The organism is Bacillus sp. LNXM12-1, assembly GCF_003004375.1.
Taxonomy (GTDB): Bacteria; Bacillota; Bacilli; order Bacillales; family Bacillaceae; genus Bacillus.
Genome location: NZ_PVWX01000003.1, coordinates 399598 through 455386, shown reverse-complemented (window position 1 = coordinate 455386; position 55789 = coordinate 399598). Strand labels below are relative to the sequence as shown.

General features: G+C 41.7%; 50 protein-coding genes, 17 tRNA genes and 1 rRNA gene (1 of these 68 cut by a window edge). 56 read left to right on the top strand and 12 right to left on the bottom strand.

Features of this window, described 5'->3' with window-relative positions:
- The first annotated feature begins 187 nt into the window (after positions 1–187).
- From rrf to C6Y07_RS14655, 18 genes are all read left to right on the top strand, one after another.
- Positions 188–303: ribosomal RNA gene (rrf, locus tag C6Y07_RS14740) — 5S ribosomal RNA — on the top strand.
- Between the two features lie 9 nt (positions 304–312).
- Positions 313–387, top strand: a tRNA-Asn gene (locus C6Y07_RS14735).
- 4 nt (positions 388–391) lie between these two features.
- A tRNA-Ser gene (locus C6Y07_RS14730) sits at positions 392–482 on the top strand.
- Positions 483–499: 17 nt separating this feature from the next.
- Positions 500–574, top strand: a tRNA-Glu gene (locus tag C6Y07_RS14725).
- A gap of 31 nt (positions 575–605) precedes the next feature.
- Positions 606–681, top strand: a tRNA-Val gene (locus tag C6Y07_RS14720).
- A 15-nt stretch (positions 682–696) separates the two neighbouring features.
- Positions 697–773 (top strand) — tRNA-Met (locus C6Y07_RS14715).
- Between the two features lie 4 nt (positions 774–777).
- Positions 778–854, top strand: a tRNA-Asp gene (locus C6Y07_RS14710).
- Positions 855–872: 18 nt separating this feature from the next.
- Positions 873–948, top strand: a tRNA-Phe gene (locus C6Y07_RS14705).
- Between the two features lie 6 nt (positions 949–954).
- Positions 955–1027, top strand: a tRNA-Thr gene (locus tag C6Y07_RS14700).
- 15 nt (positions 1028–1042) lie between these two features.
- Positions 1043–1127, top strand: a tRNA-Tyr gene (locus C6Y07_RS14695).
- A gap of 13 nt (positions 1128–1140) precedes the next feature.
- A tRNA-Trp gene (locus tag C6Y07_RS14690) sits at positions 1141–1214 on the top strand.
- Between the two features lie 30 nt (positions 1215–1244).
- Positions 1245–1320: transfer RNA gene (locus tag C6Y07_RS14685), tRNA-His, on the top strand.
- Positions 1321–1329: 9 nt separating this feature from the next.
- A tRNA-Gln gene (locus C6Y07_RS14680) sits at positions 1330–1401 on the top strand.
- Between the two features lie 7 nt (positions 1402–1408).
- Positions 1409–1483 (top strand) — tRNA-Gly (locus tag C6Y07_RS14675).
- A 5-nt stretch (positions 1484–1488) separates the two neighbouring features.
- A tRNA-Cys gene (locus tag C6Y07_RS14670) sits at positions 1489–1559 on the top strand.
- Positions 1560–1573: 14 nt separating this feature from the next.
- A tRNA-Leu gene (locus tag C6Y07_RS14665) sits at positions 1574–1662 on the top strand.
- A 37-nt stretch (positions 1663–1699) separates the two neighbouring features.
- A tRNA-Leu gene (locus C6Y07_RS14660) sits at positions 1700–1781 on the top strand.
- 514 nt (positions 1782–2295) lie between these two features.
- Complete coding sequence (locus C6Y07_RS14655; RefSeq protein WP_066031125.1) at positions 2296–3000, top strand: hypothetical protein; 705 nt, start codon at positions 2296–2298, stop codon at positions 2998–3000.
- Positions 3001–3034: 34 nt separating this feature from the next.
- On the opposite strand, the gene C6Y07_RS14650 is transcribed toward C6Y07_RS14655, so the two are convergent.
- The 5 genes from C6Y07_RS14650 to C6Y07_RS14630 all read right to left on the bottom strand — a co-directional run bounded on the left by C6Y07_RS14650 (position 3035) and on the right by C6Y07_RS14630 (position 5814).
- Positions 3035–3580: a histidine phosphatase family protein gene (locus C6Y07_RS14650; RefSeq protein ID WP_034663840.1), complete on the bottom strand. Its 546-nt coding sequence runs from the start codon at positions 3578–3580 to the stop codon at positions 3035–3037.
- Positions 3581–3648: 68 nt separating this feature from the next.
- Positions 3649–3840: a hypothetical protein gene (locus C6Y07_RS14645; protein ID WP_034663839.1), complete on the bottom strand. Its 192-nt coding sequence runs from the start codon at positions 3838–3840 to the stop codon at positions 3649–3651.
- 128 nt (positions 3841–3968) lie between these two features.
- Entirely contained in the window at positions 3969–4238 is a 270-nt protein-coding gene (locus C6Y07_RS14640; protein WP_034663836.1) for a hypothetical protein, read from the bottom strand.
- A 65-nt stretch (positions 4239–4303) separates the two neighbouring features.
- A complete protein-coding gene (locus tag C6Y07_RS14635) occupies positions 4304–4993 on the bottom strand; it encodes a DUF1963 domain-containing protein (protein ID WP_060595829.1) in 690 nt (229 codons plus the stop codon).
- 17 nt (positions 4994–5010) lie between these two features.
- Positions 5011–5814 (bottom strand): DUF2262 domain-containing protein, encoded by an 804-nt coding sequence (locus tag C6Y07_RS14630; protein WP_106156951.1) that lies wholly within the window; start codon positions 5812–5814, stop codon positions 5011–5013.
- 535 nt (positions 5815–6349) lie between these two features.
- Here C6Y07_RS14630 and ltaS point away from each other — a divergent pair.
- Both ltaS and lepB read left to right on the top strand, forming a co-directional pair.
- Positions 6350–8290 (top strand): lipoteichoic acid synthase, encoded by a 1941-nt coding sequence (gene ltaS, locus C6Y07_RS14625; protein WP_034663829.1) that lies wholly within the window; start codon positions 6350–6352, stop codon positions 8288–8290.
- Between the two features lie 155 nt (positions 8291–8445).
- Positions 8446–9012: a signal peptidase I gene (gene lepB, locus C6Y07_RS14620; protein WP_060595832.1), complete on the top strand. Its 567-nt coding sequence runs from the start codon at positions 8446–8448 to the stop codon at positions 9010–9012.
- Positions 9013–9054: 42 nt separating this feature from the next.
- On the opposite strand, the gene C6Y07_RS14615 is transcribed toward lepB, so the two are convergent.
- Positions 9055–10350, bottom strand: coding sequence for a homocysteine synthase (locus C6Y07_RS14615; RefSeq protein ID WP_060595833.1), 1296 nt, complete (start codon positions 10348–10350; stop codon positions 9055–9057).
- Positions 10351–11208: 858 nt separating this feature from the next.
- On the opposite strand from C6Y07_RS14615, the gene C6Y07_RS14610 reads away from it, so the two are divergent.
- The 7 genes from C6Y07_RS14610 (at position 11209) to C6Y07_RS14580 (ending at position 15826) form a co-directional block, all read left to right on the top strand.
- Complete coding sequence (locus tag C6Y07_RS14610; protein ID WP_003211695.1) at positions 11209–11421, top strand: hypothetical protein; 213 nt, start codon at positions 11209–11211, stop codon at positions 11419–11421.
- 115 nt (positions 11422–11536) lie between these two features.
- Positions 11537–12283 carry an ABC transporter ATP-binding protein gene (locus tag C6Y07_RS14605; protein ID WP_034663820.1) on the top strand — a complete coding sequence of 249 codons (747 nt, stop codon included), beginning with the start codon at positions 11537–11539 and terminating at the stop codon, positions 12281–12283.
- Positions 12261–13727 carry a hypothetical protein gene (locus C6Y07_RS14600; RefSeq protein WP_060595834.1) on the top strand — a complete coding sequence of 489 codons (1467 nt, stop codon included), beginning with the start codon at positions 12261–12263 and terminating at the stop codon, positions 13725–13727. The genes C6Y07_RS14605 and C6Y07_RS14600 overlap by 23 nt, the downstream gene beginning before the upstream one ends.
- A complete protein-coding gene (locus tag C6Y07_RS14595) occupies positions 13711–14616 on the top strand; it encodes a PqqD family protein (RefSeq protein WP_106156949.1) in 906 nt (301 codons plus the stop codon). Before C6Y07_RS14600 ends, C6Y07_RS14595 begins: the two co-directional genes overlap by 17 nt.
- Positions 14613–14894, top strand: coding sequence for a hypothetical protein (locus tag C6Y07_RS14590; protein ID WP_060595836.1), 282 nt, complete (start codon positions 14613–14615; stop codon positions 14892–14894). The genes C6Y07_RS14595 and C6Y07_RS14590 overlap by 4 nt, the downstream gene beginning before the upstream one ends.
- A gap of 74 nt (positions 14895–14968) precedes the next feature.
- Positions 14969–15625 (top strand): putative periplasmic lipoprotein, encoded by a 657-nt coding sequence (locus C6Y07_RS14585; protein ID WP_106039583.1) that lies wholly within the window; start codon positions 14969–14971, stop codon positions 15623–15625.
- A 127-nt stretch (positions 15626–15752) separates the two neighbouring features.
- Positions 15753–15826, top strand: a tRNA-Gly gene (locus C6Y07_RS14580).
- A 97-nt stretch (positions 15827–15923) separates the two neighbouring features.
- Here the strand turns inward: C6Y07_RS14580 and C6Y07_RS14575 are convergent.
- A complete protein-coding gene (locus C6Y07_RS14575; RefSeq protein ID WP_223250500.1) occupies positions 15924–16520 on the bottom strand; it encodes a hypothetical protein in 597 nt (198 codons plus the stop codon).
- 83 nt (positions 16521–16603) lie between these two features.
- On the opposite strand from C6Y07_RS14575, the gene queG reads away from it, so the two are divergent.
- The 10 genes from queG (at position 16604) to C6Y07_RS14525 (ending at position 27252) form a co-directional block, all read left to right on the top strand.
- Positions 16604–17752, top strand: a complete 1149-nt coding sequence (queG, locus tag C6Y07_RS14570; RefSeq protein ID WP_060596035.1) for a tRNA epoxyqueuosine(34) reductase QueG — start codon at positions 16604–16606, stop codon at positions 17750–17752.
- A gap of 61 nt (positions 17753–17813) precedes the next feature.
- Positions 17814–18716 carry an amidase domain-containing protein gene (locus C6Y07_RS14565; RefSeq protein ID WP_106031608.1) on the top strand — a complete coding sequence of 301 codons (903 nt, stop codon included), beginning with the start codon at positions 17814–17816 and terminating at the stop codon, positions 18714–18716.
- A gap of 43 nt (positions 18717–18759) precedes the next feature.
- Positions 18760–19233 (top strand): tRNA (uridine(34)/cytosine(34)/5-carboxymethylaminomethyluridine(34)-2'-O)-methyltransferase TrmL, encoded by a 474-nt coding sequence (trmL, locus tag C6Y07_RS14560; RefSeq protein WP_034282301.1) that lies wholly within the window; start codon positions 18760–18762, stop codon positions 19231–19233.
- A gap of 165 nt (positions 19234–19398) precedes the next feature.
- On the top strand, positions 19399–20106 hold the full coding sequence (locus C6Y07_RS14555; RefSeq protein WP_106156959.1) for a YrpD family protein: 708 nt from the start codon (positions 19399–19401) through the stop codon (positions 20104–20106).
- Between the two features lie 377 nt (positions 20107–20483).
- The gene (locus C6Y07_RS14550; RefSeq protein ID WP_034663803.1) at positions 20484–22379 is read left to right on the top strand and encodes a PrkA family serine protein kinase; all 1896 of its coding nucleotides are present in this window, start codon (positions 20484–20486) and stop codon (positions 22377–22379) included.
- A gap of 139 nt (positions 22380–22518) precedes the next feature.
- Positions 22519–23682, top strand: coding sequence for a sporulation protein YhbH (gene yhbH / locus C6Y07_RS14545; RefSeq protein WP_060595839.1), 1164 nt, complete (start codon positions 22519–22521; stop codon positions 23680–23682).
- A gap of 363 nt (positions 23683–24045) precedes the next feature.
- Positions 24046–24678, top strand: a complete 633-nt coding sequence (locus C6Y07_RS14540; RefSeq protein ID WP_106156947.1) for a biotin/lipoyl-containing protein — start codon at positions 24046–24048, stop codon at positions 24676–24678.
- Between the two features lie 39 nt (positions 24679–24717).
- Positions 24718–26337, top strand: a complete 1620-nt coding sequence (locus C6Y07_RS14535; RefSeq protein WP_034663790.1) for a DHA2 family efflux MFS transporter permease subunit — start codon at positions 24718–24720, stop codon at positions 26335–26337.
- A gap of 17 nt (positions 26338–26354) precedes the next feature.
- Positions 26355–26879 (top strand): flavodoxin family protein, encoded by a 525-nt coding sequence (locus tag C6Y07_RS14530; RefSeq protein WP_034663787.1) that lies wholly within the window; start codon positions 26355–26357, stop codon positions 26877–26879.
- Positions 26880–26892: 13 nt separating this feature from the next.
- Complete coding sequence (locus tag C6Y07_RS14525) at positions 26893–27252, top strand: hypothetical protein (RefSeq protein WP_060595840.1); 360 nt, start codon at positions 26893–26895, stop codon at positions 27250–27252.
- A 312-nt stretch (positions 27253–27564) separates the two neighbouring features.
- On the opposite strand, the gene cspB is transcribed toward C6Y07_RS14525, so the two are convergent.
- Complete coding sequence (cspB, locus tag C6Y07_RS14515; RefSeq protein ID WP_003212277.1) at positions 27565–27765, bottom strand: cold shock-like protein CspB; 201 nt, start codon at positions 27763–27765, stop codon at positions 27565–27567.
- Positions 27766–27976: 211 nt separating this feature from the next.
- Positions 27977–29068: a diguanylate cyclase gene (locus tag C6Y07_RS14505; protein ID WP_034663781.1), complete on the bottom strand. Its 1092-nt coding sequence runs from the start codon at positions 29066–29068 to the stop codon at positions 27977–27979.
- A gap of 98 nt (positions 29069–29166) precedes the next feature.
- Here C6Y07_RS14505 and C6Y07_RS14500 point away from each other — a divergent pair, with 98 nt between their 5' ends.
- Positions 29167–29547, top strand: coding sequence for a hypothetical protein (locus tag C6Y07_RS14500; protein ID WP_060595841.1), 381 nt, complete (start codon positions 29167–29169; stop codon positions 29545–29547).
- A 34-nt stretch (positions 29548–29581) separates the two neighbouring features.
- On the opposite strand, the gene C6Y07_RS14495 is transcribed toward C6Y07_RS14500, so the two are convergent.
- Positions 29582–29980 carry a hypothetical protein gene (locus C6Y07_RS14495; protein ID WP_034663775.1) on the bottom strand — a complete coding sequence of 133 codons (399 nt, stop codon included), beginning with the start codon at positions 29978–29980 and terminating at the stop codon, positions 29582–29584.
- 152 nt (positions 29981–30132) lie between these two features.
- On the opposite strand from C6Y07_RS14495, the gene C6Y07_RS14490 reads away from it, so the two are divergent.
- Together C6Y07_RS14490 and C6Y07_RS14485 are read left to right on the top strand one after the other, a co-directional pair.
- Positions 30133–30639 carry a YhcN/YlaJ family sporulation lipoprotein gene (locus tag C6Y07_RS14490; protein WP_106156944.1) on the top strand — a complete coding sequence of 169 codons (507 nt, stop codon included), beginning with the start codon at positions 30133–30135 and terminating at the stop codon, positions 30637–30639.
- Positions 30640–30795: 156 nt separating this feature from the next.
- Positions 30796–31671: a hypothetical protein gene (locus C6Y07_RS14485; protein ID WP_106031645.1), complete on the top strand. Its 876-nt coding sequence runs from the start codon at positions 30796–30798 to the stop codon at positions 31669–31671.
- Between the two features lie 26 nt (positions 31672–31697).
- Here the strand turns inward: C6Y07_RS14485 and C6Y07_RS14480 are convergent, their stop codons facing one another.
- Positions 31698–32342 carry a spore coat protein gene (locus tag C6Y07_RS14480; protein WP_106156942.1) on the bottom strand — a complete coding sequence of 215 codons (645 nt, stop codon included), beginning with the start codon at positions 32340–32342 and terminating at the stop codon, positions 31698–31700.
- Positions 32343–32485: 143 nt separating this feature from the next.
- Between C6Y07_RS14480 and C6Y07_RS14475 the strand changes: the two genes are divergently transcribed.
- From C6Y07_RS14475 to C6Y07_RS14465, 3 genes are all read left to right on the top strand, one after another.
- On the top strand, positions 32486–35866 hold the full coding sequence (locus tag C6Y07_RS14475) for a CheR family methyltransferase (RefSeq protein ID WP_106156940.1): 3381 nt from the start codon (positions 32486–32488) through the stop codon (positions 35864–35866).
- A gap of 86 nt (positions 35867–35952) precedes the next feature.
- Positions 35953–38856 carry a 5'-nucleotidase C-terminal domain-containing protein gene (locus C6Y07_RS14470; RefSeq protein WP_106156938.1) on the top strand — a complete coding sequence of 968 codons (2904 nt, stop codon included), beginning with the start codon at positions 35953–35955 and terminating at the stop codon, positions 38854–38856.
- A 46-nt stretch (positions 38857–38902) separates the two neighbouring features.
- Positions 38903–39469, top strand: a complete 567-nt coding sequence (locus C6Y07_RS14465) for a class D sortase (RefSeq protein WP_106036595.1) — start codon at positions 38903–38905, stop codon at positions 39467–39469.
- Between the two features lie 206 nt (positions 39470–39675).
- Here the strand turns inward: C6Y07_RS14465 and C6Y07_RS14460 are convergent, their stop codons facing one another.
- Complete coding sequence (locus tag C6Y07_RS14460) at positions 39676–40584, bottom strand: RluA family pseudouridine synthase (protein ID WP_106156936.1); 909 nt, start codon at positions 40582–40584, stop codon at positions 39676–39678.
- Between the two features lie 109 nt (positions 40585–40693).
- Between C6Y07_RS14460 and C6Y07_RS14455 the strand changes: the two genes are divergently transcribed.
- The 13 genes from C6Y07_RS14455 to C6Y07_RS14395 form a co-directional block, all read left to right on the top strand.
- Positions 40694–41044: a DUF5365 family protein gene (locus C6Y07_RS14455; RefSeq protein WP_060595847.1), complete on the top strand. Its 351-nt coding sequence runs from the start codon at positions 40694–40696 to the stop codon at positions 41042–41044.
- 309 nt (positions 41045–41353) lie between these two features.
- The gene (locus tag C6Y07_RS14450) at positions 41354–42019 is read left to right on the top strand and encodes an HAD family hydrolase (protein ID WP_106036598.1); all 666 of its coding nucleotides are present in this window, start codon (positions 41354–41356) and stop codon (positions 42017–42019) included.
- Between the two features lie 15 nt (positions 42020–42034).
- Positions 42035–43573 (top strand): bifunctional GNAT family N-acetyltransferase/carbon-nitrogen hydrolase family protein, encoded by a 1539-nt coding sequence (locus tag C6Y07_RS14445; RefSeq protein WP_066031113.1) that lies wholly within the window; start codon positions 42035–42037, stop codon positions 43571–43573.
- A gap of 185 nt (positions 43574–43758) precedes the next feature.
- Positions 43759–44175 (top strand): VOC family protein, encoded by a 417-nt coding sequence (locus C6Y07_RS14440; RefSeq protein ID WP_066031112.1) that lies wholly within the window; start codon positions 43759–43761, stop codon positions 44173–44175.
- Positions 44176–44263: 88 nt separating this feature from the next.
- Positions 44264–45175 (top strand): AEC family transporter, encoded by a 912-nt coding sequence (locus tag C6Y07_RS14435; RefSeq protein WP_106156958.1) that lies wholly within the window; start codon positions 44264–44266, stop codon positions 45173–45175.
- A gap of 32 nt (positions 45176–45207) precedes the next feature.
- Positions 45208–46800, top strand: a complete 1593-nt coding sequence (locus C6Y07_RS14430; RefSeq protein ID WP_106048756.1) for a PucR family transcriptional regulator — start codon at positions 45208–45210, stop codon at positions 46798–46800.
- A gap of 234 nt (positions 46801–47034) precedes the next feature.
- Positions 47035–48375, top strand: coding sequence for an aspartate aminotransferase family protein (locus tag C6Y07_RS14425; RefSeq protein ID WP_066031110.1), 1341 nt, complete (start codon positions 47035–47037; stop codon positions 48373–48375).
- A gap of 183 nt (positions 48376–48558) precedes the next feature.
- Complete coding sequence (locus tag C6Y07_RS14420) at positions 48559–49116, top strand: glycerol-3-phosphate responsive antiterminator (protein WP_034663739.1); 558 nt, start codon at positions 48559–48561, stop codon at positions 49114–49116.
- A gap of 214 nt (positions 49117–49330) precedes the next feature.
- Positions 49331–50146, top strand: coding sequence for an MIP/aquaporin family protein (locus C6Y07_RS14415; protein ID WP_106156934.1), 816 nt, complete (start codon positions 49331–49333; stop codon positions 50144–50146).
- Positions 50147–50161: 15 nt separating this feature from the next.
- Entirely contained in the window at positions 50162–51658 is a 1497-nt protein-coding gene (gene glpK / locus C6Y07_RS14410) for a glycerol kinase GlpK (protein WP_060595850.1), read from the top strand.
- A gap of 139 nt (positions 51659–51797) precedes the next feature.
- On the top strand, positions 51798–53459 hold the full coding sequence (glpD, locus tag C6Y07_RS14405; protein ID WP_106156932.1) for a glycerol-3-phosphate dehydrogenase: 1662 nt from the start codon (positions 51798–51800) through the stop codon (positions 53457–53459).
- 142 nt (positions 53460–53601) lie between these two features.
- On the top strand, positions 53602–55347 hold the full coding sequence (locus C6Y07_RS14400) for a phospho-sugar mutase (protein WP_066031108.1): 1746 nt from the start codon (positions 53602–53604) through the stop codon (positions 55345–55347).
- Between the two features lie 151 nt (positions 55348–55498).
- On the top strand, positions 55499–55789 hold the beginning of the coding sequence (locus C6Y07_RS14395) for a GAF domain-containing sensor histidine kinase (protein ID WP_106156931.1). It continues 855 nt past the right edge of the window; the window shows 291 of its 1146 coding nt (coding positions 1–291); it begins with the start codon at positions 55499–55501; its stop codon lies beyond the right edge, outside the window.

Here is a 55789-nt window from a genome sequence, read left to right as displayed (position 1 = left end):
ATCAGGTTGATAGGTCTGAGGTGGAAGCGTGGTGACACGTGGAGCTGACAGATACTAATAGATCGAGGACTTAACCTATATTCTAATGTGAAGCTTGAACATTGTTATCTAGTTTTGAGAGAACATTTTTAAAATATCTCTTGATTTATTTTCAATACATAGTATAATATCTTTTGTCACTAAATTGTCTGGTGATGATGGCGAAGAGGTCACACCCGTTCCCATACCGAACACGGAAGTTAAGCTCTTCAGCGCCGATGGTAGTTGGGGGTCTCCCCCTGTGAGAGTAGGACATCGCCAGGCTTTCTTCATTCCGCAGTAGCTCAGTGGTAGAGCTATCGGCTGTTAACCGATCGGTCGTAGGTTCGAATCCTACCTGCGGAGCCAATTTGGAGAGCTGTCCGAGTGGCCGAAGGAGCACGATTGGAAATCGTGTAGGCGGTAACCCCGTCTCAAGGGTTCGAATCCCTTGCTCTCCGCCACAATTTACATAATAAAGGGCCCGTTGGTCAAGCGGTTAAGACACCGCCCTTTCACGGCGGTAACACGGGTTCGAATCCCGTACGGGTCACCATTTTATAGAATATACACCAGTATTTTTATTCGGAGGATTAGCTCAGCTGGGAGAGCATCTGCCTTACAAGCAGAGGGTCGGCGGTTCGAGCCCGTCATCCTCCACCATATCTTTTATATCGTCGCGGGGTGGAGCAGTTCGGTAGCTCGTCGGGCTCATAACCCGAAGGTCGCAGGTTCAAATCCTGCCCCCGCAACCAAAATGGTCCGGTAGTTCAGTTGGTTAGAATGCCTGCCTGTCACGCAGGAGGTCGCGGGTTCGAGTCCCGTCCGGACCGCCATTTTCAAAAAGAATACTTGGCTCGGTAGCTCAGTTGGTAGAGCAACGGACTGAAAATCCGTGTGTCGGCGGTTCGATTCCGTCCCGAGCCACCACTATTTGCCGGTGTAGCTCAATTGGTAGAGCAACTGACTTGTAATCAGTAGGTTGGGGGTTCAAGTCCTCTTGCCGGCACTGTTTTTCAAATGTGGAGGGGTAGCGAAGTGGCTAAACGCGGCGGACTGTAAATCCGCTCCCTCCGGGTTCGGCGGTTCGAATCCGCCCCCCTCCACCATTTTTATTTTCATAGGGGCATAGTTTAAAGGTAGAACAGAGGTCTCCAAAACCTCCGGTGTGGGTTCGATTCCTACTGCCCCTGCCAATTTTCTTAATATGATTCATAACATCTATGGCGGTTGTGGCGAAGTGGTTAACGCACCAGATTGTGGCTCTGGCACTCGTGGGTTCGATTCCCATCAATCGCCCCATTTTATTATTGGGCTATAGCCAAGCGGTAAGGCAACGGACTTTGACTCCGTCATGCGTTGGTTCGAATCCAGCTAGCCCAGTTAATTTGCGGAAGTAGTTCAGTGGTAGAACACCACCTTGCCAAGGTGGGGGTCGCGGGTTCGAATCCCGTCTTCCGCTCCAATAATGGCGGCATAGCCAAGTGGTAAGGCAGAGGTCTGCAAAACCTTTATCCCCGGTTCAAATCCGGGTGTCGCCTTTTTTGAAAAGACTGCCGGGGTGGTGGAATTGGCAGACACACAGGACTTAAAATCCTGCGGTAGGTGACTACCGTGCCGGTTCAAGTCCGGCCCTCGGCACCATTATTTTTTATCATAAGTTGCGCTCTTTAATGATCATGCCGGTGTGGCGGAATTGGCAGACGCGCACGACTCAAAATCGTGTTCCTCACGGAGTGCCGGTTCGACCCCGGCCACCGGTATCTATTAAAAGTTTTATGATCGGTATTTTACCGTCAGCCTAACGTTTCACCATTGTGGTGAAACGTTTTTTTGTGGTTAAAACGAGTTATTTAGATGTAAATATAAACTTATTAGAAAATTTTGCAACAGCAGTTAGGCGTTATACCACTCTTATCAAGCAGAGCGTGTAGCTGCCTCCCTTGAAATAAGAAGGACCAATAGAATATGCTAAATGCTGAAGGAAATGAATTCGCCTAGGATTATCTCGATTTTGAACATGGCTTGTGTTTAGATGACTACGGGGAGACATTCTCAGCAGCTGAAAGCGTGTATCATGTTGAAGATCGTTGGGAGAACTACGATAAAATCAAAGAAGTGATTCAAAAGCGTTATATAGATTGGGTGAATCAACGTTAAGGAATCTAGTTTTGTTTCAATAAATAAGAGCTTCTCATCTTTGTACTGTTTCATGTGGACGTTACAATTGGCTATAGGAGATAAATAGAATGAATTTAGAGGGGCGGAGTTGTTATCTTGCAAACGAAGACGATATTACAGACCATCATTGAAGACGAGGGATCACGAGATTATCCGCTTTTTAGACAGTACTGTGAGAGAAAAGAGCAAGGTCTGCGTAAAGATGCGCTTAAAGTTCTTCAGTCCTTTATTGCGGAGATGAAGGAGAACGAGGTTGAAGCAAAGCGTGTATTTGTTGCTTGGCTGTTTGAGTGGATTGAACGGTTTGAGGATGGTCATCATTTGCTTGTGTTTCCATTGGTAAATGAGGTGATTCAGCCCGTTCTGCAAGAGTGGGAGAATGTTGATCCAATGGATGTAAGACCATATCGCTGGCAAGGCTTGTTCGTGCATCAGGGAGAAGGGCTGCCTTACTTATTGAAGGCACTAGAGCTTGGAGGCAGCAAGGAGCAGCGTGTGATAGTTCAAATTTGTGAAACCTATCTATCGGCCTTATGGTATTCGTTTCATCATATACATGAAGATCTTTATTTAAGCACCTATGAGAAAGATCAAGAGCGAATTCAGGGCATTGAAGATGTCATGACACTGATTGAAGATAAGAGGATTCGTACCAATGTTGAAAAACATTCGGTCTACTATAACCAGCTTTTATCGGATTGGAAGGAATTTCAGCAGACGGAGACAAGAGGCTTTATGAAATGGTGTGCGGAGCGTAGGAAGCCCTATGAGTGGGTAGAGGCATTTTATTATCATCAATAGATGAGGAAACGGCAGAATTCATTCTGCCGTTTTTTTACTTATGCCATATTCGCTCTATTTCTACATGATCTGGTCTAAAATATTGCAGAACATAGACATCTGGATTGCTTAGCTGCTCCCACTCCTTGATTCCAATCGTGGGATCGGCGTGTTTTAGAAGCAGGCTCATAATATTGCCATGTGTGGCGAATAAGGTATGATCTTTTCCTAATTTTATTTGTTCATAGAGTGCCTCTACAATACGGTTCATCGCTTCTTGGCTCGATTCTCCGCCTTCACAGGTCATATGTAAGTCCGAAAAACTGAGCTTTAGTTTCTCATACCAATCGTCCATTGGTTTGCTGCTTAACACACGTTCAGAAAGACGCTGATCAATTTGTACCTCGAGCTGTTTCACATGAGCAAGGGGCTCAGTGGTTTGGATCGCTCGTTTATAAGGACTTGAGATGATCTGATTGAGGTGGATACCGGAAAAGAACTGTGCTAGTTCGTGAGATTGTGCGATGCCTTGAGGCGTTAAAGACGCATCCTCGGATTGTCCATTTGCTTGGCAATGTCTGACGATATAATATGTTTTCATGGGGCACACCTCTCATCGAGTATAAAAAAATCATCCAGGATTGGATGAGGATTCATGAAGGTCTAGGTTCATTTGTTCGGATCTGTTTCTTTATAGGGATCTGTTAGCTTCGAGGTTAGGTCTAAGTTGAACAAAAAATCGTCTACGGTGTCTGTGCCAAAGGGAAGTGTGGAGAAGTTGATTGGGATGCTGTCTTCTTGCTTTTCTGAAGTGACCTGCTGTTTAGGCTGCTTTTTTCTCCAGTACTTAAACAAGCGCATGTAAAGCCCCCTTTTCTATGAAAAAGATGGATTTATACATAATATACGGGGAGAGTTGTCCAGGCGTCAAATGTTTTCTTAGAGAACGATGAAAAGAGCCACAGGAAAGTGCAGCTCTTTTTGTACATTTACATAGCACGACGTAATGCTTTCAGCACTTTACGTTCGCATTTTAAGTTATATCGCTTGTGATGGAGTTTATCCGTGTTACATCTGCCAATGACTTGTCTGACATCTGGATGATAAATGATGAGATTCCTGAAAGTTGGATCATTTAATAACGTGTGAAACCAGCTGAATTTTTTGAGATGCGCTGCATTTCTAGAGATATCCTCTTCATCTACCTGTAGAAAAGGGATATACACAGCAAGTGAAAAGATATCGAAAATGAATCCCATTTTGGTTCCTCCCCCCATATTATTTCCTACGCTTAGAAGAAGGAAAGGTTTCATTCAATAAACCTTTAAAAACAATCCCAGTGCATCAACCATTCTTTTTTGTCTTTGTCGTAATAGAAATACATCGTGCCGTTATCACCAATCATAAACCGAGGTTTTTCTTCTGGGGCGATTTGCAGCATGAATTCTCCTGGTTGATGACGGGGTGGGGATTGAATATATGCGCCATATCCATCGATTTTTGTGAATGAATAATTTGTGTATTGCTTAAAGAAGTGTTCTGTCGCTTCCTCACTTTCATTTACTTCTGATAAATCAACATATGACCACGCTTTTTCCCAGCAAGGGAAGTCCTTTTGCTCACTTTCATTCCATTGAATTTGAAAGGGTTTGAGTCCTCTCACTTCTTCTGGAGTCTCAACTACTTCGAATCCTTCCATAGTTGCGTATTCAATAAGCTTCCAGCCTTCGCCGTTTTTGGTGATATCAATCGGAAGTGCTTTCTGATTAAGAAAGATTTGAATCATCTTACATTCATTGAATCCGTTCATTCCTCCTGGCACTTCAGGTAAATAAATTTGTAAGATCGGAATCATGACACCATCTTGATCTGCTGGCCAGCCTTGATCGGGGTGGATGAAGAAATGACTGGCAAACCAGCTGTGTGCTGCTGGATCAGGACGAAAACCGCCAATCTTAGCCACGATGGGTGTTTTTCCCAGTTGTTCTAATTCGTGAAAAGCCTTTATCTCCATTACTTATCCCTCAATCTTTAGCCTGCAATGTGGGCATCTTGAAACGTGCCATTGATATTGCCTGAGACAATGATGACATGTCCCCAAAATAAATCACCGTCATGACAGTACACTTCAAACTCTCCATCTGGGTAAGCATGAAGGCTTTCGAGTGAGATGCGGCTCATAAATTGATCCAGTGTGAGCTCTTCTTGTTTTTCAGCGGAGTCATCTTGTGCCTGCCAGTCTTTAGCTAGTTCAATCAGTTGATTTGCTGCAAATGATTTAATGGAAGAGTTCCATGTGGTCTGCTCTTCCATGAGTTGTCTAGCGGTTCGAAGAGAGTCGTTTACTTTTTCATCTTTTTCGAGGTTGAAGTAGAGCAGGCACTCTTGATTGCTCCATTGGATCGTTGTTTCAAATAAGTCTAGTCCTTTCACTAATTCAAAGGTGCCCAGCATGTCATCATGGTAAAAGACAGGTTTTTGAGCTTCTTCTCGTATCTCTTGAAGCTCTTGATCCTGTGTATCTGTATCGATGAGTGATACAAGCATGAACTCACCTTCACCTTTTCGGACCTGAAGTGTCACGATTGATTCTTTATGTAATTGTGCCTGCTTTTCCCGCAAGCCCTCTTCATCTGTTAACCAGCAGAGCCTTATGTTTTCGGTTGTGATGAGGTCTTTTTCCTTCCATGCAATCAGTGGAATAGAAGCGGTCCAAAGAGATTCCTGTCCGGTTTTTCCTGCGCCTACTCCTGAAGGTCCTGTGACAGCAATGATGTGATCTATTTCTGCTGAAAATCTTTCTTTAAATGCGCTTATTTGTTTGTTATTCTTCATGTGATGTCCTCCAGCCTGCTTTTTGAAAATCTATATCTTTATCACACCGCACATCAGAAGGAGAAATCAAGCTTTTTTTTGCTTAAAACTTTTTTAGATTGACAGAGGGAGAGAAAATACATGGATTGCTGGAGGGTGAGTCACAATAAAAAACAAATGGATTATGTATCGAATTTTGTATAAATTTAGGTGAAAGAGTCGAAAGGCCTAGGTGATTCTTCCTTTTCTTTATAATTACTTTGACACGAATAGATGAAAAAAGTAAAGTAGTACTGAGTGACTTACAAACCCTTCTTCATCCACTAAAACATGAAGTGTGTGTAAATGAAGTGTAAATGGATATTTTTCCTTTTATTTACTCGTATTTTTTTTGAAACCTTTGAAGCTTCTCATACGTTATATTAAAGGAGCACATATGTCCGGCGGAAACAGAGCATCGGAATGCTTGGTGAAGAAGATTTACATTTGCAAAATCAATGTAAATTTTTTATGATTTCATTTATATCAGAACGATAACTAAGAAAGAAGAGGTTTTATGAAAAAAATATTTGCGAACAAATATAGCTTTTTTGTATTGGCTGTCCTTTTATTTTGGGCGAAATCGTACGCTGCCTACAAAATGGACTTTAATTTAGGAGTGAAAGGTTCTTTTCAAGAGGGGCTTCTCTTATTAAATCCATTTAGTTCAGCCATTGTGTTTTTGGGACTGGCTCTCTTTTTGAAGGGTCGTAAATCTGCCATTGTTTTAATTGTTATTGACTTTATTATGACCGCACTTTTATATGCGAATGTAGCGTACTACCGTTTCTTTGATGACTTTTTGACTTTCTCCACAATGAAGCAAGCAGGCAATCTTGGAGGAGGCATGACTGGCGGTGTATTATCTAGTATTAAGCCGCATGACCTTTTGTATTTCCTTGATATCATTATCTTGATTGCGATTGTGATTTGGAGACCAGAAGTGAAAAAATTCCAAATGAAAAAGACATTTGCACTGCTGATTGTGGCTGCAGGTGTAGGACTGTTTTTTGTAAACCTTCATTTAGCTGAAAAGGACCGTCCAGAATTATTAACAAGAACATTTGATCACAAGTATGTTGTCAAATACTTAGGTGTTTATAATTATACGATTTATGACGGAGTACAATCAGCACAAAATGCAACACAGGTAGCAAATGCGAGCAGTGAAGATTTAACGGATGTTGTAAACTATACGGCTTCTCACTATGCGAAGCCAAACGCAGAGTATTTTGGTAAAGCAAAAGGGAAAAACATCATTAAAATCCATTTAGAAAGCTTCCAGTCTTTCTTAATTGACTACAAACTAAATGGAGAAGAAGTGACGCCGTTTTTAAACAAACTAGCTCATGGTAAAGAGGATTTTACGTATTTCGACAACTTCTTCCATCAGACAGGTCAAGGAAAGACAGCTGATGCTGAGCTAATGATGGATAATAGTATGTTCGGCTTGCCAGAGGGAGCAGCGTTTGTGACAAAAGGTGAAAATACTTACCAATCACTCCCTGCCATCCTAGATCAAAAAGCAGGCTATACGAGCGCAGTGCTTCACGGGGACTATAAATCTTTCTGGAACCGTGACACGATTTATAAGCATATGGGATATGATCAATTCTTCGATGCTTCATATTACAACATGGATGAAGAAAATCTTGTGAATATGGGTCTGAAGGATAAACCATTCTTCAAAGAATCAATCCCGATGCTAGAATCAATGAAAAAGCCATTTTATGCACATTTAATGACATTGACTAATCACTATCCATTTAATTTAGATGAAAAAGATGCGACAATTGCTAAGGCAACAACTGGTGACAAAACAGTAGATAACTACTTCCAAACAGCAAGATATCTAGATGAGTCATTAGAGCAATTCTTTAAAGACTTGAAAAAATCAGGTATGTATAAAGACTCGGTCATTTTATTATATGGTGATCACAACGGTATTTCTGAAAACCATAACCGTGCAATGAGCGAAATTCAAGGGAAAGAAATTACACCTTATCAAAATGCACAAAACCAGCGTGTACCACTCATGATTCGTATTCCTGGCAAACAGGGCGGCGTGAACCATACGTATGGTGGTGAAGTAGACGTGATGCCTACGCTTCTTCACTTACAAGGTATTGATTCAAATGAGTATGTGAATTTTGGAACAGATCTATTCTCTAAGAAGCATGATCAAACTGTTGCATTCCGTAACGGAAACTATGTGACACCAAAATATACACTCGTAGATAACACTGTCTACGATACAAAAACAGGTAAAGTTGTGAAACAAAATAAAAAGACAGAGGCGATTAAAGCCCGTGTCGATAATCAGTTAAGCCTTTCAGATAAAGTGCTTTATAGGGATCTTCTTCGATTCCATAAGCTGTCTGACTTTAAACCAGTGAATCCATCTGATTATTTCTATGGTAAATCAAAAGAAAAAGAAGAGGATTCTTCTGCTAAGTAACTGAGTTTTGGGCAAGCACAGAAGGGTGCTTGCCTTTTTCTCTCTCACCGCTTGATTTGTTGGCAAAATATGTTTATATTTAGGGTGATACAAGCGTGATGCTGGCGTGCAGCTGGCGGAACTCATTTCGTCCTAGGGGATTTCAGGAGGAGCTTATGACAACAAATACAAAAACACAAAAAAAGAAATCAGAAGTATGGGGCTGGCTCAAAGCGATCTTAATCGCATTCATCGCTGTTTTTATCATTCGTAACTTTTTATTCGCACCGTACATTGTAAAAGGGACCTCTATGGATCCAACATTGCATAATACAGAGCGGGTTTTTGTGAATAAAACGGTTGATTACTTCGGCGATTACAAACGGGGACAGATCATTGTTCTTGATGGGGAAGATCGCAGCACTCATTATGTAAAACGATTAATTGGTTTACCCGGTGATAAAATTGAAATGAAAAATGACCAGCTATATGTCAATGGACAAAAAGTGGCGGAGCCTTACTTAGCGTCAAACAAAAAGAAAGCAGCCGCAGATGGGACCTTGCTGACACCTGATTTTGGTCCTCTTACTGTTCCAAAAGGAAAGTATTTTGTCATGGGTGACAATCGTCAAAACTCAATGGACAGCCGCAATGGCTTAGGTCTTTTTACAAAGAGTGATATTCAAGGAACCACTTCATTTGTGTTTTACCCTTTCCAAGACATTCGACTACTCAATGATTAATGACTCATAAAAAAAAGCACACAGAGGTGTGCTTTTTCTATTTCATTCAGCATGGCTTTTTGTGATCGCCTGTTCAAGATCTGCAAGGATGTCTTCAATCGCTTCTGTTCCAACAGATAAACGAATGAGTTCTGGTGTGACGCCTGTCGCTTTTTGTTCTGCTTCACTTAATTGTTGATGTGTTGTGCTGGCAGGATGAATGATCAGTGATTTAGAATCGCCGACATTTGCGAGGTGTGAGAAAAGCTTAACGGAATCAATGAGCTTTTTACCAGCAGCTCGCCCACCTTTAATACCGAATGTGAGAATGGCGCCTTGTCCTTTTGGCAAATAGGTTTGAGCAAGCTCATAAGATTCATGGCTTTCAAGACCTGGGTAGCTTACCCAATCTACAAGAGGGTGATCTTGTAAAAATTGCGCTGTTTTTAACGCATTTTCACTATGACGCTCGAGACGCAAATGCAAAGTTTCTAGGCCTTGCAGAAGTAAAAATGAGTTGAAAGGTGACAAGGCTGCTCCTAAATCCCGTAAGAGCTGCACACGTGCTTTTGTGATATAAGCGGCTTCTCCAATTGCTTCGGTATACGTCAGGCCGTGGTAACTTGGATCTGGTTCAGTCAGCCCTTTGAACTTATCACTGTCAGCCCAAGGAAACTGGCCGCTATCGACAATGACACCGCCGATTGATGTACCATGACCGCCAATGAATTTCGTAGCGGAATGGACGACAATGTCTGCACCAAACTCGATCGGTCTTAATAAATAGGGGCTTGCGAGCGTATTGTCCACAATAAGCGGAATATGGTGCTTGTGTGCAATGGCTGAGACGGCTTCAATATGTAGAATGTCGCCTTTAGGATTCCCAATGCTTTCTGCATACACTGCCTTCGTTTTGTCTGTAATCGCTGCTTCGAGTTCTTCCAAGTTGGATGAATCAACAAATTTCACTGTAATGCCGAGCTTTTTGAGTGTATGGGCAAATAAATTGTACGTGCCTCCATAAAGGCTGCTGGAGGATACAATTTCGTCACCAGCTCCTGCAATGTTTAAAATAGAATAAGTTGTCGCTGCTTGTCCAGAAGAGACAGCAAGTGCACCAATGCCGCCCTCAAGCTCAGCGATCCGTTTTTCAAAGACGTCATTTGTAGGGTTCATAATGCGAGAATAAATATTTCCGGGTTCCTGCAGTCCAAATAAATTCGCCGCATGCTCACTATCTCTAAAACCGAAAGAGCTTGTTTGGTAAATAGGCACGGCTCTTGAATAGGTTGCTGAATCAAGCTCCTGACCTGCGTGAATGGCTTTTGTTTCTAAACGGAATGGACGTTCTTCTGACATGTGTGTATCCTCCTTTTGTTAGATAAAACCAACTACTTTGATAAGAAATATTTAATAAGACTATAAATCTTGTTTCATGCCTGGTCAATCATTTTTTAGATAAATCTGAAAAAATAATCAATAAAGTTGATGAACTTTTTTATTTCAATTGGAAGGGTGTATATGTTGGTGAAAAGAGAGATTGTTTCCTTAGAGAGTGCGGATCAGTTTTTTTAGAAAGCAGCAAATCATTCAAGTGTTGTTTGAAAAGATCATGCTCGCCATCGTTTTAGATGAATTCTATAAGCGATTAATCTAATTTGAAGCACAAAGAATGCCAGCTGGTGGAATCATGGGGAAAGCCTATGCTGTAGGTTGCTTTTTCATAGAAAGGAGCGTGTCATATGTTGGATGTTACTCAAGAAGGCAAGGGCTTTTTTCCCAATGATTTCTCTTGTATATACATATTTTAAGTGACAAGAGAAGAAGGAAAATATGCTCACTTTTTTGTCGGAATTATCAGTAAATATTTCATAAATGGAGTTATAACGACATATAATCAGGACTTTTATATCTGATATATCGGGGGAATTCTTTCTATCTCACAAAAAAGAAAGAATATATAAAGGAGATGATAAAAATGGCCTATTTCAAAAAAAGAAGAAAAAAGATGGTTTAATTGACATTATATGGGTTTGGTGGTTCTTATGGAGTGAAAAAACCTAGTTAATAAGAGAGGGGTTATACACTTAAAAGTGAATAATTGAATAAAAAGTCACATTTTACCCAAAAGTATGTTCGGTCAAAAATGGGATCTTCTGTTGATGTTTGGAGAGTGACGCCTATGATACGATCATCATAAGCTGGGAGGTGAAAAGTATGACTTATGCAGCGCCGCAAGTTGACTATTCCACTATGGAACCTGCTATTATGGATCAAGCTTGGTTCTTAGTATTTGTTGCTGTCCTTCTTGGATTGGGAGCAACAGTTGTTCTAGGAGCAGCAGTTTGGTGTTTAGCAAACGGCAAGGGTAGCTTTACAGGAGCCGTTCAGTGGGAAAGTGGCTTAAAAGTCCAAATTGAATGTAAGTAGCTATACTTAGGATTCATCTTTTTACTTCTATGAAATGACACCAGGGCTAAACCGTCTGTGGCGGGCGGTTTAGCCTGATCTGTTTTTAAAGAATATGCAGACACTTGGAGGTTATATGTTTACGATCGAGAATTTAACTAAGACGTATAAAAATAACGTGACTGCTGTCAATGATTTTCATCTACAGATCGACCCTCATCAAATCGTTGCTGTTGCTGGACCGAATGGTTCCGGTAAAACAACGATGATTAACTGTATACTCGGCATCATTAAGCATACAGAAGGAACGATTCTCTTGCAGGACGTCACAAATGACGAACCATCCTTTAAAAAACAAGTAGCCTATGTTCCAGATGATCTGCTACTCCCTGAAGCTTTGACTGGTGCTGAATATTTAGATTTTGTTTCTTCTATGTATGAATGTAAAACAATTCATAGAAGAAATCAACTAATTGAACTGTTTGATATGGACTCGGCTTTATCAAGACCGATCGAAACCTATTCACATGGTATGAAAAAAAAGACACAGCTGATTGCCGCCTTTATGCTTGATAGTCAATTGGTGATCATGGATGAGCCCTTTAGAGGACTTGATATTGAAGCGGTTATAAACACAAAGAAACTGATGAAGCGTTATGCCGAGCACCATGGTGCGATCTTGCTTTCAACGCATGATATGCTTTCAGCGGAAGAGCTGTGCCACAAAATCGCCATTATTTCTAAGGGAAATAAAATGGATGAAGGAACGGTCTCAGCCTTAAAGGAGAAGTATCAATCAAGCACATTGGAACAGGTGTTTCTGAAAGCTTCAATGTTAAGTGATAGGGGTGCACATTTTGATGAAATCATTAATCATTTCTAGAATGATGCTTAAAATGTGGCAGCAGGAGATGTATAAGCTCTTTGATACTCAGACGAAGCGGATCATTGTGATCTTATTCTTTTTGTTTGCCGTCACAATGGGCGCCATCATCGGATACAGTTTTACGGGTGTCTTTATGAAGGCTTTCTTAAATGGAGATGAACGTTCACTTGGATTACTCGTTGTGTCAATGGCGATCAATGCATCCATATTTACAAGCTTGTTATTCATTTTGATCAAGGTCAGAACGCCTGAGCAAGACCGTTTTTCTATGCAGCTCAGCTGGTTCCCGCTTTCTACCTTTCAGAAAAGCCTTGGATACTTTATTCCGATGGTGACAGTGGTGGCAGGACTTGTGTTATTTTTTATCGGTATCCTGCTTTTACCTAACTTTATTGCCCAGGGAATAGGTATTTTCTTTATCTTTACGTTCTTTTTAATGGTGATTTTGCAATCGCTTTTTGTCTTAATGCTTCTGCAACTCATTTATAATATTACCTATTTGGTCGTTCTGAAATTAAAATTACCGTTGCAAAAATTTGCAGCGATCTTTGTTTTATTAGCACTGGTTGTGGCGTATGGAATGACGCATTTTGATATCAGTCAAATTCAGCAATCATATATACAGTTTGATTATCATTTGATGTATTTTACAGCACCGTTTTTCTTAGCGGCTCAAGGAATGTCTCCTGAAGGGGTAAATTATGCAATCTTGATCCTGTTCATCCTTTTATCGGCGGGCGGCGCATTTCTTTCTCTTGCGATGATGCCAATTATGGCAGAGAAAAAAGCGTTAACCTTTTTAAACAAACTGCCGTTCTCTTCTTCAAAAAAATGGTCACTTATTGTAAAGGAAATGAAATCACAGGTGCGAAATGAAGAAAACATTTTAAACTTTCTCATTCTCCTCATTGTGATCTTATTCGTCCGTTATCAGTTTGGATTCCGCTTTGAAGAAGAAGCGTTTTTTGTTCTCTGCGCTCTTGCTGGATTAACCGCCTTCAATTCATTTGGCAATGATAAACGAATGCTGGGGATGTACAAAACATTTGGCCTAAGATCGTGGGAAGTGGCTCTGTATAAGTTTATCGGGCTTTTGCTTGTTGGTATACTGCAAATTGCGTTATTCATGCTGACAACGCTGACGCTTCCTGATCAGATTTGGAACGTATTGATTGGGGCTGCTGTTTTATGCAATGCCACTGCGCTTTTTTATGTGGTAGGTATTTTACTTCCGCTTGACCGAAACAATCCCTACACAGGTATTTTTTCATTTGGAGCACTTATTTTACTCATGATTCCGATTGTTTTTATTGGAAACTATGTCATAGGGGAGTCGAGTCAAACACTTCAGTGGCTGCTTGTAGCTGCATTTGAAGGTCTGCTCATCTTTGCCATATACAAAGGTTTTTCATGGAGGTATTCACATGATTCAACTTCTTAACAATAAGCTAAAGATTGAGCGGGTACCGGCACTCGCGCCGTATGTGACCTTACAAAAGAGGCATCTCACTGATACGCAGTATGGAAGCACACTCCCGATTAATGAAAGTGCCTATCATATGTTAACGAAAGTAGATGGCAAAAGGACAGAAGCAAGTATTACCGCAGAGCTCGCCGATTTGTTTCAGGTCGATGAATCTGTGATTTCTCGTGACTTTTATCAACTGATAATGGGGTTAAATCAGCATCACTTGCTGTCTATTCATTATCAATCACCATATCGGATTGTGACAGCCTGTTGTCAATTTTTCAAACAGTATCAAGTGAAAATGAAGGAACGATTTGATTGCACTGGTCACTCGTTCCTGCACATTTTGGGGACGGCTTTGCTCATGGTGACGCGTAAAATCATCTTTTTCTGGATGCTTTTTATGGTCATGGCAGGGATCGCTTTTTTATTCATTCCTGATCAGTCGATTGCAGCCATTGCGATTTATTTTACTATTATTTATTTTGGATTAATTACCGGGACCGCCTTACATGAGGGAGCACACGGCTATGCGCATCGGAAATTTGCGGGACGGGATGGTCCTCAAGGCTTTTTTGCGAGTGATATGATGTCTGTGAAATTTGTGAGACCTGTATTAGATCCGTTTCAGAAAAAGCAAGTATGGATTACTCTGCTTGGGCCGCTTGTCCCGGGTGTGATCGGGGCAGCAGGGATCATTGTGACCGTATTATTTCTGAAAGAAAATCCAATTTCGACAGGTTTCTTTATTTTTTCAATCACGTATTTTATTCAATTACTCTATCTTCTTCCATTTATGGGGGATGGTAAATCCATTATGAAGCAGCTATTGCTTGGGGGAATGGGAGGACAACGATCATGAACGTACAGGCGATGAAACAAGGCGCTATTGTTGGTGGCTTTCTAGGATTTTTAGGCTTTCCGATGCTGACAATTGGTGTATTGTTCTATCATTTATTTCAATCAAAAACGAATGATGCCTTATTATTTAACAGTCTCGCTTTTGAGATGGAAGGTTCATCCGCATTTACTTTTCAGATCAAGCCAAACTTTTTTATTTATATGATTGTGATTTTTGCCGCGAGTTTTCTCATTGTGGCTTTCTTATCAGCAATGAAGCAGAAAAAAGCAAAAGATTAGGAGAATCCTCCTAATCTTTTTTTGTATAATCAACCAAATTTTAGTATAATAGAAAAACATCAAAGGAGATCTCAATGTTAAAAAAATGGAGTGTTCTTATATTCACTGTTTTTCTATTAGCAGGATGCGGCGAGAAGGCCGAAGAAACCACGACAACCGAGAAGACGGTATCTACAATAAACACGGAGTCTGCTACTAAGAAGCAAGTAACCATCGAACAAATGAAACTGACAAAAAAAGAAAAAAACTTACTAGAAGCATCAGCCCCTAATGAAATGGTGGCTTTGACACTAAAAGGATTAACGAAGAAGGATAAGAGTATTACGTTTATCGGGAGTCATTACAAAAATGGTCGATTAGCTAATCAGGAAGCATCATCTGCCACCTTTACTTTACATCAGAATGGAACCGACCAAACGATGAATGTGCTCTTGCAATTAAAGCATGAGAAAGATACATATGAATCACAATTTAGTATTTGGTCAGACAAAAAGAATGAGGGAATGACGAAAGCGACATCAAGCTTCCCGTTCAAAGTAAGTGACTATGTTTTTTCTGCACAATCTGAAACTGTCAAAGTCTCTTCTGGAGGGAAGGCATTGATTGCATATACAGCAGCAATGGGGAAAGACGGGAATTCACCTATGCTTGAAGAGATTGAGAAGAATCCAAAGCAAGCACTGAAGAATAAGTCACATGCATACTTATTTTATATTCAGCTAGATAAATAACTATCGTAATATATACGGAGAATATGAAGTTTTTTGACGAAAAATCTACATATTCTCTTGACGAATTGTTAAGAAAGTTGTAACATAATAAAAGTCAACGCGATGACGTTGCTTTTGAAAAATTGATGCGGGTGTAGTTTAGTGGTAAAACCTCAGCCTTCCAAGCTGATGTCGTGAGTTCGATTCTCATCACCCGCTCCAATACATAATTTTGTTTATAACGCAGTATTTCGTTTCATAGATAAACGAAGTGTTGCGTTTTTTATTATGTCAGTATAATGTGAAAAGCACTGTCAAGCTACAGTGCTTTTTCAATAAGTTCATATTTACTTTCTCCACCATGTATTTGTACAAACATCTTCGTCAAGGATTGGATTAGAGCTTCACTCTTTTCCCGGGAAATAGATGGCGGAAAGAGGATGATTTGCAGAATGTTTTTTGTGTCTTGAGAAATTTGTGCTTTACTTGCATGAGAAAATAATCCCTTAAGTCCCGCGTCGTCCTGCCATTCAATGTGGCCAGTCTCATGTTTTGCTAGAGAAAGCGGCTCTTCTATGCGATCAGCATCGAATGTCAGGATGGGCAAGAAATATTTTAAAGAGAAAAATATCGACAAATCCTGTACGGAATTGGTCGAGTCAATAAATTGTTCCTTTTGGATATCAGCAAGAATTGGCAGGAAAGGAACGTCTTTTAAAAGATCCGTCCATTCTTTGATTGCTGGTACTTCTTCTAAGACTTTATCTTCGTATTCAAAGAATAAAGATTCTTGAAACAGGCGTAGTCGGCCTTTTAACATTTGAGGGGATGTATCAACTTCAATATGCGAATATTCAATCTGTCCAACATGGATAGACGGGTTGTCAGGATGAGAAATTTCCATATGTATCTTCACAGTGACTCACTCCAATCGGTCATGATACACTCGTATTATACTGAAAACAACAGAAGAAACAAAGAAAGGAGGTTTGCAAGGTGATTCATGTTGGAGAATTAAAAGAAGAATTGATTCAATATGCGAAAGAAATTGGTGTCGATAAAATCCGATTTGCAAGTGCTGATACATTTGATTCATTAAAGGACCGCCTCATCTTACATGAATCGTTAGGGTATTTGTCAGGCTTTGAAGAGCCTGACATCGAAAAACGAACAAACCCTTCTTTGCTGCTTCCGAAGGCCAAATCAATTGTTGCGATAGCGCTCGCGTATCCTTCCAAAATGAAAGATGCTCCTCGAAGTACAAAGGATGCAAGAAGAGGGATCTTTTGCCGGGCTTCTTGGGGAACGGACTATCATGTTGTGCTGAAAAAAAAGCTCGATATGCTCGAGGAATTCTTGCGAAGCAAACATATCGATATACGGACAAAATCAATGGTGGATACAGGGGAACTGTCTGATCGTGCAGTAGCGGAACGCGCTGGCATAGGTTTTAGTGCAAAGAACTGTATGATTATCACGCCGGAGTTTGGATCTTATGTGTATTTGGCTGAAATGATCACAAATGTCCCATTTGAACCGGATGAAAAAATTGAAGACCAGTGCGGAACGTGCAATAAATGTGTAGATTCGTGCCCAACTGGTGCACTTGTGAATCCAGGACAGCTGAATTCTCAACGATGTATTTCATTTTTAACGCAGACAAAAGGATTTTTGCCTGACGAATTTCGTTCGAAAATAGGAAATCGATTGTATGGGTGTGATACGTGCCAAATCGTCTGCCCGATCAATAAAGGAAAAGACTTTCATTTGCATCCTGAAATGGAGCCGGACCCTGAAATTGCGAAGCCGCTCTTAAAGCCGCTTCTTACGATCAGTAATCGTGAGTTTAAGGAAAAATACGGTCATGTTTCAGGTTCATGGCGGGGGAAAAAGCCGATTCAGCGAAATGCGATTTTGGCACTTGCTCACTTTAAAGATACATCTGCCTTACCAGTGTTGATTGATTTGATGCACAAGGATCCACGGCCTGTTATTCGAGGCACTGCTGCTTGGGCAATAGGGAAAATTGGCGACGAGCAGCTGCTCCCAGAGTTGGAAAAAGCTCTTGAGCGGGAAAGTGATGAGGAAGCGAAACAAGAAATTGTCAAAGGGATTGAGTTTTTACAGACACCTTTAAATACTAAATAACATCCCTATGAACATAGAATGAACCAAACAGAGATTTTAAAAAAAGTTTGGTGGTGTCTGTGTGAAACAATTATTAGAGCAAACATTAGAAGACAGGCTTGGTTATTTATTAAATGGGAGTGCAATTAAACAGCCGCAGCTCATGTCTGATGTGGAAGCAGTTGAACGGAAAAAAGAGCTTTTTGCTAGAAGACAGGTGGAGATTGTCAAGGCGAAAGCCAAAGCAAAACTTCTTGATTCATCGATTCAGGATGACGGGGCTCAGCATGTGCAGTATCTCGCTCATCTCACTTATGTATGCAAGGATGCAGACGACTCTTTTTATTTAGAGGAGCAGGTAGAAAAAAGAGAAGCGTTCCTTTACAACGACATGCTTGTCAAAGATCGGATGATGCTAGAAAAACGGCAAATGGAAGAGCAGGTGGATGAGCGCTTTCACACCGAAGAACAGTTTGGGAGAGCCTTTCACTATGACCGGCGGGCAGCTGTGCAATATGCGGAGACGTACTGGAATAAACGAAATCCCGCCTATAAAAATTTTGAAGATAACTGCACAAATTTTATTTCACAATGCTTGAAAGCAGGGAATGCACCAACGAGAGGGTATCCGAACCGCGGATCTGGCTGGTGGGTGCGTCCTCATACGTGGAGCTATAGCTGGACGGTGGCTCATTCGATGAAAAATTATTTAGCGAATTCAAAAGCGGGTTTAAGAGCAAAGAAACTCAAAGAAGCGCAGGAGCTTCAAATTGGTGATGTCATTTGCTACGATTTTGAGGGAGATGGCAGGTATAATCATACAACCATTGTCGTCGATCATGATAAAGGCGGAATGCCTCTTGTGAATGCACAGACATATGACAGCCGTATGCGTTATTGGTCGTATGAGGATTCGACCGCCTATACACCTGCTATTCGTTATACGTTTTTTCACATTTTGGACGATGCCGCGAAGGATAGTTAATGGTATAATGTTGAGCGGAAAAGAAAATTAGAGGTGAACTTTTTTGGGACTTCATGTCGTTTTATATCAACCAGAGATTCCAGCTAATACTGGAAATATTGCGCGTACATGTGCAGCAACAAATACAACTCTTCATCTGATTCGTCCGCTTGGTTTTTCGACAGATGACAAAATGCTGAAGCGTGCAGGACTCGATTATTGGAAATATGCCAATGTGGTCTATCATGACTCGCTTGATGAATTGTTTGAGGCTCATCCGAAGGGACAATTCTTCTATATCACAAAATTTGGCCAAAAGCCGCATACGACATTTGATTACTCTCAGTTAGATGAAGACTACTTCTTCGTTTTTGGCAGAGAGACAAGTGGATTGCCGAAAGATTTGATCGAACAGAATATGGACCGCTGCCTTCGTTTACCGATGACAGAGCATGTTCGTTCTCTGAATCTATCGAATACGGCAGCAATTCTTGTGTATGAGGCACTTCGCCAGCAGCAATACCGAGATCTGATTTAAGGTCATAATGAAAGCCGGGATACCTATCTTGGCTTTTTTTATATGAGATAAGAAATATAAAGAAGGAAAATACGACTTTTTTTATACTTTTTTTACATGTAAAAAAATAGGTAGTATGATAGATTGTAATCGCGTTTTCAAAAAATAATGAATCCATTAAATGAGATGAAAAAGCTACTGATCACTAGTGCCATTAGCTCTGCTATTTTAATGGGGACGATTCCAGTCAGTATCCCAGGTCTCTCTCAGACGCAGGAAATAGAAGCAGCGCAATTATCGAAAGGTATCGGCGGGCGTACTTATATCAATAGCAATGGATCAATATTGGTCACAAAGATTCAACTCCCTCCCGCAATGAGTGTGTCAAATGGGACAGCTTATATTTATTCTGGATTCACAGGTTTAAAAGAAGCAGACATCGGTCTTCAATACAGTCCAACCTATAATGTGTGGAAACCTACGATGAAAGTAGGAACAAATAATCAAGAGACATATATCGAAGGAAAAAATGATTTTACGTATACAAATGGATTTAAGCCTGGAAGTACTGTGCAAATGACCATTTATAAAAACTTGAATGGACATACAAGAGCGACGTTCTGGAGGACAAATAATGTTGGTTATACCGGGCGTATCATCACAGAAATTCAAAACTCAAACATTGGCTCTGTGACTAAGTGGAAATTACTGTCGACAGTAGCAGTGACTGACGATATCTACCGGAAAGATATTCGGGCAAACTTCTCTACTCGTTTTACTGACATCACATTAGACAGTCGTGCCGTCACACCTGTGATTGATACGCAAGACTTTACGTCCATTCATGTATCAGGGAATACAGTGAATATGCAGGTGCTAAAAACAACGAATTAAATGAAAAAAGGATGTTCCGCTAATGGAACATCCTTTTTTTCATTTACCAGGCTTGCCTTCGTAGCCAGCTGTGAAAATGGATACTAAAAACGTAATGATGACGCCCATCATAATGACCGTTCTCATATAAGCTTCCCCCTTATCCCTTTGTTTCTATCGCTGCCTGTTTCATATGGTGTGAAGTTCGCCTTGAAAAGCAAGAGAAGAAGATCATTTTTCTCCTGTTTTTCCTTTATTATGAAGGGTCTTGCGGATGGTTGTCAATTCAGTTTGCCAATTCGTCATTTTGAAGAACGAAAGCATGTAATAGGACGCCTCCGCATAGATTGTAAAACAGTATCTGATTACTTGCTTCAATCTTGAAAGAGGAGGTTCATATGGATATTTTAAAGAAAATCGAACAGCACAGAGAAGAAGAGCAGCGTCTCAAATGGGAAGGCACATTCAGCGATTATTTAGACATTATAAAGGAAAATCCACTTGTCGCTCAATCTGCTCATTCTCGCGTTTATCATATGATTAAAGACAGCGGGATTGAAGAGGAGAATGGGGTCAGAACGTACAAATTTTTTGATCAGGAACTTTTTGGGTTAGAGGAATCATTGGAAAGATTAGTAGAGGAATATTTTCACCCTGCTGCCAAGCGGCTCGATGTGAGGAAGCGTATTTTGTTATTGATGGGACCAGTAAGCGGCGGGAAATCTACGCTTGTTACTAGGCTGAAAAGAGGACTAGAAGAATATTCACTGACAGATCATGGCGCAGTCTATGCGATCAAAGGCTGCCCGATGCATGAAGACCCGCTTCATCTTATTCCGCAAAATCTGCGGGAGGATTTCTATAGAGAATATGGCATTCGTGTGCAGGGGAATTTGTCCCCTCTGAATATGATGAGGCTAGAAGAGGAATATGGCGGACGAATTGAGGATGTAAGGGTTGAACGGATCTTTTTCTCAGAGGATAAACGAACTGGTATTGGTACCTTTAGTCCATCTGATCCGAAATCTCAGGACATTGCTGATTTAACAGGAAGCATCGATTTTTCAACCATTGCTGAATTTGGATCAGAGTCAGATCCAAGGGCCTACCGCTTTGATGGAGAACTCAATAAAGCAAACCGAGGGATGATGGAGTTTCAGGAGATGTTAAAGTGTGATGAGAAATTTCTATGGCACCTTCTGTCATTAACGCAGGAAGGAAATTTTAAAGCAGGCCGTTTTGCCTTGATTAGTGCAGATGAATTGATTGTCGCTCATACGAATGAAACCGAGTACCGGTCGTTTATTTCAAATAAAAAGAACGAGGCCTTGCACTCAAGAATTATTGTGATGCCGATTCCTTATAACTTGAAGGTGACAGAGGAGGAACGCATTTATCATAAAATGATTTCAGAAAGTGATGTTTCTGATGTGCATATTGCCCCGCATACGCTGAAGGTGGCAGCGATGTTCTCCATTTTGACAAGACTCAAAGAGCCGAAGCGTTCTGATATTGATTTGGTGAAAAAAATGCGTCTGTATGACGGAGAGAGTGTCGAAGGCTTCCAATCTGCTGATATTGATGAGATGAAAAAGGAATTTCATGATGAAGGGATGAGCGGAATTGACCCGCGGTATGTGATTAACCGAATTTCCTCCACTATTATTCGAAAGAATATGGAATCGATCAATGCACTGGATGTCCTTCGATCCTTAAAAGAAGGACTCGATCAGCATCCGTCTATCTCCAGCGAGGACCGGGAGCGCTATTTGAATTTTATTTCTGTTGCGCGAAAAGAGTACGACGATATTGCGAAGAAGGAAGTTCAAAAGGCATTTGTGTATTCCTATGAGGAGTCTGCGAAAACACTGATGGATAATTACTTAGATAATGTCGAGGCGTACTGTAATAAAAACAAGCTGCGTGATCCGTTAACTGGTGAAGAAATGAATCCTGATGAAAAGCTTATGCGTTCAATTGAGGAGCAGATCGGTATTTCTGAAAACGCCAAAAAGGCATTCAGAGAAGAAATTCTGATTCGTATTTCGGCTTATGCGAGAAAGGGCAAACGCTTTGATTATAATTCTCATGAGAGATTGCGAGAGGCGATTCAGAAGAAGCTGTTTGCTGATCTAAAAGATGTGGTGAAAATTACGACGTCAACGAAGACACCGGATGAACAGCAGCTGAAGAAGGTCAATGAAGTAGTGGCTAGATTGATTGATGAACATGGCTATAATTCAACAAGTGCAAATGAACTTTTAAAATATGTAGGCAGTCTTCTCAATCGTTAATAAATGAAGGAGGCATTATTGGCGCACCTGCACCGGTAATGTCTTTTTTAGAAATGATCGTCAACTTGGGTGACGAGCAGCATAGGATAAAGGAATCGGTAGTTAGAAGAATTGTGCAAACAGGTGAGGAGGGGGATGGATGTCCCGGCAAGAAAAAAGTCAGTTTATTGTATCTCAGGAAGACTGGTCCCTCCATCGAAAAGGCTATGACGACCAGCAGCGTCATCAGAAAAAAGTCAAAGAAGCGATTAAAAATAATTTGCCGGATCTTGTCACAGAAGAAAGCATCATCATGTCTAATGGAAAAGATGTTGTCAAAATTCCGATTCGTTCGTTAGATGAATATAAAATTCGGTATAATTACGACAAAAATAAGCATGTGGGTCAAGGCGATGGAGACAGCGAGGTTGGAGATATTGTCGCGCGCGATGGATCAGACAGTAAGCAAGGGCAAGGAAAGGGGCAGGGCGCTGGAGATCAGGCTGGTGAGGATTATTACGAAGCAGAGGTCTCATTAATCGATCTTGAGGAAGCGCTGTTTCGGGAGCTAAAGCTGCCAAATCTTAAACAAAAGGAGCTTGACGACATCATTGTCGAGCAAATTGAGTTTAACGATATTCGCAAAACCGGGTTAACAGGCAATATCCATAAAAAACGAACGATGCTGTCGGCATTTAAACGAAATGCGATGACAGGCAGTCCTTCCTTTTATCCAATCTACCCAGAGGATATCAAATATAAGACGTGGAATGAAGTGACCAAACCAGAGTCGAAAGCCGTCGTTTTGGCGATGATGGATACGAGCGGAAGTATGGGGCTTTGGGAAAAATATATGGCGAGAAGTTTTTTCTTTTGGATGACACGTTTCTTACGGACAAAGTATGAGACGGTCGATATTGAATTTATTGCCCACCATACGGAGGCGAAGGTTGTAGATGAAGAGCATTTCTTCTCGCGGGGCGAGAGCGGAGGGACCATTTGCTCTTCTGTCTATCGAAAGGCACTAGAGCTCATAGACGAACGATACCCGCCGTCGCAATATAATATTTATCCTTTTCATTTTTCTGATGGAGACAATTTGACCTCAGACAATGCACGGTGCGTGAAGCTTGTTTCTGAAATTATGAAAAAAGCCAACTTATTCTGTTATGGTGAAGTGAATCAATACAACCGGCATTCTACATTAATGTCAGCATATAAGCATATACAGGATGAGAAATTTAAGCATTATATTTTGAAGCAAAAATCAGATGTTTTTCTCGCACTAAAAAAATTTTTTCAGCAGGAAGAAGTTCTTTCGTAAATAGCACATTTGAAAAAACCTTTCAGCATAAGGGCTGAAGGGTTTTTTGTATGGAGAAGGAAGGGATCACCAGAAAAAAAGTAAAACTTTCTCTTTGACATTTCAATTTTCATTTATTAATATTTAATCTTGTTAAATATAAGTTTTTCAAAAAAGATGCCGATCGTCTTTTCTTCTTTTTCTACTCTTTGCTCATGAGTGAACAATAAGTATAAATGGGCTGCACACCATTTTTCAGGCGGAGTAGATGAAGGAGAAATAACAGCTTTATGAGCTTGTTTCATATTCTGTCAGATGATGGGCATTCTAAGTTTGCTAAAGCAGATGACACTATATTTTTATACATGAAAGGAGAAACAAAACATGAACAGAGGGCGTTTATTGCTAACGAACATTATTGGCCTTATTGTGATTCTTGCCATTATTGCCGGAGGTGCTTATTACTACTACGAAAGCACAAATTTTGTCAAAACTGACGAGGCGAAAGTGACAGGTGACATGTATCAAATCACAGCACCAGCAGCTGGACAAATCAAAGGCTGGGATATCAATGAAGGTGACGAAGTGCAAAAAGACAGCGCAGTTGCAAAAGTTGAAGGAGAAACAAAAACAAACATTAAATCAGTGGCTGATGGCACATTAGTCAAAAAAGAAGTACAAAACAATCAACAAGTGCAGCCTGGTACAGTTCTTGGTGAAACCATTGATTTAAGCAAGCTTTACATCACAGCGAATATCAAAGAAACAGATATTAAAAGTATTGAAAAAGGCGACAAAGTCGACATCGTGGTAGATGGTGATCCTGATACAACATTTGAAGGAACAGTTGAACAAATTGGTTATGCGACAAACTCAACATTCAATATGCTGCCAGCAACAAATTCAAGTGGTAACTATACAAAAGTCACACAAAAAGTAGCAGTGAAAATTTCAATTAAAAATCCATCAGACAAAGTACTTCCTGGTATGAATGCTTCTGTCAAAATTTCATCTTAATGATGTTTGATATCAAAAAATGAAAGGAGGTTGTCTGAGATGGCAAATCAACCTGCAGCAACAAAACAGGGAGCAGGCTCCTTGTCTTTACTGATCATTTTAATGGCCGGCTTGTTCGTAGCGATTTTGAACCAAACGCTTCTGAACGTAGCCATGCCCCATTTAATGACTGAATTTAATGTGAGTGCTACGACGATTCAGTGGCTTACAACAGGTTATATGCTTGTCAACGGTGTGCTGATTCCGTTATCTGCGTTTTTAATCACACGCTTTGGACAGCGCAGCTTATTTCTAGTCGCCATGATCTCGTTTACACTAGGGACCTTTATTTGCGGGATTGCGCCGAACTTTTCAACGATGCTCATCGGTCGTTTGATTCAGGCAATCGGCGGCGGTATCCTGCAGCCGCTCGTGATGACAACAATCCTTTTTATTTTCCCTCCGGAAAACAGAGGGAAAGGAATGGGGATTTTCGGTCTTGCGATGATGTTTGCTCCTGCGGTAGGACCAACATTATCTGGTTATATTATTGAACATTATTCTTGGCGTATTATGTTTTATGGACTTGTACCAATCGGAGCGATTGTCATTATCGCGGCTTTCTTTATGTTTAGAAATATTGTAGAGCCTAAAAAAATCAAGCTGGACAGCCTTGGTGCGATTCTTTCCATCGTTGGTTTTGCTTCGCTTCTATACGGAGTGAGTGAAGCGGGAAGTGATGGCTGGACAGATCCGATCGTCTTATCGACGATTATTGTTGGTGCGATTGCGATCATTCTCTTTATTTTCCAACAGCTGAAAGCTGATAATCCGATGCTTGATTTCCGCGTGTTTAAATACAGCATCTTCTCATTATCAAGTGTCATTAATATTATTATTACAGTTGCCTTATACACTGGGATGTTCTTACTTCCGATTTATCTGCAGAACCTCGTTGGGTTTACGGCATTGCAATCCGGGCTATTAATGCTTCCAGGGGCACTTGCGATGCTGATTATGTCCCCGATTTCAGGGATTTTGTTTGATAAATTTGGACCTCGTCCGCTTGCGATTGTGGGGATGCTCATTACCGTTGTCACCACATTCGAGTTTACAAGGCTGACCATTGATACATCGTATAGTCACATTGTGCTCATGTATGCAGTTCGTGCATTCGGTATGTCACTCCTTATGATGCCGGTGATGACAGCTGGGATGAACCAATTACCACAGCACTTAAACAGCCATGGTACAGCGATGTCTAATACATTAAGACAAATTAGCGGTTCGATCGGTACGAGTTTGATCACAACGATTTATACGAATCGGACAACATTCCATTATTCCAATATGGCGGATCAAACAAATACAGCGGACCCGTTCTTTATGAATTCATTCCAGGCGGCTGTGTCGAATGTGATGCATCATATGGGCATGACAGCTGAAGCTGCTCAAAAATATGTATCCACCCAGCTCTTTACGAAAGCACAGGTCGATTCAAACGTAATGGGCATCAATGATGCTTACATGTGGGTAACGTTATTCTGTGCCGCTGGTGTCATTCTCAGCTTGTTCCTGCGTGATGTACGTAAGGATAAAAAGCGAAAAGATCAGCAGCATAAAAAACAAGAAATGACACTGCTTCCAGCACCTAAGGAAGCAAACCAAGATGCAAGATAAGTGTGGAGGGACCGTACATGAAAATTTATGTCGTATACGATAGTGAAGGTGACCATACAAAAGCACTGGCAGAAGCAATTGCAGCAGGCGCAGGTGAAACAGAGCAAGCTGAAGTATTCGTCGATCACGTGAAAGATGCGGATATTCGCAAGCTGGATCAAATGGATGCGATCATTTGGGGCTGCCCTGGTCACTTTGGTACCATTAGTTCTGGGTTAAAGACATGGATTGACCGTCTTGGCTACCTATGGGCAGAGGGAAAACTGATCGATAAAGTCGGTGCCGTTTTCTGTACAACTGCTACAACGCACGGCGGTTTAGAAATGACGATGCATAATTTGATTACACCAATGTTCCATCAAGGGATGCTTGTCGTTGGCCTTCCTGGAAATGTGCCAGAGAATGCTTTATACGGCTCTTACTATGGAGCAGGTGTGACATGTCCGATTGATTCTGATGAAGTGATTTCTACAGAAGGCATTGAACTCGGCAAAGCATTAGGAAGACGTGTAGCATCAGTCACTGCGTCATTTAAGCGATAAGGAGAGGGTTCTTTTGGCGACGATTATTGTAGCGTTAGTAGCTGCTGTTCTAGTCATTATCGGATTAGTAGCGTTCAATGTCAGACACGCTTCGGTCGAGAAGAAAGAGATCAAAGAAGATGTGCCCAATCAGCCTGACGTGCCGCACAGCGAGTCAGAAGTTGCGGCGAGACCTGTAGAGCCTGAAGAAGAAGAGGAAGCGTCAAAGCCTTCTCAAACGGATGAACGAGTGTCTGGCGATGATTTTTATAGACAGGCGCTTCAAAAGTTTAAGCAGCCAGAACCACCTGTCAAAGAAGAAGAACCAGAGACAAAAATGAATGATGATATGTATCGTTCTGCTTTACAGAAGCTAAAGCAGAAGGACAAATAAAAAAGAGAACCTCTCGCAGGTTCTCTCAGCATGTAGACAAACCCTCGCATTCGTTGTCAGTCCTGCGCGCTGGTGCTCACGAATGTCAAATTCGCTCCGCAAAAGTAGCTGTCCTTCCTAGAGTGCAAAGGTTTTCTATCACGCTGAAAAGAAGACAAAGGGCTAAAATAAAAACCATTTTAGCCCTTTGTCAACAATTTGAAGAGAACCTCTCGTCAGGTTCTCTTTTTTTTATGGCACAAAAAAACCGCCGGCAGAAGCCGGACGGTTTTCCTTCACTCTATAAAGTGCTAAAGAGCAGATGCTCTTAAATTACGCTTTGTTAACGTTAGCAGCTTGTGGTCCACGGTTACCTTCAACGATTTCGAAAGAAACTGCTTGACCTTCTTCTAAAGTTTTGAAGCCTTCGCCTTGGATAGCAGAGAAGTGAACGAATACATCGTCTTGACCTTCTACTTCGATGAATCCGAAACCTTTTTCAGAGTTGAACCATTTTACTTTACCTTCTAACATGAAATTTCCTCCTAAAGCGATCTTAACGCTTAAATTCACTATTCTTGCTCTTACACAAACTTCAAAGACGAAAACTCTTTCAAAACTTTCTTCTTAAAGATGATACGAACAAAAATAATTACCTTTACTTTACCAGTGTTTGCGGGAAAAAACAACTGTTATACGAAAACTTTTTTAAAAATAATTAGCGCTAACAAATTGAGGAAAAAGCCTATATTAATTGGCCTCTTTTTCTCTCTGAGAAGCTCACTTGATTTCGGCCAGACTGCTTCGCTTTATAGAGCTCCTGATCAGCCATAATCGGTAATTGTTTGATGTCTGCACTTGTTCCGGGGTAATAAGCACACCCAAGTGATACTGTGATATGAATGGACATGCCATTTTGTAAATATATCGGCTGATCTGCTATTTTTCTCCGTAAGCGTTCTGCAATCTGCCATGTTTTTTCAACTGTACAATTTGGTAGAAGGACAGCAAATTCCTCACCGCCGATCCGGCCAATATAATCAGAGCTTCTTGTGTTTTTCATCAACCTTTTTCCGATTTCTTTTAAAACCATATCTCCCTCATGATGTCCATATTGGTCATTGATGGATTTGAAGTAATCGATGTCTAAGTAAATAAGGGACATTTGATGGATAGGCTGCTTAAATTTCATAGAAAAAGCATCACTTAAGACCTCATCGAACTTCCGTTTATTTAAAACACCTGTTAAAAAGTCATAATGAGCTTGGAATTTATACAAATTTAACAGCTGATATGCTTTTGTTTGATGCTCAATGACGTAAAAGTTAAACAGTCCTGCAACATATGAGAACATCCAATAGGCAGAATGGACTTCAATAGAGGTCTCATGTGCAATCGTAATAAACAAAAAAGTTGCAATCACATTGCTGATCGTAATGGACAAAAGCATTTTCGCAACTTGATTCATATGGCGCTCAGCAATTAAAAAAGAGGCTGTTGCAATGATCATCATGGAAAAAATATTGATGAAAGAACCGACGTTGGCATCAATTAATAATCGGCCAATGATCACAACACAGGCTGCAATGATGGTTTGGACGATGCCTCCATAAAAGGCCGTTAAAATAAGGGGGATATGTCTTAAATCGATGATGGCTGGACCTGCTTTGATAGAGAAGAACATTAAAAGGACACCGAGTAATCCAGAAAGAATGCCTTTGCATAGCTGTCTGAGCAGGGTATCTTCTTTCTTCAGAAAATTCTCTTTAAACACAAGCATAAATAAATAATGGAAAGTGACAAGAATTGTTAAATTAATAAAGAGGTCTCTTAGCAAAATAAAATCACCTTTTTAAAATTACTAAAATTTGTTGCAAAAGAAAAGGGGAAAAAGGATAATTAATAAAAATTTCACTTATGAGGGGATCGAAACACATGCGAGGAAAACGCTTCCCAGATGAAACGGACTGGCTTTCTTTTTTTGAAACGGAGCCTGATGAAAGGTTCGAGAGAGGTATGCCTATTGAATATCAAAACCTGACATTTCGATTTGAAAATCAAGACGAGCGCTTCGTTGTCACGATGTACCTTGGAAGTCAAGAATTTACGTTAAAGGCTGTTCGAAAAAAAGAGGCATCTGTTTTAGGCATATATGATTTTAAAACCGTGCAGCATGTAGAGATAAAAAAGGACAGGCCAAACGAGAAAGAGCTCTTAATCATAGTAGAAGCTTATGACGATTTTATCACAACAGTTGAAATCACCTTTTTACCTTTCTTCTCTGTGATGGTGAAAGAACATTTTTCAGGAGAATAAACAGGAGCCTCTATTTATGAAGGCTCCTGTTTTCTTATTTGTGCTCGATGTCATTGATTACTTGCTGGATTGATTCATCATCCATCACATTCATGACACTTTCATCAATATGGAGAGACTGTGCATAAGACTCTCTTGGCTGATGGTTTCTTGATGTCGATTGGTGCTGATTCGTATGATTTGGCTGTACAGCAGTGAATGCCTGCTTCATCATTTGTCCGATTTCCGCAGTTCCCTTTGATTCATTCTGTGCGTGTGACTCGTGACGAGATGAGTCATGGTGCTGATGGCTTTTTCCTTTCATCATTGAAGACATATTCATTTGCGTCATGCTTTTCAGCCTTCTTCGTAAAACCGGAGAAAATAATGCAATGATGGCTGTTGATACTGCAATCATTGCGCCAGTGCTCATGCCTTTTCTTTTCTTAAACAAACGAATCCCTCCATTTGATCATGATGATACTTCTTCATCATGTTTAGGATGACCAAAGCCGGCTGAATTATGAATTCATTTTATGAAATAGAAATGTGTGCATAAAAAGCCGGCTGGATGAAAAACCTATGAGCAAAAGGAGGGAATAATTGATGAATAAGAAATGGATGCTATCTTTACTACTCGTTCCAACATTGATCACCACTGGATGTGGCATGAACAACCAGGGAGATGAGCAAAGAGGAACAATGAAACGACAGTATGAAAATGTCACATATAAGAATGACAATATGAGACAGGAAGAACCAAATGTTCAAACACCTCAGAAGGTCAAAGTGGCAGATAAAGCGTCAGAGCTTGTAGCCAACATGTCTGAAGTGAAAACAGCGAACGTGCTTGTCACAGGAAAAAATGCATTTGTTGCCGTTATGCTTGAAGGCGATAAAAGCGGTAATGTGACGGACGATCTGAAAAAGAAAATTTCAGACAAAGTCAAATCAACGGATCAACAAATCGACAACGTGTATGTATCTGCGAATCCAGACTTTATCGATCGTATGGAAGGATACGGAAAACGTATTAGAAGCGGAGAGCCAATTTCAGGATTTTTCGATGAATTTACTGAAACGGTTCGGCGTGTCTTCCCAGAATCAAAATAGCTACGACAAAAGCCGTATGTCATATGCGGCTTTTTTGTTTGGAACCGCACCTTGCACACCTGACTGCATAAAGTAAAAAATATATCACCTCTTGTTGATCTTTGTTTCTTCATAGAAAGAGAAAGAGGCTGCAGGATGAATTCAGGTGGGGAGCAAATGAAAGCCAAGCCGTCATTGATTCATAAAAAGCTTGTAGGCGGAATGATTGCAGCAGGTCTCATTTTTTATGCTTTCACCGCGTACTTGATTTATGTTGCGTTTCAGCTGACAGGACAATATTTAGAGCAGCAGTCTTCTCCTAAAACCATATTAACGGAGGGACTCAATAAGCAAGTTTATGAACATATTAGAATATACTATGCAGAGGAAGAGGACGCTTTTGTTGACCTGACAATCGAGGCCATGGATCAGGCAAAGAAGAGGACAGCGTCAGTGTTTCAGTTTGAAACTGACAAACCTTTAGACATTATTTATTTTGATGATAAAGAGACGATCGAGCAATTTGCCGGAATCAAGCATATTACGGGTTTTTACTCCGATCATGATCAAATGATTGGATTATATCCAGATAAACGGGAAGCATTATTGAAGAAAGAGACACTGCCTTTATACTTTTTCAACACGTTATTTATTCATGAATATGCTCACTTTGTTTTCTATGAAAAAGCTCATTCTTATGAAGTGTCTCCAGTGATCTTTCCGCTTTGGTTCCATGAAGGAACAGCAGAATGGACGGCCTATGACGTGTTAAATGCCACGTCTGAACGGTTCGACGTCATTCCCTTTCAATCTCTTCATTCCGATCAAGATTGGCAGGACGCCCGGATGACGTATGAGACAGATGTCTATTTGCAAAGCTACTATATGGTCTATGAGCTGGTGCAGCTTTACGGACGAGACATCATACATGAGATCATGCAGGAAACGGCGAAAACAGGTCAATTTGCTAAAGGCTTTGAACAGGCGACAGGGGAGCGGCTCGCAGATTTTGAAGATCAGTTTAACAAGATGTATCAAAGAAAAAACGGCTGACCAGAGAAAAGGGGTCAGCCGTTTTTTTAATGAAGGGGCTTTTGCTGATTGGCTTTGCTTGGCGGCATTTGAATCTGCCCCTGAAGCGGCGCGAAAGCTGACGTCATGGCTGTCATGTCTTGTCTGGAAAGCTGGGGAACTTGATAGTAGCCATGCTTGTTTTGATACAAGAAAATTTCATACGCCATTTCAATAAAGTTCGGGATTTGCGCAGCAAGCACACGTCTGACAACTGGATTTGTTACTTCTAATGCAGACATGGAAAGTAATCCAGCATGTGATTTGACCAGGCTGAGCATATGCCCTGTGATGCCCAAGTCTTTTACATCCTGTAATGACTGATTCGGCTTCTTCGGCTGAGAAGGCTTGATCCCATACGTCACTTGTGTGTGCTCTTTCATCATATAAGTAGCGGTTTCTTGACTAGGCTTTTGTCCAGTAGAAAAACAATCTACAGTGACATTGTACTGAGATAAAACGAATTGGTATTGTCGATCCAAGATGTCGGATAATGCAGGATCTTGAATAAACTGCCGCAGGATCATATACTGATCCAAAATATTAATCGTGCCGGCTAAAATTTCATGTAAATCGAATAACTCATGTCCGCCATGATTGAGCTCGGGCTGGGGAGCGCTTCCTTGAAACATTGGTTGCTGATCGTTTTGCATTGAGATTCCTCCTTCTGTTTATACAATCTGTTTTAATGTGAGGATGTTTTCCTTCTTTCATGCAAAAACATTATTTACAATTAGAGGGTTTTCTTCCTTTTTGTCGAAAAAAAGTATCAGACGAATGAACATGGGGGTACCAGATGCAGGACAAAATCATTAATCGTTTGATAGAAGACGAACATGTGCAGGCACCAGTGATTGGCATCGGTGTTTCACCGTTTGAACAGCATCATCTTGAGGCTTTTTTTCAATCATTTCCACATGAATTAAATGCCTCTTTTATTGTTGTGCAAAATCATGTGACGGACGATTGTATAACTGATTTGGAAGCACTTGTTTTACCGATTGGCTACCGGGCAAAAACGATTAAACATGGTGAGAAAGTCATGAAGAAGACGATTTATTTTTGTCCACAGCATGCGGTTGTGACGTTAACAGAAGATCAGCGGCTGCACCTATCAGAGCAGCTGCCGGCGTGCATGGCTTGCTCTGTGGACTTGCTTTTTCAGTCTCTTGCCAGCGTTCAAAAGGAAGAGGCTTTTGCGATTTTCTTTCAAAAAGGTCATTGTGTGGGAAGTGGCTTGCTTCAGTTGGTTGAGCAAGGCGGTACAGCTTTATCGTGCAGTGAGGTAGAAAGCGGTTTTGACACCTTGTATCAACAAACATTCAAAGACCCTTCAACCCTTGCGGCATATATCGCCAATATCATCAACGTCCCGCATGTCGATGAGGCAGATCCTGTTTTACTGAGAATTATTGAACGTCTTGAAATGTATAAAGGCATTGCCTTTTCAACCTATCAAAAGAAAAGGCTGCTATCTGTCATTCAAAAACGAATGAGGATTGCAAAAAAACGGATTTCATTATTATCAGAGTACGACTGCTTATTAGAAAGAGAACCAGATGAGCTTGATCACCTGCACGCACAGCTTTTAAGCGGCATGACGTCTTTTTTTAGGGATATGGAGGCTTTTCGTGTATGTGAACATCAGATCATTCCGTCGATCATTGAAAATGCGGTGAAAAACGGGAAATCTAGATGCCGTATTTGGATTGCGGGATGTTCGACAGGAGAGGAGGCCTATTCTTTTACGATCTTATTTTTAGAAGAAATGAAGCGAAGACAAGTGACCATCGAACTTCAAGTATTTGCAACAGATATCAACCGGAAAGCCATTCAAACAGCTAGTAAAGGTCTTTACTCAGTAGAGTCTATGGCAAGGATGCCGGAAAAATGGCGGGCGCGATATTTCGAAAGGAAAGGTGACGCTTTTATTGTGAAGCAGTCGCTTAGAAAACATATTGTCTTTGCACCTCACAATTTATTGATCGATTCACCTTTTATCCACCTCGATTTTATCAGCTGCCGAAATGTTCTGATGTACTTCCAGCCTGAAGTGCAAAAACGAATATTGTCCCGATTCCAATATGCTTTAAAAGATCAAGGGATGTTGATATTAGGGCCAAATGAAACTGTACCCAATATCCCTCGTTTGTTTCATTTGTTCAATGAAAAATGGAACATTTACACCCATTCAAACGTTTCTAAACCACATGTCCCTTGGGCACCAGACGCTCGTGATATCGAGTTGAAAGCGCGAGCCGCACAATATATGCAAGAAGTAAGCGAGGATTATGATGCATGTATGATTATCAACGATAGTGACGAAATCCTGGCATTATCAAATGGTGCGTATTCTTTTTTAGACCATACAGACGTGTCAGATCAAGCATGTGAATATGTAACACCTGATTATATGAAAGAGATGTTGAGTCAAACCTTTCAAAAGGTGTGGACAGACGAGACAGAGGTTGTGTCTAAACATGTTCTCATTTCGGAAAAAGGCAGCAAGCAGTATGCAGATTTTACCGTGAAAAGTTTTGACCGCCGTTTTAAGGGAGTTTACGTCATTCTCATTCGAATGAATGAGAGAGGAAAAAATCAAAATAACGGCAGGGGCAAAGGAATGTCAGATCAGAATTCAGTCTATCAACAGCGTATTGTCGATTTAGAAAATGAACTCAATGAAGTCAAGCAAAAGGAGCAGGAGGCAAGGGCTCAATTAAAAGCGAAACACACGCAATTAGAGGAGTTTGAGAAAAAACACGAGCATTTTATTAATATCATAAACAACTTAAGGGTGACAAGAGAAAAACTGTACAGACCCTCTGTCAAGCCGGAGCTTGCGACGTTGTTTGTGGACAGGGACATGAATATTCGCTATTACACTCCTACAGCTGCCTCTTTATTTACTTCAGCGAAAATCAGGCATCAGCAATCCTTTCAGTCGATGGCTAAAAAGCTTACGCAGGAAACGCTCTATCATGATATCCAATCCGTCATATCGGATAGGCGCGCGATCGAACGTGAAATTGAAACGAACGAAGGAGAGCAATTCACCGTTCACATCACACCTATCTTCGATCAAGAGCATGAAGGAGCGGTGATGACTTGGATTAAAATGACCGAAGTAACGAAAATCAAACAGTCGCTTCATCTAGCGGTGACGGCGCTTGATAACAGCCATATTCATATTGTAGTTGCAACGGAGGAAGGGGTTATCCAGTGCGTGAATCAGCGTTTCTGTCAGTTTGTCCAGCAGCATGAATATGACCTGATCGGCAAAGATATTTTTTCTGTCTACCATTCGCTATGTCAATGTGATGATTTAGAGAAGCAATGGAAGGTTTGTTTAAAAGAGGGCAGCTGGACAGGTGAGCTGTACTTTCAAGATTTATCTGGGCGCGAACGATGGGAGAGAGTCTCTTTACATCGAATCGATGATCCTGACAAAATGCAGTCAACCGTGATGCGGATTTCAGAGGATATCACCAATCAAAAGCAGTCAGAAAAGATGCTGATGAAATCAGAGATGCTGTCGGCAGTAGGGCAGCTTGCAGCAGGTATCGCTCATGAGATACGGAACCCGCTGACATCGTTAAAAGGATTTTTACAGCTGATGATTCAAAGTAAGAAGTATCAGAAAGATTATGCAGATGTGATGATGTCAGAGTTTAATCGGCTCGAGTCAATTATTAATGAATTCCTTGTTCTTTCTAGAAGCAAATCGGTGAAATTTGAACCGGTACATGTCAATCTTCTGCTCGAAGAAGTGATCATGGTTGTTGAATCCCAGGCGGTCTTAAAAGGCGTGTCCATTCAGAAAAATCTGTCTCCGTCGCTCCCTAACATTCAAGGCATTCCGAATGAATTAAAACAAGTCTTCCTGAACATCCTTAAAAACGGAATTGAAGCGATGGATGGTGTGACAGGTGTCATCAAGGTGACCTCTCTCATGAAAGATCATCAAATGATGTTGATATTTGAAGACCAAGGAAAGGGAATACCAGAGGACGAAATAGGGAAGCTCGGTGAACCTTTTTATACTACAAAAGAAAAGGGGACAGGCCTTGGTTTAATGATGACCATTAAAATCATTGAAAGCCATGGCGGCACCATTCGTTTTGAAAGTAAAAGCTTTGAGGGAACACGTGTGATTATTACCTTTCCGATGAGTTAAAAAAGACAAGTTTTACATGAAATCCATTCAACATCAATATTTACTTTGTACACTATGAGAGATGAAGCGCAAAGGGGAGAGGTCTAATGAAACGAATGCTATCTATTCGAATGATTTGTTGTTTGGTTTTGATGATCTTTAGTTTGCAATCCTTACTGCCTGGCATGATCACAGGAGGCGAGGTCAGTGCATCTGAAAAGAAGGAAATGGTGTGGAAGCAAAAAAAGATCGTGCAGATCAAAAAAGCCCGTCAGCTAATAGGAGAGACCGTGACGGTGAGCGGAATTGTGACAGCAGATCAATCCGCTGTAGGCAATGGGAAATTGTCCACATACATTCAAGACAAATCAGCTGGAATCAATATTTATTCAGCGCAGCCCAATCACTTCCCGGAACTAAAAGCAGGCATGAAGGTGACAGTGACTGGTAAGATCACGTCTTATAAAGGAATGATTGAAATTGTGCCAGATCAAGGCCGCCTGAAGATAGATGCTGTGAATCAAACTTTGCCAAAGGCGAAGCGAGTGTCCGTTAAACAACTAGAAACGGATCAAGCCGGTAAACATGAAGGAAGACTAGTGAAGATTAAAGGCTATGTTGAGGCAAAACCAGCGCAGCCGGCTGGCGGTGGATACAATGTGGTGATCATTGATAAAAAATACCACAGCACCATCCTGAGAGTGATGGTCGATACAAATGCTATTGATAAAGTAAAGACAGGGAAATGGTACGAGTTTACAGGGGCGTTAAGCAGGTATGATACGCTGCAGGTGCTTCCAAGACATAAGGATGATATCAAACTGCTGAAACGCCAGCCAAAGCCGCCAAAGATTAAGAAGGAATACAAAGCAACAGTTGACCGTGTGGTGGATGGAGATACGATTCATCTAAAGAAGCCTGTTCTTGGTACAACAAAGGTGCGTTTTGTGAATATGGACACGCCGGAAACGTATCATAAGCCAAAAAATGAATTAGACCAAAACCAATTGCGTTTTGGACAGCAGGCGACTGACTATTTAAAAACACTTCTTTCAAGCGGTGACCAAGTCACATTAAAGATTGGTCCTGAAGCGAAGGACAGCTATGGACGTCTTTTAGCTCAAGTGAAGACCAAAAAAGGGCTAAATACAAATCTAGAGCTTGTAAAAAAAGGATATGCCCCTACTTACTTCATCTGGCCAGTTGGAGATGAAAAGGACTATCATACGTTTCAAAAAGCAGTAAAAGAAGCAAAAGAAAAAGGACAGGGCATATGGAACGAAGCGGACCCTCTGATGGAACAGCCGTTTGAATTTAGAGCACGAGAACAGAAAAAAGGACTGACACGCTATGTTGGTGACTCAGCTGTGAAAACCTACGTGTCCCCTGACAAATGGAAAGAAATCAATGTGGATAAACGGATCTTTTTTGCTTCCAAAGAAGAAGCAGAGCAGGCTGGCTATCAGCCGGCAAAGGATGCAAGCGAAGTACCATTAACGATTTTAAGTATGAATGATTTACACGGTAAAATTGATCAAGAATACGAGCTGGATCTCAAAGGTGATGGCAGTAAAGGCATGTACGGACGAATGGATTATGTCGCGGCCTATATGAAGCAAAAACAAGCAGCACACAAAAATACGATTACGGTCCATGCTGGAGATATGATTGGCGGGAGCTCTCCTATATCTTCTCTTCTGCAGGATGAACCAACCGTTGAACTCATGGAGAACATTGGCTTTGATGTGGGCACGGTCGGCAACCATGAATTCGATGAAGGGGTCGACGAGCTATTGCGTATCTTAAATGGCGGAGAACATCCTAAAGGCACAAAGGGGTATGACGGACAGAACTTCCCGCTCGTTTGTGCGAACTGTGAATACAAGGATACAGGTAAGCCACTTTTACCGGCTTATGAAATCATCGATGTCGAAGGAATCCCAGTCGCATTTATCGGTGTTGTGACCAAGTCAGCCGCAGGAATGGTCATGCCAGAAGGGATTAAAGACATTCAGTTTACAGATGAAGTCAAAGCCGTGAATGAAGCCGCGAAGGAACTAAAACAAAAAGGGGTTAAAGCCATTGCAGTTTTAGCTCATATGACAGCCTCTCAAAATGGCGATACGATCACTGGAGAGAGTGCAAAGCTTGCCAAAGAAGGTGATGATGAAATTGACGTCATCTTTGCAGGGCATAATCACGAAGTGGTCAATGGAGAGGTCAATGGGAAATTAATTGTGCAAGCCTTTGAATATGGGAAGGCGATTGGCGAAGTCAATGTGACACTTGACCGCAAAACGAAGGATATCGTCAAAAAGAGTGCAAATATCCAGTATGTAGATCAAGCTGGTATAGAAAAGGACAAGGAAGCAGCAGACATCTTGGCTCATTACGGGAAAGAAGTGGAGCCGATTATTAGTGAGGTTGTTGGAGAAGCTGGGGTCAAAATGGAAGGCGGCTATTCAAATGATGGAGACACGCCGCTCGGTAATTTGATTGCAGATGGTATGAGATATTCAATGAAAAGTGACTTTGCCATGATGAATGGAGGGGGCATTAGGCAAAACCTTGAAAAAGGGCCGATAACGTGGGGAGATCTCTTTAATATTCAGCCATTCGGCAACGTTTTAGTCAAACTGGAGATCAAGGGAAAAGACTTAGTTGAGATCATAGAAGCTCAAATTTCTCCACAATTTGGACCAGATTATAGCATTTCAGGCTTTTCATATTCCTATGATCCGGTAACATATAAAGTAGTCGACTTGAAGCTGCCAGATGGTTCAGCCGTAGCTTTCGATCAAACGTATACACTCACTGTGAATAACTTCATGGCAACTGCAACTGGCAGTAAATATGCACCAATAGGCAGACTTGGGAAAAACCCTGAAACAGGCCCAGAAGACTTAGAAGCCACTGTCGCTTTTGTCAAAAGCTTTGAGGGAGCTTCCATTGTGTATCAAAAAGAGGGGCGAATTCAAATAGCAAAACAAGAAGAAAAAGCAGCAAGCTAAAGAGCGTATCATCTAAGAGAAATGTAACAGGCAAAGGAGTTTAAGCATGAAAAAGTGGCTTGCACTGACTGTGATGACAGCCGGGATTGTTCTGCTCGGCTGGGGGATTTGGCAAATCGCCTCTACTCATCTTCAAACAGCCCAATCATTAGACGAAGCGAAGAAGGCTGTGGCGGACGATCAAGGGATGTCCAAAAAGCAGTTTGCTCCAGAAGTGGGGAAAGCTTCTGGCATCCTGACGATTCCAAAATTAAAAGCAGACCTTCCCATTGTCGAAGGGACGGATGCGGATGACCTTGCAAAGGGAGTAGGACACTACAAAGGCAGTTATTATCCTGATCAGAATGGACAAATCGTCCTATCTGGCCACCGTGACACGGTATTTCGCCGGACAGGTGAACTGGATATTGGAGATCAGCTGAAAATCACTGTGCCGTATGGTGAGTTTGTCTATGAAATCACGCATACGAAAATTGTCGATCAGCATGATACATCCATTATTACGTTGCAGAATGAAAAGGAAGAGCTGGTGTTAACCACATGCTATCCTTTTCATTTTGTCGGCAATGCACCAGAGCGGTACATTATTTATGCAAAAAGAGCGTCTGTCTAAAGAAAAAGAGCCTGCTGATCATATGCAGGCTCCCAGCGTGTAGACAAACCCTTGCATTCGTTGTCAGATCTACGTTCCGGTGCTCGTCCTTCCTAGAACTGCAAAGGTTTTCTATCACGCTGAAAAGAAGAAAGGGCTAAAATAAGATTATTTTAGCCCTTTGTCAACAATCTGAGATCCTGCTAATCAAATGCAGGCTCTTTATTTTAATGGATGATTTTATTCATGAGCTGGTCCATATCAGGTGGTAGAGGTGCTTCGATGATCAGATGCTCACCTGTAAAGGGGTGTTTCATGTCAACTTGCTTGGCGTGAAGAGCACACCTGTTGATGTAATCACGAACTCCCTCATATAAAGTGTCCCCAGCTAGTGGATGCCCGAGACTGCTAAGGTGGACACGAATTTGATGCGTTCTACCCGTCTCTAATTGCAGTTTAACGGCTGTCATTTGCAGACGTTTATTCATGTCCATGACCTGAAAATGAGTCACAGCTTTTTGTCCAGTAGGGGAGATTCTTCGTCTGACTGCATGGTGTTTGTCACGGCCGATCGCTGCATCAATGGTGCCTTTCTTTTTTTTGAAAAGCCCCTCTGTGATGGCGATGTATGTTCGGCTGATTGTTTTTTTAGAAAGCATTTGATCAAGAGCCGCATGGGCTAATCTATGCTTTGCAAAAATGACGGTGCCGCTTGTGTCTTGATCCAGCCTGTGGATATGTCTCACCCTCTTTTCTTCTCCATTTGCTTGAAAATGGAAGGCCACAAGGTTAGCCAGTGTGCCCGTTTGTCCTTGTTCATTCGGATGAGTTGGCCGTCCGGCAGGTTTTTGCACAATTAATAAATGCTCGTCCTCGAAGAGCACCTCTAATTCACCGTATTCTGGTGCCACATCACTTTCTTCTGTTTCAAATAAATCAATGATGATCTGATCGCCTTTACTGACTTTAGCCGCGTGATGGGCAGGCTTTTGATTTAAACGGACTTTTTGATGCTCCATCCAAAAATGAATAATCGGTTTTGATGCAGATACGGCTGTCTTTAAAAAATGACTGAGTGATGTGTGATGATACTGCTCGTCTACTTTGAGTGAGAGCGTGTGCCCTTTTATGATCATGATATCCGTTCCTCTCTATGGGTATATATAGGAAACACTTACCTTGGCGAACGCCTTTTTTTCTGTGCTATTCTGAATGGAGAAATAACGACAGAGAGGTAGATGTCACGTGAGATTAATGAAAGCTGCTACAGACCTGCAAGAGCAGGCAATTGAAGAAATATCAAAGGAAGTTGAAGATCTTCTTTCTCATGCTGTCAATGGACAGCAGCGGGATATGCGTCAAAAAGACCGCTCCCTTACCTTTATTGATGGAGTATATAACGGGACGATGGATGATGCTTTTCGTATTTTATCGGGACTTCAGCTATTACATACCATAATTGTAAAACCGAAACGTCATATCACCAAACGTGATCGTGAGCTATTCGAGCGGAACCGTGAGCAGGTCAATGCCTGCGGCTTTTCTTTTCCGTTTGATCTAGATGATTTTGTCAGCCGTCACCTTCAAAATGCGTAAAAGATGGTGTGAACTTCCTTGTTAACTTACACGGCCCTCGCACATACTATTTTTAAGGGAACGGAGAAACCTTTAAGATCTGTAATACCAAACCCGCTCTTTTTCAACATTGCCTATTTCTCCACGAATCGGAGCGCTTGGATCTCTTACAGAATGAACAGAACACGGGTAGGAGCCTGACAAAACGGTGCAGGCTCCTTTTATACATAATCATTTTAGCAGACATTCATCTTTGAAAGTCAATTTTATTCACGATATGATAGCATTGAGTAAATGTTTAAGACTTTCGTAAAAAAAGGAGTGGCCTCGTTGGTAAAGGCGATTATATTTGATTTTGACGGATTAATTTTAGATACAGAAACACATGAATATGAGGTTTTACAAGAAATGTTTGCGGAGCATGAGTCAGAGCTGCCTCTTTCCGTATGGGGCAATGTCATTGGGACGCAGGCAGGCTTTAAGCCATTTGAATATTTGGAAAAGCAGCTAGGGAAGACGCTGGATCATGAGACACTCACAGCAGATCGGCGTTCTCGTTTTCAAAAAAGAATGAAGGACGAATCAGCAAGACCTGGCGTAGAAGCTTATTTAGAAGCAGCAAAGGAGCTCGGGATCAAGATTGGACTTGCTTCCAGCTCAGACTATAAATGGGTGTCAGATCACCTAAAGCAGATTGGTCTTTTCGACTACTTTGAATGTATCCGCACGTCAGATGATGTGGAAGAAGTCAAACCAAATCCAGAGCTCTATTTGCAAACCGCACGCTGCTTAGGGGTAGAGCCAAAAGATTGCGTGGCATTTGAGGATTCTGTGAATGGATCAGTAGCTGCCAAACGGGCAGGTATGAAATGTGTCATCGTCCCAAACAAAGTGACGAGCACGCTGCAATTTGAAGAATATGATGTCAGATTAGAATCCATGGCTGAAATCGAATTGCTCCAGCTATTCCATCAGCTTGAAAAAGAGGATCAGTAAGGGGGCAAAAACATCATGGCAGAAAAACTAGACTTAACGCGGTTTGAAAAAAGAATGGTGATCCGTAATATCCGTGAAGAGGATATTGACCGAATCATTGCCTTGCAAGAGGTATGCTTTCCAGGCATGGACCCTTGGAAACGAGAGCATCTTGAAAGCCACCTTGAGCATTTCCCAGAAGGACAGTTTTGTGCTGAATTCGAGGGAGAAATCATTGGCTCTTGTTCAAGTTTATTAATTAACTTTGATGAATACGATGATCGCCACACGTGGCAGGACATTACAGATGATGGGTACATTACAAACCATAATCCTGATGGGATGAATATGTACGGAATCGAAGTCATGGTGGGTCCTGAGTACCGCCGCATGAAAATTGGGCATCGTTTGTATGAAGCAAGAAAAGACTTAGCGAGAAGATTAAATTTAAAAAGCATCATCATTGGCGGACGCATTCCGAATTATCATAAATACCAAGAGGAAATGACGCCTCGCCAGTATGTGGAGCAGGTGATGCTTCACCAAATCTATGATCCCGTTTTATCTTTTCAGCTGTTAAATGAATTTAGTCTCATGCGGATCAATCCGAATTACCTGCCGGATGATAAAGCATCCAGCACATATGCGACGTTAATGGAATGGAACAATGTCGACTATCGCCCGCAATCGAAAAGATATTATAAATCGGCGTTCCCCGTTCGAATTTGTGTGATTCAATATGCGATGAAACAAATTCATTCCTTTGAGGAATTTATGAATCAGGTGGAGTATTATGTGGATGTCGCATCAGATGCATCAGCTGACTTTGCCGTATTCCCAGAAATTTTTACGACGCAGCTCATGTCTTATTTAGAAGAGCGTTCACCAAGTCTTGCCGTACAGCGGATTACGGAATATACCGAGGACTACATTAATTTGTTCACAGACCTTTCTGTGAAATATAACATTAATATCATCGGCGGGTCCCACTTTGTAGAAGAGGAAGGGAAAATCTACAATATCGCCTATTTATTTAGACGTGATGGAACGATTGAAAAGCAATATAAACTTCACATCACGCCGAATGAAAGAAAATGGTGGGGGATTTCAGCTGGTGACCAGGTCCGGGTATTTGATACAGACTGCGGCAAAATTGCGATCCAAATTTGCTACGATATTGAATTTCCTGAGCTTGCACGGATCGCGGCTGACAAAGGAGCGAAAATTATTTTCACTCCGTTCTGTACAGAAGACCGCCAAGGCTATTTAAGAGTACGTTACTGTGCACAGGCGAGAGCGGTCGAAAACCAGATTTATACCGTCATCTCGGGAACAGTTGGCAACCTTCCGCAAACCGAAAATATGGATGTTCAATATGCACAATCGGCTATATTTGCCCCATCAGACTTTGAATTTGCAAGAGATGGGATTGTAGGAGAGTGTAATCCAAACATTGAGATGGTTGTCGTTGGTGATGTCGATTTAGAAATTTTAAGAAGACAAAGGCAAGACGGGACCGTACGTCAGCTGAAAGACCGAAGAAGAGACGTGTACCATATTGAATATAAGAAATAATGAAAGAAAGCGCCTATTGTTGAGGCGCTTCTTTTTGATGACATTTTTTAAAGAGACAATGTGGCGCCATGAGTGATCGCTAACCACTGCTAAAAAAGGGATAAGATTTTTCGACTGACAAAGGGATGCTGGAGCAAAAGCAGAATATACTGAAAGGAGATCATGTGTTCAAAAAGGAGAGGAATATGGGGCGACAATCTAAACATCTGTATATCAATTTGCCGGTAAAGCACGTGAAGGAATCTATCGCTTTTTTTGAGCAGCTGGGTTTTGACTTTGAGCAGCAGTTCACGAATGATCAGGCGGCCTGTTTGGTCATTGATGACACGATCACCGTCATGCTGTTATCTCTTAGGCATTTTCAATCCATCTCAGAGAAACAATTAGTGGACGCAAAAGAGGCATCAGAGGTGATTATCTCTATTCGTGTCAATTCACGAGAAGAGGTCGATGAGCTTGTCGAGCAGGCAATGGCAGCAGGCGGTTCACCGTTTAAGGAGAAGCAGGATCATGAGTTCATGTATGGATGGAGCTTTCAGGATCTTGATGGTCATTTGTGGGAAGTGTTTTATATGGATGAGGAAAGAAGCGGCCTTTCATAAGGGTGCTTCTTTTTTATTGTTTATCAGTGGTATGATAATGAGGAAGCAGATGGAATCTGGAATTCAACTAGAGAAAAGTAGGTGCAGCATGGAGTTTTTACTTGTCCTACTGCCAGTGTTCGGCATATTTCTGATTGGGTATATCGGGCAGAAGGCGATTGGTTTTGACATACATACGCTCTCATCAATGTCTTTATATTTAATGTCACCATTTCTTGCGTTTGAAACCTTTTATCAAAACAAAGTGTCGATGGACTATGTGTATTTATCCATTTTTGTTGTCGGGCTTTGTCTTGCACTTATTTTATGTGTCTTTATATTATCTCGTATGTATGGTTATTCGAATGAAACGTATTGTGCCATGATTCTGTCGTCAGCCTTTATGAACAATGGAAACTACGGCACGCCCGTTGTGCTGCTTGTCTTCGGAGCAGCAGGTTTGGATATTGCGATCGTATTGATGGTGCTGCAGCAGCTTGTCATGAGTACAATCGGTATGTATTATGCAGCAAAGGGCGGAGAGGATGCGGGAGATGGAAAGGTCGTGCTGAAAAAAGTGCTTCGTATGCCGGTTGCTTACGGGGCGCTCATCGGTCTATTATTTCAGCTGATTGACCTTTCATTACCTAAAGAGCTGATGACGGGTATTCAGCTTGTAGGGAATGCTGCCATACCGACGATTATGCTTATTTTAGGTATGCAGCTTGCCGTGATCTCTTTTAAGCAAGTGGATTATCGAAATATTTCTTATGCTGTATTGCTGAAGCTGTTTATCTCCCCACTCATCGCATTTGGCTTTACGGTTATTTTACCGGTAGATGATATGGTGAAACAAATTATGATCTTAGTGGCAGCCATGCCGACAGCAGCAAATACCACGCTGATGGCTGTACAATTTCGAACGAAGCCTGAGTTTGTCTCAAGCACGACATTTCTCAGTACAATCTTAAGTATCGTGACATTACCAGTTTTATTATGGATTTTATCCATGCTGGGATAGGGGATAGGCGGCAAACAAAGGGGGACAGATGAATGAATGTAGATGTTCATTTCCAAGTGAGTGACGTGTTGAAAACGAAGCATTTTGCGCATGCAAAAGTGTTAGCAGGGGAAAAAGGATTGTTTCGGCAGGTCAAATGGATCCATGTGTTAGAAGTGCCTGATGTAGAGGATTTGTTAAATGGAGGCGAGCTTATATTAACGACAGCCGCAGGCTTCCATGATCAACTGGATGTGTTTCAAGCGTTTTTACGGCAGCTGATTGATTCAGGGGCAGCCGGCTTGTGTATTGAATTTGTGCCGTTAAGATTCGATGTGCCGGAAGAATTGCTGATCTATGCAGAAGAAAGAGATTTTCCGCTTATTCTGTTTACAAAAGAAGTGAAGTTCGTCAACATCACGCAGCATCTTCATACGATGATGATCGAGCGTCAGTATCAAATGATGGCAGATTTAGAAGCACTATCATCAAAGCTGAATGAGCTTTTACTGACCCCGCATCCGCAGATGGATATTTTGGATCAAGTGTATCAGCACGTAAGGGGGATTCTTTTACTCCTCCCTGTTCAGGGCGAGCCGATTATTTTATGTGATTCTTCCAAACCAACCGAAGAACTGGTCATGAATTATTTACAGTTTGCTTCCGTGCCAAAAGGATACGAAGTGACGCAAAAACAAGTGCTTGCACTCAAACAAACATTTGCAGATCTTGTGCTCATTCATCAAGCGGACACACTCTCTGAATTTGAACTGCTCGTGATGGATAAAGGAGCGAATGCTCTTGCCCAGCAAACATTAAGAGAGCTTTATACAGAAGAGCTGAAGAAAACAAAAGAGAATGAATGGCTGCAAAAATGGTTCCAAGAAGAGCATACAGAACGAGAGATCATAGAGCACCTTGAAGAAACAGAAGGGTTGAAAAAGCCAACTGGCTGCGTAGTTTTGCTCTTTCAAAAGCATCATCAAATCGAAGAAATCGCAGGGAATCTTTACTTTCTTGTATCTTGCCGCTCCATTTTTCAGCGTGCGGGTTTCTATCTGATTGCATATGAGCATCAAGGACAAACCTTGTTTATTTTATTAAACACGAGAAAGAAAGAGGACTGGAAAGAGCGTGCAGAAAAGGCTGCAAACGACATCAAACAATTGTATGACCGGGAGCAGCCCCGAGGGGCCGAGATCAATTTTGGTATCGGTCAATATTGTGAACAGTTTCAGCACATGAGAAAAAGCTTTCAAGCAGCCAAAGAAGTGCTGCATTTAAAAAAAGTGATGCCTCAGCGGGTGGAAAGTCCATTTTACCAAGATCTACATATGCTTCGTCTCATGCCTATGATGAAGGAAAGCGGTCTGCTTGAATGCATGGTGAAAGAGTATTTAGAGCCCGTGATTTTATACGATAATCAAAATAGCGGGAGACTCTATCAAACGCTGAATATCTTTTTACAGACAAACGGTTCTAAAAAAGAAACCGCAAGCCAGCTCTATATTGTTAGGCAAACCCTTTATCATAGACTGGATAAACTGCATGCCTTACTTGGTGAGGATATGATGCAAGCGCCGAAACGCCAGGCACTTGAATTTGCAATTCTTGCTTATGAATTCCTGCAAGGAAATCGACGTTAGCGGAGTGTGTTCAATTTGCCAAGGCATCAAGAAAAGTGTCTTATGATGGTGTTCAATCAGTTGACGATCTGTCTAATGTAATCGGCCTGCCCCCTTTTTTATAATGAAAGAAACTGTCAAGTTCCAGTTTCATATGCCTCACGTTTCATCCATATAATGAATGGAGAGGCAATGTGCTGCTTGAACTGGTCTAAGCTTCTTTAATGATGAAAACGGATACATGGGGGCGGGAAGATGAAAATACATGAGCAGGCGCAAAATCTTCAGGCGAAAGATGATCAGTTGATCTGGCATCATATGAAAGGGACAAACAAGGAAAATGAAAGTATGGTTATTCACGAGGCAGAAGGCGCATGGGTGACAGATATTCATGGAAATCGCTATTTAGACGGGATGTCAGGTCTTTGGTGTGTAAATGCCGGATATGGCCGCAAAGAGCTTGCAGAAGCGGCGTATAAGCAATTAAAGACAATGCCTTACTATCCGCTTACACAAAGCCACGTGCCGGCGATTCAGCTGGCTGAAAAGCTAAATGAGTGGCTTGGCGGGGACTATGTCATCTTCTTTTCTAACAGCGGTTCTGAAGCCAATGAAGCCGCATTTAAAATTGTCAAACAATATCATGCGCAAAAAGGAGAGAGTACAAGGACAAAGTTCATCTCCCGGTACCGGTCGTATCACGGCAATACAGCAGCTGCTCTTGCCGCAACCGGTCAAGCGCAGCGTAAATATAAATATGAACCATTAGGTCAGGGCTTTATCCACGTTGCACCTCCTGATGTGTATCGTCATCCTGAGGACCAAGAGAATTTGGCGAGTGCTGCGGCGATTGATCAGGCTATGACGTGGGAACTAAGCGAGACCATTGCTGGGGTCATTATGGAGCCGATCATTACGGGCGGAGGTATCTTAATGCCGCCAAAAGGGTATTTGAAGAAGGTCAAAGACATCTGTGAAGCTCATGGGGCGCTTCTTATCGTAGATGAAGTCATCTGCGGCTTTGGCCGGACAGGGAAGCGGTTTGGTTTTATGCATGAGGAAGTAAAACCGGATATTATCACCATGGCAAAAGGGATTACAAGCGGCTATTTACCGCTTTCTGCAACGTGCGTGAAACGAGAAATCTATGAAGCTTATGCAGGGGAAGATACGTATGACCGGCTGCGCCATGTGAATACATTTGGCGGTCACCCTGCTTCCTGTGCGGTGGCACTTGCCAACCTAGAGATTATGGAAAACGAGCAATTAGTGGAACGGTCAGATGCGCTGGGGCGAGATATGCTTGAACGTTTGCAAGAGTTAAAAGAGCACCCATTTGTCGGAGATGTCAGAGGAAAAGGCTTGCTGTTTGGCATTGAGCTTGTTCAGGATCAGCAGTCCAAAAAACCAGCTGAGCTACATGTTGTCGGTCAATTGATCGCAGAATGTAAAAAACGCGGGCTGATCATCGGGAAAAATGGTGATACAGTTGCCGGCTATAATAACGTTGCCCAGCTTGCACCGCCGCTTAATATCACAGATGATGACGCCTCATTTATCATCAATACCTTAAAAGAAAGCATGGCACAGCTATAGCAGAGAGACTTCTCTGCTTTTTTCTATGGAATAAAAGCATGCTTTCCAGCATTTTGAGCTAGGTCTATGAAGATGATGTGAGGTGAAATCGGTATTGGACACACTAGGTGTATTGAAAAATAGAAGAGTTTCTATTACTGTTAGGAGAAGACTGATCCAATACACTTTTGAAGGAGACGGCATATGAGTTTTCATGATCAACCTATTCTACCTGCTGTTCGCAATATGAAGCAATTTGAGGAATTTTTAAAAAGTCCATTTACATATGGTGTCTTACTTGATGTTCACTTAGGCCGGCTAAAGGGCATCATGAATGAGGCAAATGCTCATCACAAAAAAATGTTTGTCCATGTCGATCTCATTCACGGGATTAAACATGATGAGTATGGAACGGAATTTATTTGTCAGGAAATGAAGCCTGCAGGAATTATTTCTACTAGGTCTTCTGTCATAGTAAAAGCTAAGCAAAAAAAGGTATATGCCATTCAGCGAATGTTTTTACTTGATACGAGTGCCATGGAAAAAAGCATGGAGTTCGTCGGGAAACATCGTCCAGATTTTATTGAAGTGTTGCCGGGAGTCGTACCAGATTTAATTACAGAAGTGCGCGAGCGAGCTGGGATCCCAATATTTGCAGGCGGATTTATCCGTACAAAAGAAGATGTAGAAAGAGCGCTTGAAGCAGGGGCTACAGCTGTGACGACCTCGAATACCACCCTTTGGAAAGCGTTCCAAAAGTGAAAAAGATAAAATGTGAATATTTATTGACAACGTTTTCATCCTCTGATACTATTGCACTAAGTTAATATCATGTGATGGAGAAACGGAGATCCACAACAGCGCTTTACTAGGTGACAAATGACCCTGATGTAAAGTATGTTTGTTGTGGATCTTTTTCTTTATCTTTTCTACACATTCATAGGGGATGGCAACTGAACCAGAGGAGGAATTTTTCATGACACCATTTTGGGGAGAAGTCGTAGGTACAATGCTGCTCATCATTTTTGGAGACGGTGTGTGTGCGGCAGTTAATTTAAAGAAATCGCTCGCATATCAATCCGGATGGATTGTAATCGCTTTCGGATGGGGATTTGCAGTGGCCATTGCAGCTTATGCAACGGGTGGAATCAGTGGAGCGCATTTAAATCCCGCACTAACAATTGGGCTTGCGCTAGAAGGAAGTTTTCCTTGGGCTGATGTTCCAATGTATATTATTGGTCAAATGCTTGGCGCATTAATAGGGGCTATTATCGTCTTTTTACATTACTTACCGCACTGGAAAGCAACTGATGATCCAGGTGCAAAGCTAGGTGTATTCTCAACTGGTCCTGCGATTCCGCATACTTTTGCAAACGTACTTAGTGAAGTCATCGGTACATTTGTATTGGTTCTAGGAATCTTAGCGATTGGTGCAAATAAATTTGCAGACGGAGTCAATCCGCTGATTGTTGGTTTCTTAATTGTTGCAATTGGTCTTTCTTTAGGTGGAACAACTGGTTATGCAATTAACCCTGCACGTGATTTAGGTCCGAGAATTGCACATGCGATCCTGCCGATTCCAGGGAAAGGCCCATCGAATTGGAAATATGCTTGGGTGCCAGTTATTGGTCCAATTTTAGGCGGCGCATTTGGCGGTGTTTTCTACAATGCAGCCTTTAAAGCGAACGTCACTCCAGCCTTTTGGATTGTAAGCGTTATTTTAGTTGTGGTATTGTTAGGACTCTATGTCTCTACGAAAAACCAAACAAATGCTGTAAATGAAAGTATGTAAGGGGAGGAAAACATCATGACAAAAGAAAAATATATTCTTGCATTAGATCAAGGGACCACAAGCTCAAGAGCAATCTTATTTGATCAAGAAGGCAAAATTGCACATACAGCTCAGAAGGAATTTAATCAATATTTTCCGAACCCAGGCTGGGTAGAACACAATGCAAATGAAATTTGGAGCTCTGTTCTATCGGTCATTTCAACAGCTTTAATTGAATCAGGAATTGAAGCAGACCAAATCGCTGGTATCGGAATTACGAACCAGCGTGAGACAGCTGTTGTTTGGGATAAACATACAGGCGCACCTATTTACAATGCAATTGTTTGGCAGTCAAGACAAACGTCTGGCATTTGTGAAGATTTAAAAGCGCAAGGACACAATGAAACGTTTAGAAATAAAACAGGTCTTCTCATCGATGCTTATTTCTCAGGTACAAAGGTCAAATGGATTTTAGACAATGTAGAAGGTGCCCGTGAGAAAGCAGAAAATGGCGACTTACTGTTTGGCACAATCGATACTTGGCTTATTTGGAAGATGACAGGCGGTAAATCACACGTCACAGATTATTCCAATGCGTCAAGAACGTTAATGTTCAACATTTACGATCTGAAATGGGATGAAGAATTACTTGATATCCTTGGCGTACCTGCATCTATGCTTCCGGAGGTGAAACCATCTTCACACATTTATGGTGAAACAACAGACTATCACTTCTTCGGCAGAAATATTCCGATTGCAGGAGCGGCGGGAGATCAGCAGGCTGCTTTATTCGGTCAGGCTTGCTTTGAAGAAGGAATGGCGAAGAACACATATGGTACAGGATGTTTCATGTTGATGAATACAGGGGAAAAAGCCATTAAGTCGGATCATGGTTTATTAACGACGATTGCATGGGGCATTGACGGCAAAGTTGAATATGCTTTAGAAGGAAGTATTTTCGTTGCTGGCTCAGCGATTCAGTGGCTGCGTGACGGACTGAGAATGTTTAAAGACTCGAAAGACAGCGAAGCATATGCAGAGCGCGTTGAGTCAACAGAGGGCGTATATGTCGTTCCGGCATTCGTTGGTCTAGGCACACCATACTGGGATAGTGATGTCAGAGGCGCTGTTTTCGGGTTAACACGCGGTACTTCTAAAGAGCACTTTGTCCGAGCAACGTTAGAATCACTTGCTTATCAAACGAAAGATGTGTTAGATGCGATGGAAAAGGATTCAAACATTTCATTAAAAACATTGCGCGTTGATGGCGGAGCTGTGAAGAATGATTTCTTAATGGGCTTCCAAAGTGATCTGTTGGATGTGCCTGTAGAGCGTCCAGAAATTAATGAAACGACGGCACTCGGTGCGGCCTATCTTGCGGGAATAGCAGTTGGCTTCTGGAACGACCGTTCAGACATTGCAAAACAATGGAACCTTGACAAGCGCTTTGACCCTAAGATGGAAGAGGACAGCCGTGACTCGTTATACAGCGGGTGGAAAAAGGCTGTAAAAGCAGCTCAAGCTTTCAAATAAACCAAAAGTATGGTATACTTCAAGTAAGTTAATAGAACGGTTGGAGAACTGGAGAGACCGCAGGCACCGAAGTGTAGAAATACGCTTTGGGTGTTTGCGGTCTCTTTTTCTTTACCGTACAACATGGGAGGAACAAGAGATGACTTTTTCTAGCTTAGAAAGGGAACAAATGCTGCAGGAAATGACAAAAAAACCATATGATGTGTTTATCATTGGCGGGGGTATTACAGGCGCTGGTACAGCACTTGATGCGGCTTCACGCGGGATGCGCGTTGGTCTTGCAGAAATGCAGGATTTCGCAGCAGGTACGTCTAGCCGCTCAACGAAACTAGTGCACGGTGGACTTCGTTATTTAAAACAATTCGAAGTGAAGATGGTCGCAGAGGTCGGTAAAGAGCGTGCCATTGTATACGAAAACGGTCCTCATGTGACAACACCAGAATGGATGCTTCTTCCGATGCATAAAGGCGGGACATTCGGTAAGTTTTCAACATCCATTGGGCTTAGAGTGTATGACTTTTTAGCTGGTGTAAAGCATAGCGAACGCAGAAGCATGCTAAGTGCGAAGGAAACACTTGCAAAAGAACCGCTTGTGAAAAAGGACGGCTTAAAAGGCGGCGGCTACTATGTTGAATACCGTACAGATGATGCACGCCTGACAATCGAAGTCATGAAAGAGGCTGTGAAATTCGGGGCAGAAGCAGTCAACTATGCGAAAGTAAAAGAATTTATTTATGATAAAGGCAAAGTTGTCGGTGTTGTCATTGAAGATGTCATGACGCAGAAAACCTACGATGTGTATGCGAAGAAAATCGTCAATGCGACAGGTCCATGGGTCGATCAGCTAAGAGACAAGGATCACTCAAAAGAAGGGAAGCACTTACAGCATACAAAAGGTATTCACTTAGTATTCGACCAATCAGTCTTCCCATTAAAACAAGCGATCTACTTTGACACACCTGATAAACGTATGGTCTTTGCGATTCCAAGAGAAGGCAAAACGTACGTTGGAACAACAGATACAGTGTACAAAAAGCAGCTGGAACATCCGCGTATGACAAAAGCAGATCGTGATTATGTCATCAAAGCGATTCAATACATGTTCCCTGATCTCAATATTACAGAAAAAGATGTTGAATCTAACTGGGCTGGTCTTCGTCCACTCATTCATGAAGAGGGCAAAGACCCTTCAGAAATTTCTCGTAAGGATGAAGTATGGACATCATCTTCAGGCTTAATTACCATTGCTGGCGGTAAATTAACAGGCTACCGCAAAATGGCTGAGCACATTGTGAATCTCGTACGTGATGGACTGAAAGAAGAAACGGGCAAAGACTTCGGGCCATGTAAAACAAAGCATATGCCAATTTCAGGCGGTCATGTAGGCGGGTCTAAAAATATGGCATCCTTAGTCCAAGCGAAAACAGCAGAAGGAGTATCTGTTGGTTTAACAGAACCGATTGCTCAAAAACTCGCTGAAAAATATGGCTCAAACGTCAGCAGTCTCTTCAAGCGTGTAGAGCAGCTTCAAGGTGAAGCAGACAAACGAAACATTCCAGCGTATGTACTGGCAGAGCTTGTCTATGCAATCGAAGAAGAATTAGCTGTTACCCCTGTTGATTTCTTCTTAAGAAGAACAGGAAGCCTATTATTTAATATCAACTGGGCGAAAAAATATGCACAGCCTGTCGTTGACTATATGGCAGAGCGTTTTGGCTGGGATGAAGCAGCAAAACAGAAACATCAAACAGAATTAGATCAACTATTCCATGAAGCAGTTGTACCACTTGATGCTGAATAAAAGAAAAGCCGATCATGTATCGGCTTTTTTATTTGTTCAGCATTTTCTTCATCTGCCAATGATATAGCATGACATAAAGGATGATTCCATATAAAATAACAGTAGATGTATTTTATTGATGATAAGAGCTGGGAGGACGACCATGAGTTGGAAGACGAATTATGAGCGATGGATCAATGAGAAGCACCTGGATACTGAGCTAAGGGAATGGCTGGAGGCACATCAAGATGATCAATTAGCACTTGAAGACTGTTTCTACAAAAACCTTGAGTTCGGCACTGGAGGAATGCGCGGAGAGATTGGTGCCGGCACGAACCGAATGAATGTGTACACGGTTCGTAAAGCATCTGCAGGCCTTGCTGCGTATATTGCGAAACATGGAGAGGATGCAAAAAGAAGAGGCGTCGCCATTGCATATGATTCACGCCATAAATCGCCTGAATTTGCGATGGAAGCAGCCAAAACTCTTGCTTCACAGGGCATTCAAACATACGTATTTGACGAACTGCGTCCAACACCAGAGCTCTCCTTTGCTGTTCGAGAGCTGAATGCATTTGCTGGGATTGTCGTGACAGCAAGTCATAATCCACCAGAATATAATGGCTATAAAGTATATGGAGAAGACGGCGGACAGCTGCCTCCACTTCAAGCAGATCAAGTCATTCAAGAAGTAGATGCAATAGAAAATGAACTGTCGATTTCAGTTGATTCAGAAGAAACGTTAAAACAACAAGGGCTGATCAAGATGATCGGAGAAGAAATCGATCATGCGTATATTGAAAAATTAAAAACCATCAGTGTCCACCCTGAGCTGGCAGGTGAGGTCGATGTCAAAGTCGTTTTTACCCCGCTTCATGGTACGGCCAACCAGCCTGTCCGAAAAGGGCTTCAGGCTTTAGGCTATCAGCATGTGACCGTTGTGCCTGAACAGGAAAAACCAGATCCGCAATTTTCAACAGTGACATCGCCAAATCCAGAGGAGCATGCAGCATTTGAGTATGCCATCAAGCTTGGCGAAAAGCAGAATGCTGATATCCTCATTGCAACAGACCCAGATGCGGATAGGTTAGGCATTGCGGTCAGAGATCATGATGGAGAGTTTACCGTCTTAACAGGCAACCAAACAGGAGCCCTGCTGCTCCATTATTTATTGTCTGAAAAACAAAAGCTTGGTCAGCTGCCGCCTCGTCCCGTTGTGATGAAAACGATTGTCACAAGTGAGCTTGGGCGTGCTGTTGCTTCAGCATTTGGTGCCCATACAATTGACACGCTTACTGGTTTTAAATTTATTGGAGAAAAAATCAAGCAATTCGAAGAGAGCGGAGAATACACGTTTCAATTCGGGTACGAAGAAAGCTATGGCTATTTGATCGGTGACTTTGCCCGAGATAAAGATGCGGTGCAAGCGGCGCTGTTAGCTGTCGAAGTCGCTGCTTTCTATAAAAAACAAGGCAAGTCCTTGTACGACGCGCTTGTCGATATGTTCAAGGAGTTTGGATTTTACCGGGAAGGGTTAAAGTCGTTAACCTTAAAAGGAAAAGAAGGAGCAGAGCAAATTTCAGCGATCCTTCATACCTTTAGAACAAATCCACCAGCTGCTATCGCGGGTCAGCGCATCACTGTCATCGAGGATTACCAATCAAGTCAAAGACACCTCGTTGCCGAAAAGAAAGAAGAAACCATTCACCTGCCAGCTTCAAACGTGCTGAAATATTTCCTTGAGGATGGCTCGTGGTTCTGCTTAAGACCTTCCGGCACTGAGCCTAAAGTGAAATTTTATATTGCAGTCAAAGGTACATCTTTAACAGATAGCGAAGAAAAGCTGAAGCATCTGTCAGAAGAAGTGATGAAAGTCGTTTATGAGATTGTGGAAGAAACAGCTAAATAAACAAACAAGGCCATCGTGTGAATGCATGATGGCTTTTTCTCAGTCAAAAGGATGAGAAAAAATCATCCTTTTAGCGAAAGAACCGGCAGAATGCTCATGATATAATGAGCGTAATGAAAAGAGAAGGCAGCAAATGCCGGGGGTAAACAGTATGGGAGAATATCAAGAGAAGGTTGAAACATTAAAAACGTTAAAAGAAATTGCTGAAAAGCTAAATGAAGGCACGGAAATGAAAGATACGCTTCATGAAGTGCTCCATATGCTGATGGATGTCACAGGCTTTCATTCAGCATGGATTTATTTTATAGAAAAAGACGGTTCGTACGAATTGATGGCAGAGGTCTCCTTACCCGAAGCGCTGGCAAAGCATCAAAAACAGCTCATGTGCCAAAACGATTGCTATTGCATCAATCGATACACAAAAGGTTCACTTCAATCTGCC

Coding starts and splice junctions, on each gene's coding strand:
- C6Y07_RS14650 (WP_034663840.1), bottom strand. CDS start 3,580: ATGAAAACATATTATATCGTCAGACATTGCCAAGCAAATGGACAATCC.
- C6Y07_RS14645 (WP_034663839.1), bottom strand. CDS start 3,840: ATGCGCTTGTTTAAGTACTGGAGAAAAAAGCAGCCTAAACAGCAGGTC.
- C6Y07_RS14640 (WP_034663836.1), bottom strand. CDS start 4,238: ATGGGATTCATTTTCGATATCTTTTCACTTGCTGTGTATATCCCTTTT.
- C6Y07_RS14635 (WP_060595829.1), bottom strand. CDS start 4,993: ATGGAGATAAAGGCTTTTCACGAATTAGAACAACTGGGAAAAACACCC.
- C6Y07_RS14630 (WP_106156951.1), bottom strand. CDS start 5,814: ATGAAGAATAACAAACAAATAAGCGCATTTAAAGAAAGATTTTCAGCA.
- ltaS (WP_034663829.1), top strand. CDS start 6,350: ATGAAAAAAATATTTGCGAACAAATATAGCTTTTTTGTATTGGCTGTC.
- lepB (WP_060595832.1), top strand. CDS start 8,446: ATGACAACAAATACAAAAACACAAAAAAAGAAATCAGAAGTATGGGGC.
- C6Y07_RS14615 (WP_060595833.1), bottom strand. CDS start 10,350: ATGTCAGAAGAACGTCCATTCCGTTTAGAAACAAAAGCCATTCACGCA.
- C6Y07_RS14610 (WP_003211695.1), top strand. CDS start 11,209: ATGACTTATGCAGCGCCGCAAGTTGACTATTCCACTATGGAACCTGCT.
- C6Y07_RS14605 (WP_034663820.1), top strand. CDS start 11,537: ATGTTTACGATCGAGAATTTAACTAAGACGTATAAAAATAACGTGACT.
- C6Y07_RS14600 (WP_060595834.1), top strand. CDS start 12,261: ATGAAATCATTAATCATTTCTAGAATGATGCTTAAAATGTGGCAGCAG.
- C6Y07_RS14595 (WP_106156949.1), top strand. CDS start 13,711: ATGATTCAACTTCTTAACAATAAGCTAAAGATTGAGCGGGTACCGGCA.
- C6Y07_RS14590 (WP_060595836.1), top strand. CDS start 14,613: ATGAACGTACAGGCGATGAAACAAGGCGCTATTGTTGGTGGCTTTCTA.
- C6Y07_RS14585 (WP_106039583.1), top strand. CDS start 14,969: ATGTTAAAAAAATGGAGTGTTCTTATATTCACTGTTTTTCTATTAGCA.
- C6Y07_RS14555 (WP_106156959.1), top strand. CDS start 19,399: ATGAAAAAGCTACTGATCACTAGTGCCATTAGCTCTGCTATTTTAATG.
- C6Y07_RS14550 (WP_034663803.1), top strand. CDS start 20,484: ATGGATATTTTAAAGAAAATCGAACAGCACAGAGAAGAAGAGCAGCGT.
- yhbH (WP_060595839.1), top strand. CDS start 22,519: ATGTCCCGGCAAGAAAAAAGTCAGTTTATTGTATCTCAGGAAGACTGG.
- C6Y07_RS14540 (WP_106156947.1), top strand. CDS start 24,046: ATGAACAGAGGGCGTTTATTGCTAACGAACATTATTGGCCTTATTGTG.
- C6Y07_RS14535 (WP_034663790.1), top strand. CDS start 24,718: ATGGCAAATCAACCTGCAGCAACAAAACAGGGAGCAGGCTCCTTGTCT.
- C6Y07_RS14530 (WP_034663787.1), top strand. CDS start 26,355: ATGAAAATTTATGTCGTATACGATAGTGAAGGTGACCATACAAAAGCA.
- cspB (WP_003212277.1), bottom strand. CDS start 27,765: ATGTTAGAAGGTAAAGTAAAATGGTTCAACTCTGAAAAAGGTTTCGGA.
- C6Y07_RS14500 (WP_060595841.1), top strand. CDS start 29,167: ATGCGAGGAAAACGCTTCCCAGATGAAACGGACTGGCTTTCTTTTTTT.
- C6Y07_RS14490 (WP_106156944.1), top strand. CDS start 30,133: ATGAATAAGAAATGGATGCTATCTTTACTACTCGTTCCAACATTGATC.
- C6Y07_RS14485 (WP_106031645.1), top strand. CDS start 30,796: ATGAAAGCCAAGCCGTCATTGATTCATAAAAAGCTTGTAGGCGGAATG.
- C6Y07_RS14480 (WP_106156942.1), bottom strand. CDS start 32,342: ATGCAAAACGATCAGCAACCAATGTTTCAAGGAAGCGCTCCCCAGCCC.
- C6Y07_RS14475 (WP_106156940.1), top strand. CDS start 32,486: ATGCAGGACAAAATCATTAATCGTTTGATAGAAGACGAACATGTGCAG.
- C6Y07_RS14470 (WP_106156938.1), top strand. CDS start 35,953: ATGAAACGAATGCTATCTATTCGAATGATTTGTTGTTTGGTTTTGATG.
- C6Y07_RS14465 (WP_106036595.1), top strand. CDS start 38,903: ATGAAAAAGTGGCTTGCACTGACTGTGATGACAGCCGGGATTGTTCTG.
- C6Y07_RS14460 (WP_106156936.1), bottom strand. CDS start 40,584: ATGATCATAAAAGGGCACACGCTCTCACTCAAAGTAGACGAGCAGTAT.
- C6Y07_RS14445 (WP_066031113.1), top strand. CDS start 42,035: ATGGCAGAAAAACTAGACTTAACGCGGTTTGAAAAAAGAATGGTGATC.
- C6Y07_RS14440 (WP_066031112.1), top strand. CDS start 43,759: ATGGGGCGACAATCTAAACATCTGTATATCAATTTGCCGGTAAAGCAC.
- C6Y07_RS14435 (WP_106156958.1), top strand. CDS start 44,264: ATGGAGTTTTTACTTGTCCTACTGCCAGTGTTCGGCATATTTCTGATT.
- C6Y07_RS14430 (WP_106048756.1), top strand. CDS start 45,208: ATGAATGTAGATGTTCATTTCCAAGTGAGTGACGTGTTGAAAACGAAG.
- C6Y07_RS14425 (WP_066031110.1), top strand. CDS start 47,035: ATGAAAATACATGAGCAGGCGCAAAATCTTCAGGCGAAAGATGATCAG.
- C6Y07_RS14420 (WP_034663739.1), top strand. CDS start 48,559: ATGAGTTTTCATGATCAACCTATTCTACCTGCTGTTCGCAATATGAAG.
- C6Y07_RS14415 (WP_106156934.1), top strand. CDS start 49,331: ATGACACCATTTTGGGGAGAAGTCGTAGGTACAATGCTGCTCATCATT.
- glpK (WP_060595850.1), top strand. CDS start 50,162: ATGACAAAAGAAAAATATATTCTTGCATTAGATCAAGGGACCACAAGC.
- glpD (WP_106156932.1), top strand. CDS start 51,798: ATGACTTTTTCTAGCTTAGAAAGGGAACAAATGCTGCAGGAAATGACA.
- C6Y07_RS14400 (WP_066031108.1), top strand. CDS start 53,602: ATGAGTTGGAAGACGAATTATGAGCGATGGATCAATGAGAAGCACCTG.